General features: G+C 71.5%; 57 protein-coding genes and 2 riboswitches (2 of these 59 only partly in view). Of the genes, 36 read left to right on the top strand and 21 right to left on the bottom strand.

What is annotated here, in order from left to right; genetic code table 11:
• From gcvP to ACIOSR_RS07520, 4 genes are all read right to left on the bottom strand, one after another.
• Positions 1-1,431, bottom strand: partial view of an aminomethyl-transferring glycine dehydrogenase gene (gcvP, locus tag ACIOSR_RS07535; protein WP_402752486.1) — the 5' portion only. The gene continues 1,389 nt to the left of window position 1, outside the view; the window shows 1,431 of its 2,820 coding nt (coding positions 1-1,431); its start codon is at positions 1,429-1,431; the stop codon falls past the left edge of the window.
• Positions 1,432-1,535: 104 nt separating this feature from the next.
• The gene (gcvH, locus tag ACIOSR_RS07530; RefSeq protein ID WP_056048718.1) at positions 1,536-1,913 is read right to left on the bottom strand and encodes a glycine cleavage system protein GcvH; all 378 of its coding nucleotides are present in this window, start codon (positions 1,911-1,913) and stop codon (positions 1,536-1,538) included.
• Between the two features lie 27 nt (positions 1,914-1,940).
• A complete protein-coding gene (gene gcvT / locus ACIOSR_RS07525) occupies positions 1,941-3,062 on the bottom strand; it encodes a glycine cleavage system aminomethyltransferase GcvT (protein WP_402752485.1) in 1,122 nt (373 codons plus the stop codon).
• Positions 3,063-3,323: 261 nt separating this feature from the next.
• Positions 3,324-3,436: riboswitch (glycine riboswitch) on the bottom strand.
• A 1-nt stretch (position 3,437) separates the two neighbouring features.
• Positions 3,438-3,541, bottom strand: a riboswitch (glycine riboswitch).
• A gap of 144 nt (positions 3,542-3,685) precedes the next feature.
• Complete coding sequence (locus ACIOSR_RS07520; protein ID WP_123571563.1) at positions 3,686-4,138, bottom strand: SseB family protein; 453 nt, start codon at positions 4,136-4,138, stop codon at positions 3,686-3,688.
• Between the two features lie 118 nt (positions 4,139-4,256).
• Here ACIOSR_RS07520 and ACIOSR_RS07515 point away from each other — a divergent pair, with 118 nt between their 5' ends.
• A complete protein-coding gene (locus tag ACIOSR_RS07515) occupies positions 4,257-4,748 on the top strand; it encodes a hypothetical protein (protein WP_402752270.1) in 492 nt (163 codons plus the stop codon).
• A 37-nt stretch (positions 4,749-4,785) separates the two neighbouring features.
• Here ACIOSR_RS07515 and ACIOSR_RS07510 read toward each other — a convergent pair whose 3' ends face one another.
• Positions 4,786-5,691: a putative protein N(5)-glutamine methyltransferase gene (locus ACIOSR_RS07510; RefSeq protein WP_402752269.1), complete on the bottom strand. Its 906-nt coding sequence runs from the start codon at positions 5,689-5,691 to the stop codon at positions 4,786-4,788.
• 56 nt (positions 5,692-5,747) lie between these two features.
• Between ACIOSR_RS07510 and ACIOSR_RS07505 the strand changes: the two genes are divergently transcribed.
• From ACIOSR_RS07505 to ACIOSR_RS07475, 7 genes are all read left to right on the top strand, one after another.
• Positions 5,748-6,230, top strand: coding sequence for an FBP domain-containing protein (locus tag ACIOSR_RS07505; protein WP_056048726.1), 483 nt, complete (start codon positions 5,748-5,750; stop codon positions 6,228-6,230).
• 84 nt (positions 6,231-6,314) lie between these two features.
• Positions 6,315-6,626, top strand: a complete 312-nt coding sequence (locus ACIOSR_RS07500; protein WP_056048729.1) for an antibiotic biosynthesis monooxygenase — start codon at positions 6,315-6,317, stop codon at positions 6,624-6,626.
• Positions 6,627-6,784: 158 nt separating this feature from the next.
• A complete protein-coding gene (locus ACIOSR_RS07495; protein ID WP_402752268.1) occupies positions 6,785-7,879 on the top strand; it encodes an outer membrane lipoprotein carrier protein LolA in 1,095 nt (364 codons plus the stop codon).
• 91 nt (positions 7,880-7,970) lie between these two features.
• Complete coding sequence (locus tag ACIOSR_RS07490; protein WP_402752484.1) at positions 7,971-8,912, top strand: ABC transporter ATP-binding protein; 942 nt, start codon at positions 7,971-7,973, stop codon at positions 8,910-8,912.
• Entirely contained in the window at positions 8,899-9,783 is an 885-nt protein-coding gene (locus ACIOSR_RS07485; RefSeq protein WP_402752267.1) for an ABC transporter permease, read from the top strand. The genes ACIOSR_RS07490 and ACIOSR_RS07485 overlap by 14 nt, the downstream gene beginning before the upstream one ends.
• A 44-nt stretch (positions 9,784-9,827) precedes the next feature.
• Positions 9,828-11,396, top strand: coding sequence for a hypothetical protein (locus tag ACIOSR_RS07480; protein WP_402752266.1), 1,569 nt, complete (start codon positions 9,828-9,830; stop codon positions 11,394-11,396).
• Between the two features lie 97 nt (positions 11,397-11,493).
• Positions 11,494-11,985 carry a MarR family winged helix-turn-helix transcriptional regulator gene (locus ACIOSR_RS07475; RefSeq protein WP_043596034.1) on the top strand — a complete coding sequence of 164 codons (492 nt, stop codon included), beginning with the start codon at positions 11,494-11,496 and terminating at the stop codon, positions 11,983-11,985.
• A 21-nt stretch (positions 11,986-12,006) separates the two neighbouring features.
• Here the strand turns inward: ACIOSR_RS07475 and ACIOSR_RS07470 are convergent, their stop codons facing one another.
• From ACIOSR_RS07470 to ACIOSR_RS07450, 5 genes are all read right to left on the bottom strand, one after another.
• Complete coding sequence (locus ACIOSR_RS07470; protein WP_402752265.1) at positions 12,007-12,693, bottom strand: SDR family NAD(P)-dependent oxidoreductase; 687 nt, start codon at positions 12,691-12,693, stop codon at positions 12,007-12,009.
• Between the two features lie 68 nt (positions 12,694-12,761).
• Positions 12,762-13,775 carry a LacI family DNA-binding transcriptional regulator gene (locus ACIOSR_RS07465; protein ID WP_056048744.1) on the bottom strand — a complete coding sequence of 338 codons (1,014 nt, stop codon included), beginning with the start codon at positions 13,773-13,775 and terminating at the stop codon, positions 12,762-12,764.
• 79 nt (positions 13,776-13,854) lie between these two features.
• Positions 13,855-14,811, bottom strand: coding sequence for a carbohydrate ABC transporter permease (locus ACIOSR_RS07460; protein ID WP_159825679.1), 957 nt, complete (start codon positions 14,809-14,811; stop codon positions 13,855-13,857).
• A 2-nt stretch (positions 14,812-14,813) separates the two neighbouring features.
• On the bottom strand, positions 14,814-15,824 hold the full coding sequence (locus ACIOSR_RS07455) for a carbohydrate ABC transporter permease (RefSeq protein ID WP_402752264.1): 1,011 nt from the start codon (positions 15,822-15,824) through the stop codon (positions 14,814-14,816).
• An 81-nt stretch (positions 15,825-15,905) separates the two neighbouring features.
• Positions 15,906-17,213 (bottom strand): ABC transporter substrate-binding protein, encoded by a 1,308-nt coding sequence (locus tag ACIOSR_RS07450; RefSeq protein ID WP_173152794.1) that lies wholly within the window; start codon positions 17,211-17,213, stop codon positions 15,906-15,908.
• Positions 17,214-17,408: 195 nt separating this feature from the next.
• Here ACIOSR_RS07450 and ACIOSR_RS07445 point away from each other — a divergent pair, with 195 nt between their 5' ends.
• The 3 genes from ACIOSR_RS07445 to ACIOSR_RS07435 all read left to right on the top strand — a co-directional run bounded on the left by ACIOSR_RS07445 (position 17,409) and on the right by ACIOSR_RS07435 (position 22,244).
• Positions 17,409-19,448, top strand: a complete 2,040-nt coding sequence (locus ACIOSR_RS07445) for a beta-galactosidase (protein ID WP_402752263.1) — start codon at positions 17,409-17,411, stop codon at positions 19,446-19,448.
• A 136-nt stretch (positions 19,449-19,584) separates the two neighbouring features.
• A complete protein-coding gene (locus ACIOSR_RS07440) occupies positions 19,585-21,246 on the top strand; it encodes an arabinogalactan endo-beta-1,4-galactanase (protein WP_402752262.1) in 1,662 nt (553 codons plus the stop codon).
• A gap of 71 nt (positions 21,247-21,317) precedes the next feature.
• Positions 21,318-22,244: a glycerophosphodiester phosphodiesterase gene (locus ACIOSR_RS07435; protein WP_402752261.1), complete on the top strand. Its 927-nt coding sequence runs from the start codon at positions 21,318-21,320 to the stop codon at positions 22,242-22,244.
• Between the two features lie 58 nt (positions 22,245-22,302).
• On the opposite strand, the gene ACIOSR_RS07430 is transcribed toward ACIOSR_RS07435, so the two are convergent.
• A complete protein-coding gene (locus ACIOSR_RS07430) occupies positions 22,303-23,919 on the bottom strand; it encodes an ABC-F family ATP-binding cassette domain-containing protein (protein ID WP_402752260.1) in 1,617 nt (538 codons plus the stop codon).
• Between the two features lie 123 nt (positions 23,920-24,042).
• Here ACIOSR_RS07430 and ACIOSR_RS07425 point away from each other — a divergent pair, with 123 nt between their 5' ends.
• Positions 24,043-25,023, top strand: coding sequence for a bifunctional methionine sulfoxide reductase B/A protein (locus ACIOSR_RS07425; protein WP_192122759.1), 981 nt, complete (start codon positions 24,043-24,045; stop codon positions 25,021-25,023).
• Positions 25,024-25,093: 70 nt separating this feature from the next.
• Here ACIOSR_RS07425 and ACIOSR_RS07420 read toward each other — a convergent pair whose 3' ends face one another.
• Positions 25,094-25,801 carry a hypothetical protein gene (locus ACIOSR_RS07420; protein WP_123571577.1) on the bottom strand — a complete coding sequence of 236 codons (708 nt, stop codon included), beginning with the start codon at positions 25,799-25,801 and terminating at the stop codon, positions 25,094-25,096.
• A 186-nt stretch (positions 25,802-25,987) separates the two neighbouring features.
• On the opposite strand from ACIOSR_RS07420, the gene ACIOSR_RS07415 reads away from it, so the two are divergent.
• Genes ACIOSR_RS07415 through ACIOSR_RS07395 form a run of 5 tightly spaced genes read left to right on the top strand, consistent with a single transcriptional unit; the run spans position 25,988 to position 31,417 of the window.
• On the top strand, positions 25,988-26,608 hold the full coding sequence (locus tag ACIOSR_RS07415; protein WP_402752259.1) for a molybdenum cofactor guanylyltransferase: 621 nt from the start codon (positions 25,988-25,990) through the stop codon (positions 26,606-26,608).
• A 9-nt stretch (positions 26,609-26,617) separates the two neighbouring features.
• The gene (locus tag ACIOSR_RS07410) at positions 26,618-26,875 is read left to right on the top strand and encodes a DUF6457 domain-containing protein (protein ID WP_158612919.1); all 258 of its coding nucleotides are present in this window, start codon (positions 26,618-26,620) and stop codon (positions 26,873-26,875) included.
• Positions 26,872-28,047 carry a molybdopterin molybdotransferase MoeA gene (locus ACIOSR_RS07405; RefSeq protein WP_402752258.1) on the top strand — a complete coding sequence of 392 codons (1,176 nt, stop codon included), beginning with the start codon at positions 26,872-26,874 and terminating at the stop codon, positions 28,045-28,047. Before ACIOSR_RS07410 ends, ACIOSR_RS07405 begins: the two co-directional genes overlap by 4 nt.
• 53 nt (positions 28,048-28,100) lie before the next feature.
• Positions 28,101-29,108, top strand: coding sequence for a formate dehydrogenase accessory sulfurtransferase FdhD (gene fdhD / locus ACIOSR_RS07400; protein WP_200413583.1), 1,008 nt, complete (start codon positions 28,101-28,103; stop codon positions 29,106-29,108).
• Complete coding sequence (locus tag ACIOSR_RS07395) at positions 29,105-31,417, top strand: FdhF/YdeP family oxidoreductase (RefSeq protein WP_402752257.1); 2,313 nt, start codon at positions 29,105-29,107, stop codon at positions 31,415-31,417. The genes fdhD and ACIOSR_RS07395 overlap by 4 nt, the downstream gene beginning before the upstream one ends.
• Positions 31,418-31,468: 51 nt before the next feature.
• On the opposite strand, the gene ACIOSR_RS07390 is transcribed toward ACIOSR_RS07395, so the two are convergent.
• The gene (locus ACIOSR_RS07390) at positions 31,469-32,182 is read right to left on the bottom strand and encodes an MBL fold metallo-hydrolase (protein WP_402752256.1); all 714 of its coding nucleotides are present in this window, start codon (positions 32,180-32,182) and stop codon (positions 31,469-31,471) included.
• Positions 32,183-32,235: 53 nt separating this feature from the next.
• Here ACIOSR_RS07390 and ACIOSR_RS07385 point away from each other — a divergent pair, with 53 nt between their 5' ends.
• Complete coding sequence (locus ACIOSR_RS07385; protein ID WP_159825655.1) at positions 32,236-32,784, top strand: TetR/AcrR family transcriptional regulator; 549 nt, start codon at positions 32,236-32,238, stop codon at positions 32,782-32,784.
• A 34-nt stretch (positions 32,785-32,818) separates the two neighbouring features.
• Here the strand turns inward: ACIOSR_RS07385 and ACIOSR_RS07380 are convergent, their stop codons facing one another.
• Positions 32,819-34,006 (bottom strand): N(5)-(carboxyethyl)ornithine synthase, encoded by a 1,188-nt coding sequence (locus ACIOSR_RS07380; RefSeq protein WP_402752255.1) that lies wholly within the window; start codon positions 34,004-34,006, stop codon positions 32,819-32,821.
• A gap of 99 nt (positions 34,007-34,105) precedes the next feature.
• On the opposite strand from ACIOSR_RS07380, the gene ACIOSR_RS07375 reads away from it, so the two are divergent.
• The 8 genes from ACIOSR_RS07375 to ACIOSR_RS07340 all read left to right on the top strand — a co-directional run bounded on the left by ACIOSR_RS07375 (position 34,106) and on the right by ACIOSR_RS07340 (position 39,186).
• Positions 34,106-34,588: a hypothetical protein gene (locus ACIOSR_RS07375; RefSeq protein WP_402752254.1), complete on the top strand. Its 483-nt coding sequence runs from the start codon at positions 34,106-34,108 to the stop codon at positions 34,586-34,588.
• Positions 34,588-35,877 (top strand): recombinase family protein, encoded by a 1,290-nt coding sequence (locus ACIOSR_RS07370; RefSeq protein WP_402752253.1) that lies wholly within the window; start codon positions 34,588-34,590, stop codon positions 35,875-35,877. The genes ACIOSR_RS07375 and ACIOSR_RS07370 overlap by 1 nt, the downstream gene beginning before the upstream one ends.
• Before the next feature lie 187 nt (positions 35,878-36,064).
• Complete coding sequence (locus ACIOSR_RS07365; protein WP_402752252.1) at positions 36,065-36,274, top strand: hypothetical protein; 210 nt, start codon at positions 36,065-36,067, stop codon at positions 36,272-36,274.
• A gap of 100 nt (positions 36,275-36,374) precedes the next feature.
• Entirely contained in the window at positions 36,375-36,662 is a 288-nt protein-coding gene (locus ACIOSR_RS07360) for a hypothetical protein (protein WP_402752251.1), read from the top strand.
• Between the two features lie 125 nt (positions 36,663-36,787).
• The gene (locus ACIOSR_RS07355) at positions 36,788-37,246 is read left to right on the top strand and encodes a hypothetical protein (protein WP_402752250.1); all 459 of its coding nucleotides are present in this window, start codon (positions 36,788-36,790) and stop codon (positions 37,244-37,246) included.
• Positions 37,243-37,860: a hypothetical protein gene (locus ACIOSR_RS07350; RefSeq protein ID WP_402752249.1), complete on the top strand. Its 618-nt coding sequence runs from the start codon at positions 37,243-37,245 to the stop codon at positions 37,858-37,860. The genes ACIOSR_RS07355 and ACIOSR_RS07350 overlap by 4 nt, the downstream gene beginning before the upstream one ends.
• 127 nt (positions 37,861-37,987) lie before the next feature.
• Positions 37,988-38,275, top strand: a complete 288-nt coding sequence (locus ACIOSR_RS07345) for an HNH endonuclease (RefSeq protein ID WP_402752248.1) — start codon at positions 37,988-37,990, stop codon at positions 38,273-38,275.
• A gap of 443 nt (positions 38,276-38,718) precedes the next feature.
• Positions 38,719-39,186, top strand: a complete 468-nt coding sequence (locus ACIOSR_RS07340) for a toll/interleukin-1 receptor domain-containing protein (protein WP_402752247.1) — start codon at positions 38,719-38,721, stop codon at positions 39,184-39,186.
• Positions 39,187-39,807: 621 nt separating this feature from the next.
• Here ACIOSR_RS07340 and ACIOSR_RS07335 read toward each other — a convergent pair.
• On the bottom strand, positions 39,808-40,134 hold the full coding sequence (locus ACIOSR_RS07335) for a hypothetical protein (RefSeq protein WP_402752246.1): 327 nt from the start codon (positions 40,132-40,134) through the stop codon (positions 39,808-39,810).
• 52 nt (positions 40,135-40,186) lie between these two features.
• The gene (gene ychF / locus ACIOSR_RS07330; RefSeq protein ID WP_402752245.1) at positions 40,187-41,257 is read right to left on the bottom strand and encodes a redox-regulated ATPase YchF; all 1,071 of its coding nucleotides are present in this window, start codon (positions 41,255-41,257) and stop codon (positions 40,187-40,189) included.
• A 119-nt stretch (positions 41,258-41,376) separates the two neighbouring features.
• Between ychF and ACIOSR_RS07325 the strand changes: the two genes are divergently transcribed.
• Together ACIOSR_RS07325 and ACIOSR_RS07320 are read left to right on the top strand one after the other, a co-directional pair.
• Positions 41,377-42,006 carry an exonuclease domain-containing protein gene (locus tag ACIOSR_RS07325; protein ID WP_192122767.1) on the top strand — a complete coding sequence of 210 codons (630 nt, stop codon included), beginning with the start codon at positions 41,377-41,379 and terminating at the stop codon, positions 42,004-42,006.
• Positions 42,007-42,111: 105 nt separating this feature from the next.
• A complete protein-coding gene (locus ACIOSR_RS07320) occupies positions 42,112-43,380 on the top strand; it encodes a DNA recombination protein RmuC (protein ID WP_173152830.1) in 1,269 nt (422 codons plus the stop codon).
• A 65-nt stretch (positions 43,381-43,445) separates the two neighbouring features.
• Here ACIOSR_RS07320 and glpX read toward each other — a convergent pair whose 3' ends face one another.
• Positions 43,446-44,444 carry a class II fructose-bisphosphatase gene (gene glpX / locus ACIOSR_RS07315; protein ID WP_043597850.1) on the bottom strand — a complete coding sequence of 333 codons (999 nt, stop codon included), beginning with the start codon at positions 44,442-44,444 and terminating at the stop codon, positions 43,446-43,448.
• Between the two features lie 111 nt (positions 44,445-44,555).
• Between glpX and fbaA the strand changes: the two genes are divergently transcribed.
• A complete protein-coding gene (gene fbaA, locus ACIOSR_RS07310; RefSeq protein WP_123571588.1) occupies positions 44,556-45,584 on the top strand; it encodes a class II fructose-bisphosphate aldolase in 1,029 nt (342 codons plus the stop codon).
• Between the two features lie 76 nt (positions 45,585-45,660).
• On the opposite strand, the gene ACIOSR_RS07305 is transcribed toward fbaA, so the two are convergent.
• On the bottom strand, positions 45,661-46,242 hold the full coding sequence (locus tag ACIOSR_RS07305; RefSeq protein ID WP_402752244.1) for a DUF6264 family protein: 582 nt from the start codon (positions 46,240-46,242) through the stop codon (positions 45,661-45,663).
• A complete protein-coding gene (locus ACIOSR_RS07300; protein ID WP_233568507.1) occupies positions 46,239-47,303 on the bottom strand; it encodes a 4-hydroxy-3-methylbut-2-enyl diphosphate reductase in 1,065 nt (354 codons plus the stop codon). Before ACIOSR_RS07300 ends, ACIOSR_RS07305 begins: the two co-directional genes overlap by 4 nt.
• 124 nt (positions 47,304-47,427) lie before the next feature.
• Here ACIOSR_RS07300 and xseA point away from each other — a divergent pair, with 124 nt between their 5' ends.
• From xseA to ACIOSR_RS07275, 5 genes are all read left to right on the top strand, one after another.
• Positions 47,428-48,717 carry an exodeoxyribonuclease VII large subunit gene (xseA, locus tag ACIOSR_RS07295; RefSeq protein WP_402752243.1) on the top strand — a complete coding sequence of 430 codons (1,290 nt, stop codon included), beginning with the start codon at positions 47,428-47,430 and terminating at the stop codon, positions 48,715-48,717.
• Positions 48,718-48,726: 9 nt separating this feature from the next.
• A complete protein-coding gene (locus ACIOSR_RS07290) occupies positions 48,727-48,957 on the top strand; it encodes an exodeoxyribonuclease VII small subunit (protein WP_123571591.1) in 231 nt (76 codons plus the stop codon).
• Positions 48,954-49,637, top strand: a complete 684-nt coding sequence (locus ACIOSR_RS07285; protein WP_402752242.1) for a DUF4245 domain-containing protein — start codon at positions 48,954-48,956, stop codon at positions 49,635-49,637. The genes ACIOSR_RS07290 and ACIOSR_RS07285 overlap by 4 nt, the downstream gene beginning before the upstream one ends.
• A gap of 142 nt (positions 49,638-49,779) precedes the next feature.
• Positions 49,780-50,370, top strand: a complete 591-nt coding sequence (locus tag ACIOSR_RS07280; protein ID WP_056049244.1) for a carbonic anhydrase — start codon at positions 49,780-49,782, stop codon at positions 50,368-50,370.
• A gap of 85 nt (positions 50,371-50,455) precedes the next feature.
• Positions 50,456-51,856, top strand: coding sequence for a class II fumarate hydratase (locus ACIOSR_RS07275; RefSeq protein WP_173152843.1), 1,401 nt, complete (start codon positions 50,456-50,458; stop codon positions 51,854-51,856).
• Positions 51,857-52,077: 221 nt separating this feature from the next.
• On the opposite strand, the gene ACIOSR_RS07270 is transcribed toward ACIOSR_RS07275, so the two are convergent.
• Positions 52,078-52,563 (bottom strand): hypothetical protein, encoded by a 486-nt coding sequence (locus ACIOSR_RS07270; RefSeq protein WP_402752241.1) that lies wholly within the window; start codon positions 52,561-52,563, stop codon positions 52,078-52,080.
• Positions 52,564-52,747: 184 nt separating this feature from the next.
• Between ACIOSR_RS07270 and ACIOSR_RS07265 the strand changes: the two genes are divergently transcribed.
• Positions 52,748-53,089, top strand: coding sequence for a hypothetical protein (locus ACIOSR_RS07265; RefSeq protein WP_402752240.1), 342 nt, complete (start codon positions 52,748-52,750; stop codon positions 53,087-53,089).
• A complete protein-coding gene (locus ACIOSR_RS07260; RefSeq protein WP_402752239.1) occupies positions 53,070-53,597 on the top strand; it encodes a hypothetical protein in 528 nt (175 codons plus the stop codon). The genes ACIOSR_RS07265 and ACIOSR_RS07260 overlap by 20 nt, the downstream gene beginning before the upstream one ends.
• Before the next feature lie 958 nt (positions 53,598-54,555).
• Here ACIOSR_RS07260 and ACIOSR_RS07255 read toward each other — a convergent pair.
• On the bottom strand, positions 54,556-55,496 hold the 3' portion of the coding sequence (locus ACIOSR_RS07255) for a PhoH family protein (protein WP_402752483.1). Its footprint extends 403 nt past the window's final position; 941 of the gene's 1,344 nt are visible here — the last part of the coding sequence; its start codon lies off the right edge, out of view; its stop codon occupies positions 54,556-54,558.

Below are 55,496 nucleotides of genomic sequence, written 5' to 3'. Positions count from 1 at the left end.
GCTGCCGAGCGGGATCATCCCGCGGTCGAGCGCGTAGTCCTTGTCGGCCAGGTGCTTGAGGTAGCGCATCATGCTGGTCTCGCTGCGGTGGGTGCGGAAGACCGGGTGCGTGAGGTAGTCGCTCGTCCGCAGCAGCGCCTCCTGCAGGCCCGAGGGTGCGGCATCGTCGAACAGCTCGACGCCGAGCACCTCGGCGACGACCCGGACGTCGTCCCGCGTCGTGGTCTCGTCGAACGAGAGACGGACGCAGTCGTCGTCGACGGCGTGCAGCAGGTAGCCCCGAGCGTGTGCCGCGGCGACGATCTCGGCCGCCCGACCCGGGACGAAGACCTGGAGGGTGTCGAAGAACGAGTCCCGCTCGAGCTCGAGTTCGCTCGCCCCGATTGCGGCCGCCAGGTCGGAGGCGTGGCCGTGCACGCGCGTCGCGATGTGCCGCAGCCCCCAGGGGCCGTGGTAGACCGCGTACATCGACGCCATCACGGCGAGCAGCACCTGTGCGGTGCAGATGTTCGACGTGGCCTTCTCGCGACGGATGTGCTGCTCGCGGGTCTGCAGGCTGAGGCGGTAGGCGGGCTGCCCGACGGCGTCCTGCGAGACCCCGACCAGGCGCCCGGGCAGCTGACGCTCGAGCCCCGTGCGGACGGCCATGTAGCCCGCGTGCGGACCGCCGAAGCCCATCGGCACGCCGAAGCGCTGGCTGGTGCCCACGGCGACGTCGGCCCCGAACTCGCCGGGTGCCTCGATCAGCGTGAGCGCGAGCAGGTCGGCGGCGACGACGGCCAGACCGCCCTGGGCGTGGGCCGCCTCGACGACGGCGCGCGGACTCCAGACGGACCCGGACGCCGCGGGGTACTGGACGAAGAGGCCGAACGACTCGGGCAGCTCGGCGGGGTCGAGCACCGAGAGGTCGAGCTCGACGAGTTCGATCCCGACGGCCTCGGCGCGGCCGGCGAGCAGGGCCTTGGTCTGCGGGAAGGTGTCGCTGTCGACGACGAAGACGTCGGTCTTCGCCTTGGACGCACGGCGGGCCAGCAGCATGCCCTCGACGACGGCCGTGCCCTCGTCGAGCATCGACGCGTTGGCGGTCGAGAGCCCGGTCAGCTCGGCCACCATCGTCTGGAAGTTGATGAGGGCCTCGAGTCGACCCTGCGAGATCTCGGGCTGGTACGGCGTGTAGGCGGTGTACCAGCTGGGGTTCTCGAGCACGTTGCGCTGGATGACGGCCGGGGTGACGGTGTCGTAGTACCCGAGACCGAGGAGGCTGCGCGAGACGCGGTTGCGCCCCGCGAGCGCCCGCAGCTCGGCGAGCGCCTCTTCTTCGCCGATCGGCTCGGGCAGCACGCTGCCCTCGACGGGTGCGGCGTGGATCGCGTCGGGCACGGCGGCCGCGACGAGCGACTCGACGCTGTCGTGCCCGACAGCGGCGAGCATGGTCGCCTGGTCGTCCGGGGTGGTGCCGACGTGGCGGTCGACGAAGCCGGTGGCGACCTGGTCGGACCAGCCGCCGAAGACGGACCCGCCCGTCTGCTCGGCGCTCATTCGGCGGTCAGCGCGACGTACTCGTCGCGCGAGAGCAGGCCCTGGCCGTCGGTCGACGACAGGGTGATCTTGATGAGCCAGCCGTCGCCGAACGGGTCGCTGTTGACGAGGTCGGGGCTGTCGACGACGGCCTGGTTGGCCTCGAGGACCGTGCCGAGCGCGGGGGCGAACAGCTCGCCGACCGACTTGGTCGACTCGATCTCGCCGACGACCGTGCCGGTCTCGACCTCGGTGCCCTCGGCGGGCAGGTCGACGTAGACGACGTCGCCCAGCTTGTCGGCGGCGTAGTCGGTGATGCCCACGGTGGCGGTGTCGCCGTCGATCAGGAGCCACTCGTGCTCGGCGGTGTACTTCAGTGCGGTGAGATCGGTCATGGCCGGTCCTTTCGAGGGAGGGGGTGCCTAGGAGCGCTTGTAGAAGGGCAGCGGGACGACGGTGGCGGCGACGGCGGTGCCGCGGACGTCGACGGCCAGGGCGGGACCGCGGTCGACGACGTCGGGGTCGACGTAGGCCATGGCCACCGGGTGGCCGAGGGTGGGCGACAGCGCGCCGCTCGTGACCTCGCCGACGACGGTGCCGTCGTCGGTGACGACCGGGTAGCCCGCCCGGGCGGCCCGGCGCCCGGTGAGCGTCAGTCCGACGAGGACGCGGGCGCCGGCGGCGGGCTCGACGTTCGAGCGCCCGACGAAGTCCTTCGAGGTGTCGACGACCCGGCCGAGCCCCGCCTGGTCGGGGCGGACGTCGAGGCCGAGTTCGTGGCCGTAGAGCGGCATGCCGGCCTCGAGACGGAGCGTGTCGCGGCTGGCCAGCCCCGCGGGGACGATCCCCCGTGGTCCGCCGGCCTCGGCGATCGCGGCCCACAGCGACGGGGCGGTCTCGGGGTCGACGTAGAGCTCGAAGCCGTCCTCGCCGGTGTACCCGGTGCGCGCGATCAGCACGGGGGCGTCGTCGAAGGTGGCCTGCAGCACGCGGTAGTACCGCAGGGTGGACAGCGGGGCGTCGGGCTGGAGGCGGTCGGCCGTGACGAGTTCGTCGAGCACGCCCTCGCTCTCGGGCCCCTGGACCGCGATCAGCGCGGTGTCGTCGCTCTCGTCGTCCACGGTGACGTCGAACCCGGAGGCGCGGGTCGCCAAGGCCGCGAACGCCGCCTCGCGGTTGCCCGCGTTGGCCACGACCAGGAAGTCGTGCTCGTCGAGGCGGTAGACGACCAGGTCGTCGACGATCCCGCCCTCGGCGGCGAGCAGGAGCGAGTACTTCGCCCGCCCGACGGCGATGGTCGAGAGGGTGCCGGCCAGGGCGTGGTCGAGGAAGGCGCCGGCGTCGGCCCCCACCACGGCGATCTCGGCCATGTGCGAGAGGTCGAAGAGCCCCGCGGCGGTGCGGACGGCGTGGTGCTCGGCGAGGTCGGAGTCGTAGCGGACCGGCATCTGCCACCCCGCGAAGTCGGTGAAGACGGCGCCGGCGGCGACGTGGACCCCGTGCAACGGGCTGTAGCGCTCGTCGGGCTCGTCGGTACCGGTCAGGTCGTGGGCGTCGCCCGGCCCGGTGGCGATGCCCTCGGTGCCGTCGTCGGAGAGGACGACGTCGCCGTCGAGCACGGCGGACGCGTCGGCACCGCCGAGGTCGTCGTCGTCGGGCCCGGGGGCGGCGGGAAGGTTCGAGGCTGCGTCGGACATCGTGCTCCTGAGAGGGACGGACCGGCCGCCAGGTGTCTCGGCCGGGAACGGTGTCATGCGGATGGGGCACGACGGGGCAGCCCCGTCCGGCGGTCCGCCGGTCGGGGCTCCCCCTCTGTCATGGGCCTGAGAGCTTCACCGGCCGAGGCCGGTTTTCACCGTGGGCGAGGACCGGCGAGGGGGTCTGTCGACCGCCTCGCGCCTCCTGCTTTTCAGAGTGGCCAGTCCGTCGCGGTACGCGTACCTGAGAGATTGGCGGGGAGCTTGCTCCTTCGGTGCCCGGTCGGCGCAGTCTCTGCGCACCGGGGCTCTCCCGCGACGTGTTCGTGGCCCGATGTTCGATTGTGGCGCCAGCCTAGCGTCGTCGTGTGACACGCAGGTTTCGGGATCTCACGCGATCCGGGCCACCCGGACGACGACGGACGCCCCGACCGGGTGCGGTCGGGGCGTCGTGGGGTCGTGCGGGTGCGTCAGACGGCGCGGGAGGGCTGCCCGGGCTCGGGCGAACCGGCCGCCTCGTGCTGGGCGACGAGCTTGCGCACGTCGTCCGCCAGTTGGGCGACGCCCTCGGGCAGCATCTCGAAGCCCTCGCGGTTGCCCGGGTTGACGACGAGGCCGGTCTCGGCCGGGATGGCCTGGACGAGTTCGGCCGCCGGGAGGGTCGCCGAGAACTCGGCGACGCCCCTGACCTGCTCGCCGATCATGTCGACGTGCGTGAAGGCGGCCAGCATGGGCACGCCCTCGCGGTCGAAGAGCACGGGCTGCAGGTCGTTCAGCGACTCCTGCGCGTCGGTGGCCGTGGCGACGACGACCTGGGCGTTGACGAACTCGGCGAGCACGCTGTTCATGTCGCCCTCACCCGCCTGGCCCTTGCTGATGGCCTGTTCGAGTGCGGTCTTTTCGCGGTTGTCCGTGTCGGTCATCCGACCAGCCTGCCGGGCGAACCTCCGTGTCGGCTCAGCGTCGCGCGTGGTGGGCGGCCCGGCCACTCGCTACCCTGTGCAACACCCCGCCGTGTCGCACCCACCTCGAGGAGCCCTCGTGCCCCGTAGCCTCCGCCCGTCCCACCGAACCGCCGCCCCGGCCCTCGCCGTCACGGGTCTGGCCCTCGTGCTGCTCGTGTCCGGGTGCGCCGGGAGCGCCGGGGGCGCGCCGGCCTCGTCGCCGGGCCCGACGGCCGCGGCGTCGCGGACCCCCACGCCGACGGCCTCGGACGATGCGACGGCCCTGCCCGACGCCACCGCGCTCCCGACGACCGAGCCGCCCGCCCCCGCCACGGCCCAGGCCCAGGAGGCGCCCCCCGCCTGGCACGCGTGCGTCACGGCGATCGGTCAGCAGTACCCCGACCTGCCGTACCTCGGCGACGTGTGGGCCTACGAGGCCGACGACGTCCGCGACAGCGCCACGGGCGCCGTGGCCACCGTCACGATGGGCCACCTCGCCGACGGCCGCCCCGCGACGGAGTGGACCTGCCAGATCTCGGGCACCCCCGACGCCCCGGTCGTCGACTCCGTCGCCCCGGCCGACGTCTGAGCCCGGTCACGGACCACCCCGCCGGGGGCCGACCGCCTCACCGGGCGACGGCGACGACGACCGTGCCGTCGATCTCGTCGTCGCGCACGACCCGGGCCCGCAGGCCCGCGGCGACCAGCGCCTCCTGCGTGTCGGGAGCCTGACGCTCGCTCGTCTCGAGGACGAGGGTGCCGCCCGGTGCCAGCCACTCGCCGACCTCGGCGGCGATCCGTCGGTGGAGGTCGAGCCCGTCGGCCCCGCCGTCGAGGGCGAGCGACGACTCGTGGAGGCGCGCCTCGGGCGGCAGGGACGAGATCGCCCCGGTCGGCACGTAGGGCGCGTTCGCCGCGATCACCCGGAACCGGCCGCGCAGCGACGGGGGCAGCCCGTCGAACAGGTCTCCCCGGACGACGGTCCCCCTCCCGTCGAGGTTGCGACGGGCGCAGTGCACGGCGGCCGGGTCGAGGTCGGTGGCCCAGAGGTCGAGACCGGGGTGCTCGGCGGCGAGCACGGTCGCGACGGCGGCGGCGCCGCAGCAGAGCTCGAGCACGGTGGGGGAACGGGTCGCCGGACCGCAGCCCTCGTCCACGGGTGCCGCATCGTCCACGAGCGCCGCGGAGGCCTGCCCCAGGACCAACTCGGTCCGGCGGCGGGGCACGAAGACGCCCGGCTCGACGACGATCCGCCGCCCCGCGAACTCCGCCCAGCCGAGGATCTGCTCGAGCGGTCGTCCGGCGACGCGGTCGGCGACCATCGACTCGAGGGCGTCAGCGTCAGCGTCAGCGTCAGCGTCAGCGTCAGCGTCAGCGTCAGCGTCGGCCTCGGTTCCGGCGTCGGCGTCGGGCCGGGTTCCGGCGTCGGCGGCGGCCACCAGCAGGCGCGCCTCGTCCTCGGCGAAGACGCAGCCCGCGGCTCGGAGGCGGCGCGCGACGACCTGCTCACGGTCGGCCCCGGGGATGGTCACGCGCCCACGCTAGACCGACGCGTAGGCTGACGAGACCCGACGGCACGAGGGAGAACATGAAGCCGCTGACCGAGACCGACATCCGCGAGTCGTTCGTCAACGCCCTGCCGGGCGACCTCGACCGCCTGCCGATCCCCGGACTGCACGAGATGCTCTGGGAGGAACGCGAGTTCCTCGGCTGGCGCGACCCGCAGGCCCACCACCGCGGCTACATCGTCCACTGGATGGACGGCCGACCCGTCGGACTCGTCGTCCGGTCGTCGAGCAGTTCGCTGCGCCCCGGCATCGCCGCCATGTGCTCGCTCTGCCACTCACCCCAGCCGGCCACGCAGGTACGCCTCTTCACCGCCCCCAAGGCCGGCGAGGCCGGGCTCAACGGCAACACGCTCGGCACCTACATCTGTGAAGACCTCGCCTGCTCGCTGCTGATCCGGGTCGCTCCCCCGCACCTCAACCCGCCCGAGCAGATCGCCCGCCGCTCGGCCGGACTCGCCGAACGGGTGCAGGGCTTCACGGCCAACGTCATGAAGACCGCCTGACGCGCGGCCGTCCCGCCGACCGCACCGCGCCTCCCGTCGTTCCCCACCCCGCTCCCCCTCCCATCCCCACCGAAAGGCACCGTCGTGTCCGTCGTCAAGATCAACGCCATCCACGTTCCCGAGGGCTCCGGCTCCGAGCTCGAGAAACGCTTCGCCGCCCGCAAGCACTCGGTCGACGGCGCGGAGGGGTTCGAGGGGTTCCAGCTGCTGCGTCCCGTCAAGGGCGAGGACCGCTACTTCGTCGTGACGACCTGGCGCAGCGAAGAGGACTTCGCGGCCTGGTCGGCCGACGGCGCCAAGGCCGCCCACGCCCGCCCCGCCGCATCCGGCGACGCCCCGCGCGGGCCGGTCGCGACGGGTGCCGACCTGCTCGAGTTCGAGGTCGTCGAGCTCTGACCGGGACGGTCGCGCCGGGGCGTCCGGCCGGCGTCGGCACGGCTCGTTCGACGTCGAGCGACCGGGGGCGAGGATGACAGCGATCTCCAGGCTTCGCGCGTAGTCTCCTGCCCAATCGCCGACCCGCTCGGGGCCCGGCGTGAGAGGTCGCGATCGTCATGAAGAAGTCCACCCGCTGGGCCACCGCCGCCGCCGTCCCCGTGGCCGTCATCGCTGCGAGCATCGTGGTCCCCGCCGTCTCGGCCACGGCCGACGTCGACCTGCCCGACAAGACGCCGCAGCAGGTGCTGGCCCTCGCCGCCTCGAGCTCGGGCGCGTCCTACTCGGGCACGGTCGAGCAGACCTCCGACCTCGGGCTGCCCGACGTGTCGGCCCAGGCCACGGGCGGCGGATCGTCGTCCGACGCCGCCGGTGCCCTCGAACTGCTGACCGGCAGCCACACGGCCAAGGTCTACGCCGACGGCGCCACGAAGCAGCGAGTCCAAGTGATCGACCAGCTCGCCGAGCGGGACGTCATCCGTGACGGGTCGAGCGTGTGGGCCTACGACTCGAAGACGAAGGAAGCGACGCACGCGACGCTGCCCGACCAGGGGAGCACCCCGACGCCGAGCGCCCTCCCCGACGGCACCGCCGTGCCGCAGACGCCTGCCGAACTGGCCGACCTCGTCCTGTCGTCGGTCGAGCCCACGACGACCGTCACGGCCGACTCCGACGTGAGGGTGGCCGGACGCGACGCGTACCAGGTGGTCCTGACCCCGAAGGACTCCTCGACGCTCGTCGCGAGCGCGACCCTCACCGTCGACGCCGAGACCGGCGTCCCGCTCAAGGTGGTCGTCGCCGCGAAGGGGCAGAGCGATCCGGCGCTGTCGGCCGGCTTCACCTCGGTCGACTTCGGCGCCCCCGCGGCGTCCGTCTTCGCGTTCACTCCCCCGGCGGACGCGACCGTGACCGACGTGACCGTGCCGACCGGCGCCTCCGGACGGTCGCACGGTGACGCGGCGCACGCCGAGAAGACCGTCATCGGCTCCGGCTGGAGCTCGATCGTCGGGGTCACCCCGGCTGCCGGGTCGAGCGACGGCACCTCGTCGATCGATGCCGACGCCCAGGGCCTGCTCGACCAGCTGACCACGAAGGTCGACGGCGGCCGGGTGCTCGAGACCTCGCTGGTGTCCGTCCTGCTGACCGACGACGGTCGGGTGTTCGCCGGGGCGGTCGACGCCTCGACCCTGCAGGCCGCCGTGGCCGGGCAGTGACCTCCGGCCGGTGAGCCTCGACACCCCCGCCGCCCGGGCGCCCGCCGTCGGCGACGCACTCCGAGGGGCGTTCGCCGTCGAGACGACGGGCCTGACGAAGCAGTTCGGACGCCAGCGCGCCGTCGACGGAGTCGACCTCGCGGTGCCGCACGGCAGCGTCTACGGGTTCCTCGGTCCGAACGGCTCGGGCAAGACCAGCACGATCCGCATGTTGCTGGGGCTCACCTCGGCATCGAGCGGCGACATCAGGCTGCTCGGCGGGTCGATGCCCGACGACCTGCGCCGCGTGCTGCCCCGCGTCGGCGCCCTGGTCGAGGGTCCCGCGTTCTACCCGTTCCTCTCGGGCCGCGCGAACCTGCACCGCCTCGACTCGGGCGACCGCTCGGCCCCGGCCTCGACGCGACGCGCCCGGGTCGACGCCGCCCTCGACCGCGTCGGCCTCGGTCACGCGGCGTCGAAGAAGGCCCACGCCTACTCGCTCGGCATGAAGCAGCGCCTCGGCATCGCGAACGCCCTGCTGATGCCGCGGGACCTGCTGGTGCTCGACGAGCCCAGCAACGGCCTCGACCCGCAGGGCACGCGCGAGGTCCGCACCCTCATCCGTTCCCTGGCCGACGAGGGCACGACCGTCTTCGTCTCGAGCCACCTGCTCAGCGAGGTCGAGCAGATGTGCACGCACATCGGCGTGATGAGCGCCGGGCGGCTGCTGACCCAGGGCACGCTCGACGACCTGCGCGCGCTCGGCACGCACCGGGTCCACCTGCTCACGCCCGATCCGGACGCCGCCCGCGACGTGCTCGTCCGCCTGGGGCTCTCCCCGGAGGCACGGGCACGGCCCGACGCGACGCCCGCGACCGCGGGTGGTGCGGTCGGCGTCGAGGCCGAGCTCGCGGTCGACGGGCTCTCGCCCGAGTCGATCGTCGCGGCCCTCGTCGCCGCGGACGTGCGCGTGCGCGGATTCGAGGTGGCCGGTGCCAGCCTCGAGGACCGGTTCGTCGACCTGACCGGGGAGGGCTTCGATGTCGCCGGCTGAGTCCGCGGGCGCGCGTCCCGACGCCGCCCCCACCGTCGACCGCTCCCCGAGCGCGCTGGGCCTCGGCCTGCTGGGCAGCGAGCTGGCGGTGCTCTTCCGCCGCGTCCGCACGATCGCGCTGCTCGCCGCGCTGGCCCTCATCCCGGTGCTGCTCGCGGTCGCCGTGCGCGTCACGTCGTCCGACGGCGGCGGTGGTCGCGGGCCCGCCTTCCTCGGCGACATCACCCAGAACGGCCTCTTCGTCTCGCTCACCGCCCTCACGGTGGCGATCCCGCTCTTCCTCCCGCTGACCGTCGGCGTCGTCGCCGGCGACACGATCGCGGGCGAGGCGAGCCTCGGCACCCTGCGGTACCTGCTGGTGACGCCGGTGGGCCGGGTGCGCCTCCTGCTCGTCAAGTTCGCGGCGGCCGCGGCGTTCTGCCTCGCCGCCACGCTCGTGGTGGTCGTGTTCGGGGCGATCGCCGGGGCCGCGCTGTTCCCGGTCGGGCCGGTCACCCTGCTCTCCGGGCAGACGATCGGCCTGGGTGAGTACGCCCTGAGGCTGCTGCTGATGGCGCTCTACGTCACGATGTCGTTGCTCGGCCTGAGCGCCATCGGCCTGTTCGCCTCGACGCTGACGAGCGTGCCCGTCGGGGCCATGGCGGCCACGATCGTGCTCTCGACCGTCGCCCAGATCGTCGATGCGCTGCCGCAACTGGACGTCCTGGACCCCTGGCTGTTCACGCACCACTGGCTGGGATTCGCCGACCTCATGCGCGACCCGGTCTCGTGGGACTCGTTCGGCGCCAACGTTCTGCTGCAGGCCGGCTACGTCGTGGTCTTCGGTGCCCTGGCACTCGGCCGGTTCACCACGAAGGACGTCCTGAGCTGAGCCGTCGGCGCGCCCGTGTCGGCGGTCGCGGTTACCGTGGATCGGTGCTTTCCCGTACCCGCCGATCCCGCGTCCTCTCCCGCCCCGTCCGCCTGACCGTGGCGGCGTCGCTCGCCACCGTGGCCCTGCTCGCCGCGACCGGCTGCACGTCCACGTCGACCGACGACGCCGACGGGCGCACGGCCCTCGTCACCCACCAGCAGGAGGCGCGGGTCACGGTGGTCGGCGGCGCCACCGCCCCCGAGAGGGCCGTCGAGGCCAGCCGGGCGCTGTTCGCCTCCAGTCCGGTCGCGGTCGTCGCAGCGGACGGGGACGCGGCGGGCCAGGCGGAGGCGGCCGACGAGGCGGAGCGACTGGGCGTGCCCCTGCTGCTCGCCCCGGCGGGGGCGCCGACGGCGTCGCCGTCCGCCGGCCCGTCGAGCGACAGCCCCACGACCGGGCCGTCCGTCCTGGCGGCCGAGCTCGACCGGCTCGGCGTCGAGACCGTGCTGGCGGTCGGCGACGTGGGCGCGATCGACGGGGCGGGCGTGGAGATCGCGAGCCGCGCCTCCTCGGTCGACGTGCCCGACCCGGCGACGCCCCTGGACGACGTCCTCGCCGTCGTGGCCGGAGCCGAGGACGTCGCGGCCACGGCCACAGCCCGGGCCGCGGGTGCCGAGGTCCAGGCCCTGCCCGAGGGGGTCGTCGACCTTCAGGCCTCCGGTGAGGCGATCGACGCGCTGCACGCCTCGACGACGACCGACACCGTCCTGATCGGCTCGTCCTTCTCGACCGTGCGCGACGCCGCGTGGTCGGTCGCGGCGGCCCGGTCCGGGGCACAGCTGCCCGGCGGCGGCCAACGGTTCTTCCCGGACCGGCGGTTCGTGGCGCTCTACGGCGCGCCCGGCACCGGGGCGCTCGGCGTCCTCGGCGAGCAGGACGTCGCCGCGACCGTGCAGCGTGCCGCCGACGTCGCGGCGAGCTACGACGCGGCGAGCGACCGTCCCGTGGTGCCGATGCTCGAGGTCATCGCGACGGTCGCCGCCGGTGCCGCCGGGGACGACGGCGACTACTCGAACGAGCTGTCGGTCGAGAGCATCGAGCCCTACGTGGACGCGGCCGCCGCCGCGGGGCAGTACGTGGTGATCGACCTGCAGCCGGGTCGGGCGGACTTCCTCAGCCAGGCGAAGCGCTACGAGTCGCTGCTGTCGCGGCCGAACGTCGGCTTGGCCCTCGACCCCGAATGGCGCCTCGAGGCCGACCAGGTACCGCTGCGCCAGATCGGCGGGGTCGAGGCGGGCGAGGTGAACGCCGTGTCGACCTGGCTGGCCGACCTCGTCGCGTCGAAGGGTCTGCCGCCGAAGATGTTCGTGCTGCACCAGTTCCGACTCGACATGCTGCGCGACCGAGCGTCGATCGACACGTCGCGGCCCGAGCTGGCCACGCTGATCCACGCCGACGGTCAGGGCTCGCAGCCCGACAAGCAGGCCACCTGGCGCGCGCTGCACGACGGCGCCCCGGCCGGGGTCGCCTGGGGCTGGAAGAACTTCTACGACGAGGACGTGCCCGTGCTGAGCCCCGAGCAGACGATGGCCGACGTGTCGCCGACGCCCGACCTCGTGACCTACCAGTAGCGCGCCACCCGGGTCGCCCCGGCGACCCGTGCGGACGATTCACCGGCAGGTGGACGAAGATGAGGAGTCCGAAACCGACCGATGGGAACGCAGCACCGTGGCCACGAACGACGAAGTCGACCTGATCATCGACGCCTGGGCCCGCGAGCGCCCCGACATCGACTTCGCACCCCTCGACGTCTTCTCGCGCCTCCGCCGCCTGTCGCGGCGCCTCGACCGCATCCGCAGCGAGGCGTTCGCCCATGCGGGCCTCGAGATCTGGGAGTTCGACGTGCTCTCGGCCCTCCGTCGGGCCGGCGACCCCTTCCAGCTCAGCCCGAAGCACCTCGTCACGGCGACCATGGTCACGAGTGGCACCATGACGAACCGACTCGACCGTCTGGTCGAGCGCGGCCTCGTCGAACGCCACGGCGACCCGAGCGACGGCCGCGGTGTGCTGGTGCGCGTGACCGAGGACGGCATCGCGCGGGTCGACGCCGCCATGCTGAGCCTGGTCGACGCCGAGAGCGCACGGCTGCACTCGCTGTCACCCGCCCAGCAGGCCCAGCTCGCCGACCTGCTGCGGCTCGTCGGCGACGAGTTCAGCTAGGAGCGTCGGGCCGGTCGGGAGTCAGCTCGAGAACGCCGAGCTCGGCAGGTCCTTCTCGCCGTCGACGATCGCCCGCACGATCCGCTCGGCCACCGCGTCGGGGTCGAGGGCCGCACCGAACGCCGGCGCCTTCCCGGCGACCGCTCGCGTGGCGAGACCGGTGTCGGTGTGCCCCGGGCGCGCGTCGAGCACGCGGATGCCGTCTCGCCGGTACTCGCGTCCGGCGGCCGACGCGAAGGACGCCAGGGCCGCCTTGGACGCCGAGTACGCGGCCATCCCCACGGTCGCGGCCTCGGACACGACGCCGCTGATCGTCACGACGAAGGGTTCGCGACCGGCCGCCGCGGACTCCGCGAGGGCGGCGTGCGCGGCGCGCACCAGACGGATGGGCCCGAGAGCGTTCGTCTCGACGAGTTCGTCGAGCGTGTCGTCGTCGAGGTCCTTCGCCGCTCCGAACGCGACGACGCCCGCGGCGACCACGACGCCGTCGAGGCGTCCGTGCTGGTCGAGCGCCGACCGGACCAGCGCCGCGCCTCCCGACCGGTCACGCAGGTCGGCGAGGTAGGCGCCGGGGCCCGAGAGCGACTCGGGGCGTCGGGCCGCACGGACGACGACGGCCCCCTCGTCTTCGAGCATCGCCGCGACACGCTGCCCCAGTCCGCCGGACGCACCGGCCACGAGCACCACGGCTCCGTCGAGATCGGTCATGCCGCCGACCCTACGCGCGCGTCCCGGTGGGACGCCGGGGCGAGGGACCGCAGGAGGCGCGGGTCGCGTCACGCGGACGCGCGCACCACCAGCTCGGTCGGCAACGTCATGGCGGCCGGCTTCTCGCCGTCGATGACCTGCAGGAGCAGGCGCACCATCTCGCTGCTGATGCGGTCGAACGGTTGACGCATGGTCGTGAGGGCCGGCGACGTCGCGGTCGCGACGCTCGAGTCGTCGAAGCCCGCGACCGCGACGTCGTCCGGCACGAGCCGCCCCGCGGCCGTCAGGGCGTCGATCGCCCCGGCGGCCATGCGGTCGTTGGCGGCGAAGACGGCGTCGAGGTCCGGCCGCTCGGCGAGCAGGGACTGCATCGCGACGCGGCCGCTCTCACGCCCGTAGTCGCCGTGGCGCACGAGCGCGTCGTCGGCGTCGTCGCCCAGCTCGGCCCGGTACCCCTCGAGGCGGGTGATGCCGCCGGGGGTGTCGGCGGGGCCGGCGATCGTGGCGATGTGCCTGCGCCCCAGGCCGCGGAGGTACGCGACCATCTCGCGCGCGCCCTCGCGGTCGTCGGCGGCCACCCACCCCATCTTCTTCTCGTGGCCGATCGGGATGCCGCAGGCGATCGCGGGGACCCCCGACTCGACCACGTCGGCGAGCAGCCTGCCGCCGCTGTGCGCCGAGACGAGCAGGACGCCGTCGACGTGCCCGGCCCCGATGTAGGCCAACGCCCGCTGCTGTTCGGCAGGCGACCCGGCCATGATCAGCACGAGCGAGACGTCGCGCTCGGCGAGCGCCGAGGCCGCCCCCCTCAGCAGGATGGAGAAGTTCGGGTCCTCGAAGAGCTGTTCGTGGTCTTCGGTGAGCAGGAAGGCGACCGAGCCGGTGCGGTTCGTCGCGAGGCTGCGCGCGTGCGGGTTGACGCGGTACCCGGTGGCCTTGATGGCGGCGTCGACCGCGGTCTTGGCCTCGGGGCTGACCCACCGGCCGCCGTTCAGGGCCCGCGACACCGTGCCCCGCGAGACGCCGGCGGCGGTCGCGACGTCGTCGATGGTCGGTCGGCCGCGGCCGGTCGTGCTGCTCACGCGGCCAGCATAGGGTGCGGCGACCGCCGGGCCGGCGGCGCGCTCCGCCCCGCCGGCACGACCGGTCGTCCAGGCCGCACTACTTGACCGCGCCGGCCGCGAGGTCGACCTTCCAGAACCGCTGCAGCACGAGGAAGATCGCGATCAGCGGGATCACCGAGAGCAGGGCACCCGTGATGACGAGCGTGTACAACGCCGGCGCCGAGGCCCCCTGGTTGAGCAGCCCGTTGAGTCCCACCGTGAGCGGGAACAGCGAGTCGTCGCCGAGCATGATGTACGGCAGCATGAAGTTGTTCCAGATGGCGACGAACTGGAACAGGAAGATCGTCACGAGCCCGGGCAGCAGCATCGGCACGGCGATCCTCGAGAAGATGCCCATCTCGCGGGCCCCCTCGGTGCGCGCGGCCTCGATCACGTCGGTGGGCACGGCGGCCGCGGCGTAGATGCGGGCGAGGTAGATGCCGTAGGGGCTGATGATCTGCGGCAGCAGCACGCCCCAGAAGGTGTTGGTCAGGCCGACGTTCGCGAGCAGGAAGTACTGCGGGATCGCCAGGATGACGCCGGGCACGAGCACGCCCATCAGCAGCACGTTGAAGACGACCTTCTTGCCCGGGAACTCGAACTTCGCGAGCACGTAGCCCGAGAGCGCCGAGACGAAGGTCGAGGCGATCGCGCCGAGGCCGGCGTAGAGGGCCGTGTTGAGCATCCATCGCCAGAACAGCCCGTCGCGGTACTGCGTCAGGGCGACGACGTTGTCGAGCAGGTGACCGCTCGGCGCCAGGGTGAAGGTCGAGAAGAGCTCGCCGCCGTCCTTGGTCGAGGCCATGACGACCCAGAGCACCGGGAACAGGCAGTAGACGGCGCCGATCAGCAGCAGCACCGTCGAGACGACGCTCGGCCGTTCGGCGTGCAGGCGCGGTGCGGACGGGTCGCGCGGCACCCTGCCCGAGGGACGGCGGTTCGTCGAGGAGGCGCGGGTCGGGTCGGGCACCGGGGCCGTGGCGTCTCGGGAGCCGTCGAGGTCGATGGTGGTCATGGTCAGTCCTCCTGGCCGAATGCGCGCTTCTGGACGACCCGGAGGAAGAAGAAGCTGACGATGAAGGTGGCGAGCGCGATGACGACCGAGGTCGCCGCCGCCGAGTAGATGTCGTCGCGGGTGAAGGCGTCGCGGTAGACGAGCATGAGCGGCGACCAGCTGGTCGACAGGCTGTTCGTGAGCGGACGGAGGGTGGTCGGCTCGGCGAACACCTGCAGGGTGGCCACCATCGAGAACAGCGCGGTCATGACGAGCGCCGGCGCGACCATGGGGATCTTGATGCGCAGGGCGATCTGCACCTCGCTGGCACCGTCGAGGCGGGCGGCCTCGTAGACGTCGGTCGGCACGGCCTTGAGCGAGGTGTAGATGACGATCATGTTGAAGCCGACACCGCCCCAGAGGGCGATGTTGGCGATCGCGAACAGCACGGTTCCCGAGCCGAGCACCCCGTCGACGTCCCAGCCGAGCCGGTCGAACACGTAGTAGAAGGGGCTCACGGCCGGGAGGTAGAGGAAGCCCCAGAGCAGCGAGCTGATCACGGCGGGCACCGCGTAGGGCAGGAAGATGGAGACCCGCGAGAAGGCGGTGGCCCGCGTGCGCTTCGAGTCGAGCAGCAGGGCGAAGAGCAACGCGAGGCCGAGCATGCACGGGATCAGCACGACGCCGTAGAGGAGGACGCGACCCACGCTGGAGGCGAACTCGGGGTCGGTGAGAGAACCGACGTAGTTCTCGAACCCGGCGAACACCTGGCTCTCGCCGCCCGAGCCGAGCCCCAGGCCGACGACCTGTTTCTTCTGGAAGCTGAGGAACAGCGTGTAGACGATGGGCGCCGCCATGAACAGCACGAACAGCACGATTCCGGGGGCCAACATGGCGTAGGGGGTCAGCACCCGCGTGCGGAAGCTGCCGTTGCCCTTGCGGGTCGCCGGGCGGGGCGCCTCGCGACCGGCCGACGACGGCGGAGGGCCGGACCCGTCGGTTCGCGGGCTGAGGGGGGTGAGGGTGTCGGCCATGCCGTGTCCTTGGGTCGAGACGGGTGTGACGGAGGGGTGACGGGGCGGGCGGGGCGACCCCGGCCGCCCCGCCCGATGTCGCTACTTGACCGAGAAGCCGCTCTTGGTCAGGTCGTCGACGGTGATCTTCTGCATGGCCGCGACCGCGTCCTCGAAGGCCGCCTGCGTCTTGGCGTCGGCCGCCTTGGCGAACTCGTCGTTGTAGGCGCTGAAGGCCACGTTGACGTTCGGGCCGTAGGTGAACGGCTGCACCGACTCGGACGCCTCGGCGGCGATGTCGTAGAAGTCGTCCTGCTGGCTGAAGAACTCGGGGCTGGTGGTCAGCGCGTCCGAGGCCGCGTCGGTGGCCGCCGGGTAGACGCCGGCGATGTCGGCGAGCGCCGCCACGGCCGTGGGGTCGGTGTTGAGCCACGTCGCGAACTCGACCGCCGCCTCCTTGTGCTCGGACTGGGTCGTCACGGCCGTGGTCGAGCCGCCCCAGTTGCCGTCCGCCGGCTTCGAGGCGTCCCACTGCGGCATCGGGGCCGCGGTCCACTTGCCGGCGGTGTCGGGGGCGTTGCCGCCCAGCACGCCCGGCGCCCAGACCGAGCTGATCCAGCCGACCTGGCTGCCGTCGTTCAGACCGGCGTTCCACTCGGGCGTGTACATCGGCTTGTTGTCGATCGCCCCGCTCTCGACGAGCCCGCCCCAGTACGAGGCGACCTTCTCCGTCGGGCCGCCCTCGATGTCGACGCCCCAGCTGTCGCCGTCGATCGACCACCACGAGGCACCGGCCTGCTGCGTGAGGCCGGCGAACCAGCCGGCGTCGTTGGCCGAGAAGGTGCCGAGGTACTTCGTCGGGTCGGCGGCGTGGAGCTTCGTGGCGACGTCGGCGTACTCGTCCCACGTGGTCGGGACGCTCAGGCCGTACTGGTCGAGGACGTCGGTGCGGTAGTACGCCATCATCGGGCCGGAGTCCTGCGGGATGGCGTAGACGCCGTCACCGCCGAGGGTCACCGACGACCAGGTGCCCTCCGAGAAGTCGCCTTCGAGGTCGGCGGCGCCCTGGTCGGAGATGTCGGCGAGCGCGTCCGAGGACACGAGCGTCGGGATCTTCTGGTACTCGGCCTGGATCAGGTCCGGCGCGCCGCTCCCGGCCTTGATGGCGGTGAGCAGCTTGGTGATGGCCGGGTCTCCGCCGTCCTGTTTGTTGACGGTGACCTGGATGTCGGGGTTGTCCTGGTTCCAGAGGTCGACGACCTTGTCGAGGTTCGGGGCCCAGGCCCAGTAGCTGAGCTCGACGGGACCGTCGTCGGCCGCGCCTCCCCCGGCGCCGGAGCACCCGGCGGTGAGCAGTAGGGCGGCGGTCGCGACCGTGGCGACACCGAGACGGCGGAATGAGCTGCGCATTCGTCCTCCTTGAGGAAAGCAAGAGCTGTGGTGGGGGCGGGACAGCGCGTGCTTCGGAGAACCACGTCGCTGTGCCTGTGAGCGGTTACAGTTACGCACAGCGGTTTTCGCTTGTCAACACCGTTACGGGCCCTTTCGCCGCTCGAATCCGGTGTGTTACAACTGGGAGCGCACACAGTCAAAGGAGATCACTGCATGTCACTCGAGCTCGACGCCCGACCCACGCCCCAGGCCACCACGACCTGGCTGCCCGGCCGAGCCGACCTGCGCTACGGCGGCGACTACAACCCCGAACAGTGGCCGCGCGAGGTCTGGCTCGAGGACATCGCCCTGATGAAGCAGGCGGGCGTCAACCTGGTCAGCGTCGGCATCTTCTCGTGGGCCCTGCTCGAACCCCGCGAGGGCGAGTACGACTTCGGTTTCCTCGACGACATCCTGGGCCTGCTGCACGACGCCGACATCGACGTCGACCTCGCCACCCCGACGACCGTCCCGCCGGCCTGGTTCTGGAAGGCCTACCCCGACTCCCACCCGGTCACGCGGGACGGCGTCACCCTGGGTCGCGGCTCCCGCGGCATGGTCAGCCCGAGCAGCCCCGACTACCGCCGGGCGGCCCTCGCGATCACCGAGCGGCTGGCCGAGCGCTACGCGAACCACCCCGCGGTCGTGCTCTGGCACGTCCACAACGAGTACGGCGCCCCGATCAGCGAGGACTACGGCCCCCACTCGGTGCTCGCCTTCCGCACCTGGCTCGAGGAGAAGTACGTCACCCTCGACGCGCTCAACGAGGCCTGGGGAACCCGCTTCTGGGGCCAGACCTACGGCGAGTGGGACGAGATCGACGCCCCACGCACCTCGGCCACGGTCGTCAACCAGACCTCGCGCCTCGACTTCGCCCGCTTCACCTCCGACGCCCTGCTGGCCTGCTTCACCGCCGAACGCGACGCGATCAAACGACACGCGCCGCACCTCCCGGTCACCACGAACTTCATGGCCACGAACTGCCCCTCGATCGACTACTGGAGGTGGGCCCGCGAGGTCGACGTCGTCGCGAACGACCACTACCTCGTGGCCGAGCGCCGCGACAACCACGTGCTGCTCGCCATGGACGCCGACCTCACCCGTTCGCTCGCCGGCGGTGCCCCGTGGATGCTGATGGAGCACTCGACCTCGGCCGTCAACTGGCAACCGCGCAACATCGCCAAGCGCCCCGGCGAGCTCGCCCGGAACGCCGCGAGCCACCTGGCCCGGGGCGCCGACGCGATCCTGTTCTTCCAGTTCCGGGCGTCGCGGTACGGCGCCGAGAAGTTCCACTCCGCGATGCTGCCGCACGCCGGCACCTCGACCCGCACCTGGCGCGAGGTCGTCGACTTCGGCGCCGACCTGGGTCGGCTCTCGGCCGTCCGCGGCAGCCGGGTGGAGGCGCGGGTCGCGATCCTCTGGGACGTCGAGTCCTTCTGGGCCCACGACCTCGAATGGCGGCCGTCGGTCGAACTCCAGCACCGTGAGCGCGTCGTCGCCTGGTACTCCGCCCTGTGGCACCTCGGCGTGACGGTGGACTTCCGCCACCCGCACGACGACCTGTCGGGCTACGACCTCGTGCTCGCCCCCTCGCTGTACCTGGCCGACCGGCGGACGACCGACGGCCTCGGCGCGTTCGTCCGCGAGGGCGGCACCTTCGTCGCGTCGTACTTCTCGGGCGTCGTCGACGAGAACGACACCGTCCACGCCGGTGGAGCACCCGGTGCCCTGCGCGAGGTGCTCGGCCTCTCGGTGCCCGAGTTCCTGCCCCTGTACGCCGACCAGGTCGTCACCCTCGACGACGGCACGACGGGCACGGGCTGGTCCGACGACATCGTGCTCGAGGGCGCCGTGGCGGTCGCGAGCTACGTCGACGGCCCGGCGGCGGGAGGTCCGGCGGTCACCCGCCACGCCCACGGCGACGGCTCGGCCTGGTACGTCTCGACGCGCACGACCGGGGCCGATCTCGGGGGTCTCGTCCGGTCGGTGCTCGACGACGCCGGGGTGCCGCTGCCGGTGGACCACCCCGAGGGGCTCGAGGTCGTCGTGCGCCACGGGGACGACGTCGACTTCACCTTCCTGGTCAACCACGCCGAGACCGCGACCGACGTCGTGGTCGGTCAGGGCACCGAGCTGATCACCGGCGACGCCGTCGACGGCCGCGTGGGCGTCCCCGCCGGTGCGGTCCGCGTCGTGAGCCGCCCCCGCGGCTGAGCCGCGACGCGAGGCGACCGCAGGAGGCGCGGTGCCGGCGTCGAGACCGGCACCGCGCCTCCTGCGCCCCACCGTCCCGAACCCCGTACCGCCCCCGCAGCACCCCGCCCCACCGATCGTCAAGGAGGACGACGCGATGACACGACCCACCACCACCCCCCGGCCCCACGTCGACCGGAGGGGCCGGCGCGGTCTCGCCGTCGGCGCCGCCCTCGCCACGGCGGCCCTGGGAGCCGGCCTGCTGTCGGGCGCCCCCGCGACCGCGGTGCCCGGCGGCCCGGCTCCTCGCCCCGTCGTCGTGCAGGACCCCGGCTTCGAGCACGGCGCGACGGGCTGGGTCTCGAAGGGGTCGGGCACCACGACGCTCGAGGCGGGTGGGCACGACTCGGCCACGCGCCTGACGCACGTGCTGCCGACGGCCGGCACGGCCACGACCAGCCAGAAGCTCAAGAAGGTCATGCCCGGGTGGTGGACCTTCTCGGCCTGGGTGAAGAGCGGTGGCGGCCTGGCCTCGAGCACGCTCTCGCTGACCGGGTGCGGCACCGGCTCGAGCAAGGACGCCGCGGCGACGACGGTGATCCCCTCGACCGAGTCCGACGACGGGTGGCTGCGCCTCTCGGTCTCGGCCGAGGTGACGCACAGCCAGTGCACTCCGACGTTCACCACGAGTGGTGCGGCCGGTACCTGGGCGAGCATCGACGACGTCACCGTCACGCCCGGGCGGGTGACGCGCGACGTGCGGGGTGCCGACCTGTCGGGTCTGCCCCGCAACGAGGATCGCGGAGCCGTCTACCTCGACGCCGCCGGCCGCCCCACCGACCCGGTGACGCAGCTGGCGGACCACGGGGCGAACATGGTGCGGCTGAAGGTCTGGGTCGACCCGACCGACGGCTACAACGACCAGGACGACGTCGTCGCGATGGCGGCGCGGGTGAAGGCGGCGGGCATGCAGCTGCTCGTGGACTTCCACTACAGCGACCGGTGGACCGACCCGGGCGCCCAGACCATGCCGAGGGCCTGGCTCGGGCTGAGCGCCCCCGAGGTCGCCACGAGGATCCACGACCACACCCGCAGCGTGCTCGACGCCCTCGCCGCCGAGGGGATCACCGCGGACGCCGTGCAGGTCGGCAACGAGATCAACCCCGGCATGGTCTGGCCGCTGGGCCAGACCTGGGACGTCGACCCGAGCGACGGCGTCAGCGGCGCGCAGTGGAGCAACCTGGCGATGTTCCTCACGGCCGGAGCGACGGCGGTGAAGGAGGTCTCGCCCACGACGCAGGTGGTGCTGCACCTGACCAACATCAACGCCGGCGTCGACGGCCTCACCTGGTGGTTCGACGAGGCGACCTCGCGCGGCGTGCCGTTCGACCTGATCGGCCTGTCGTACTACGGCTACTGGCACGGCGGGCTGTCGGGCATGCAGCAGGCGATCACGACGCTGTCCGAGCGCTACGACCGCGACGTGCTGATCGTCGAGACGTCCTACCCCTGGACGCTCGAGGACGACCCAGACCACCTCTGGGAGAACGTCGTCGTCGACCCGTCGCAGCTCGTCGCGGGCTACCCCGCGACGCCCGAGGGGCAGGCCGCGAACTTCCGTGCGATCCAGGACGTCGTGGCCTCGGCCCCGGGCGGCCGCGGAATCGGCGTCGTGGCGTGGGAACCCGCGTGGACCGCGGTCGACGGTGCCGGATGGGACCCGGACGACCCGACCTCGGGCAACGCGTGGGAGAACCAGGCGATGTGGGACCACGACGGTCGCCCGCTGCCCGCACTCGACGAGTACGCGGCCGACTGAACCGGGCGAACGACGGGTGATCCGGCGGGCGGTGGTCGGCGCGGCACCCGGTCTCCCCCCATAGTGGGCACATGCCCCGCACGCCCGAGCCCTTGGCACGCCTCTCCCGTCGAACGGTCCTGCTCGGCGTCGGCGGCGTCGCCGTCCTCGGGACGGCCGCCGTCGCCCTCGGGTTGCGTTCCGCGCGACTGAGCGAGGAGGCGCCGGTCACCCGGGCCGCGCCTCCTCGGCCCGTCGACGCCCTCCTGGCGGCTCGGCCCTCCACCGTCGCCCACCGCGGCGGGTCCGGCGACTGGCCCGAGATGTCGATGTTCGCCTACCGGCAGTCGGTCGCCGCCGGGGTGGACGGGCTCGAGGTGTCGCTCTCCCGCACCTCGGACGGCGTCTGGTTCGGACTGCACGACGAGACCCTCGACCGCACCTCGGGCACGACCGGGTTCGTCCCCGCCGACCACACGTGGAGCGAGGTGCAGCAGTACCGCATCTCGGCGGCCGAGACGAACGACCCCGAGCAGTCCGACCAGCCGTACGCCCGCTTCGACGAGATCGTGCGCGAGTTCGGCCGGGAACACGCCCTGTTCGTCGACCCGAAGTACGTCGACGCCCGCTTCTACCCCGAGCTGTTCGAGATCGCATGGATGCACCTCGGGACGTCGGAGGTGGCGCAGACGCTCGTCGGCAAGGGGTACTGCACGCAGACCGAGTGGGGCGACCTCGCCGCCTCCGAGGGGTGCGCGACCTGGGGGTACTACTACGCCGACGAGGTGGCGGCCGACCCCGAGCTGCTCACCCGGACCTCCGCCAGCTGGAGCATGCTGGGCCTCGACTGGTCCGCCCCGGCCGCGACCTGGGCGACGATGACGGCCACCGGCAAGCCGGTCCTCGGCCACATCGTGTCCGACCTGGACGCCGCTCGCGCCGCACTCGACGGGGGTGCGTCCGGGCTCGTCGTCTCGGGCGTCGCCGAGGTCGTCCGGCAGCTGACGACCGAGGGCTGAGCCCGGCCGCACGCGGACCCGACCCGCGCCCGGCGCACCGCGCCCGGCGCGCCGCGGCTCAGGCGGCGGTGACGACCACGCGCTCGGGACGGTCGGCGTCCGCGCCGAAGACCAGACGCCGCGTGGCGACCTTGTCGGCGAAGAACCGGTCGTGGCTGACGACGACGACCGCCCCGGGGAAGTGCTGCAGCGCCCGCTCCATGACCTGGGCGCTCGGCACGTCGAGGTGGTTGGTGGGCTCGTCGAGCAGCAGCACCGAGGCCCCCGAGAGCAGGCACTGCGCCATCGCGACGCGGGCCCGCTGACCACCGGAGAGCGCGCCGATGCGCTTCTTGAGATCGGCCTCGCTGAACTGGAACATCGCGAGGAACCGCCCGACGGACTTCCGCGTCGCGGTCAGGGCGAGGCTGTCGGGCATCGCGTTGACCGAGTGCGTGACGGTGTCGTCGTCGTCGAGCTCGGCCAGCACCTGGTCGTACGAGACCACCTTGACCCCGCCCGCCCACGCGGCCCGACCGGCGTCGGCGCGTTCTTCCCCCGTCAGCACCCGCAGCAGCGTGCTCTTGCCGCTGCCGTTCGCCCCCGTGATCACCAGGCGGTCGCCGCGCCGCAGCTCGAACGTGAGGTCGTCGAAGAGCGTCCGGTCGTCGCGGGCCTTGCCGAGACCGTCGACCCGGCACAGGACGTCCTTGACGTGCAGCCCCGAGTAGATCTCGGTGATGATCTGGTCGACGGGGCGGGGCGCCCGCGACTTCTTGACCTTGGCGAGCTGCTTGAGCAGGTCGCCGCCGTCCTGGCGCTTGGCGGCCTTGGCGGCGTCGCGGCGGTCCGAGATGCCCTCGGCCTCGAACGCGAGCAGCTCGGACTCGTGCACGAACTGCTGCTCGAGGCTCTTCAGCCGGAACTGTTTCTGCACGACGTACTCGGCGAAGTCCCCCGGGTAGTCGTGCAGGTGGAAGTTCTCGACCTCGACGATGCGGGTGACGACCGCGTCGAGGAAGCTGCGGTCGTGCGAGACGACCACGGCCGCGCCGTGGAAGTCGCGGAACCACGACTCGAGCCACTCGACGCCGGCCACGTCGAGGAAGTTCGTGGGCTCGTCGAGCAGCAGCACGTCCGGGTCCTCGAGGACGATCTTCGCGAGGGCCGCGCGGTTGCGCCAACCACCGCTGAGGTCGTCGATCGGGCTGGTGCGGTGCGCGTCGCTGAATCCGAGCACGCTCAGGGCCGTGTCGATGCGGCGCGGGTACTCCCAGCCGTCGACCCGGTCCATCTCGGCGAACAGTTCGGACTGTCGGTGGATCAGCTGGTCGAGGGCGTCCCCGCCGTCGGGGTCCATCGCGACCACGGCGATGTCGGCGTCGATCTGCGCCAGGTCGGCCTCGATCGCCCGCTCGTGGGCGAAGAGCCCGGTCAGCACCTCGACGATGGTCTGCGTGCCGTCGAGCTCGGAGAACTGCGAGAAGTACCCCACCCGGACGCCCTGCTCGAGCGTGACCGTGCCCTCGTCGGGCTGCACCTGGTCGAGCATCAGCTTGAGCAGCGTGGACTTGCCGCTGCCGTTGCGACCGACGATCCCCACGCGCTCCTTCTCGTCGAGGCGGAAGAACGCCTCGCGCACCACCGGGGTGCCGTCGAAGCGGACGGTCACGTCGTTCAGTCGGATCAGGCTCATGCGTCGATCCTCGCAGGCCGACGGAACACCCGGCGCCGTCCGGTTGTTGTCGTGAGAGGCATCGAGGCGACCGCGGGCACCCGACCCATCCGATCGCACCGACGCCGACGAACAGGAGGCATCATGTCGGACCAGTACCGGAAAGACCCCGAGGCGGTCGCCCGCCTCACCTCGACCCAGCGCCGCGTGACCCAGGGCGGTGGCACCGAACCCGCCTTCCGCAACGAGTTCTGGGACTCGAAGGACGCGGGCATCTACGTCGACGTCGTCTCGGGCGAGCCCCTGTTCGCCTCGGTCGACAAGTTCGACAGCCGCACCGGCTGGCCGAGCTTCACGCGACCCATCGATGCCGAACACGTCGTCGAGAAGCGCGAGGGCTTGTTCTTCAAGCGCACCGAGGTGCGCTCGACCGCCGGGGACAGCCACCTCGGCCACGTCTTCCGCGACGGACCCACCGCGACCGGCGGGCTGCGCTACTGCATCAACTCGGCGGCTCTCCGCTTCGTCCCCCACGCCTCACTCGAAACCGAAGGATACGGTGCCTACATGACGCTCTTCTCCCCCGAATCCACCCCCGCCCCCAGCGGCACGACCGAGACCGCGATCCTCGCGGGCGGCTGCTTCTGGGGCGCCCAGCAGCTGCTCCGCCGCCGACCGGGCATCGTCTCGACCCGCGTCGGCTACTCGGGCGGCAGCGTGCCGAACGCGACGTACCGCAACCACCGCGGCCACGCCGAGGCCGTCGAGATCGTGTTCGACCCGGGTCTGACCTCGTACCGCGAGATCCTCGAGTTCTTCTTCCAGATCCACGACCCGTCGACGAAGGACCGCCAGGGCAACGACGTCGGCGACAGCTACCGCTCGGCGATCTTCTACGCGGACGACGAGCAGCGCGCGACGGCCCTCGACACCATCGCCGACGTCGACGCGTCCGGCCTCTGGCCCGGCAAGGTGGTCACCGAGGTCACCCCGGCCGGCGACTTCTGGGAGGCCGAAGAAGAACACCAGGACTACCTCGAGAAGGACCCCTACGGCTACACCTGCCACTTCGTCCGTCCGGGCTGGGTGCTGCCGAAGCGCGACCAGCAGGTCGCCGCGGGCTGACGCCCGTCGGAGACCTAGGAGGCGCGGTGCCTGTTCGACCGGCACCGCGCCTCCTGGCGTCGGTGGCTCCTCAGCCCCAGAGGCGCGTGACGATCGATCCCATGAGGTCGTCGGTCGGGAAATTCCGTTGCGACACCGTGACGACGACGTCGTCGCGCACCAGCACGGTGTCCGCCATGTCGACGCCGTACATCGGGTGGGTCGTGACGTACTGGCAGAGCGAGCCGCCGTACGCCTCGGAGCAGTCGTAGACCACGCCGTCGAGCCAGAAGACCGAGGTGGGTTCGCGTCCCTCGGCGAGCCAGGCGGGATACGCCGCGGCCGTCGCGGCGTCCACCGTGCTGACGTCGGCGAAGAGGCCCGTGACGTCGGCCCGCACGTCGGCCCAGCCACAGCGGAGCACCTGGGCGGACGCCACGACGTCCCTCAGGTCGGCGTCGGCGCCGGGTGCCGTGGGAGCGACCTGTCCCATCGGCTGACCGAAGTAGGCGGGGTCGTTGAGGGGGGCGTCGCCCATCGTGGCGGCGTAGGTCGCGGCGTCCACCAGGTCGGTGCAGTCCGTCGGGATCGACACGGGCCGCGTCGTCGGGGTCTGCGACGGAGTCGCCGTCGGGGTCTCCGACGGGGTCGCCGTGGCCTCGGGCGAGGCGGCGACGTCGGTCGCCGGGGCGGTCGGACCGGACGTCGACGCACCCGCTCCACCCGTCGCCGGCGCGCAACCGGCCAGCAGTCCGGCCAGCGCCAGACCGACGAGGGCGGTGTTCACGGAACGCTTCATGGTCGTCTCCCCCTAGCAGGCCGATGCCGGACCGGTCTGTCGGCTGATGTCTCCAGCCTATCGACGACGACGCGAGGAAGCCTCGGCTCCGAGGACGACAACGGATCATCCTCCGGGATGGCCTCGCCCCGGGGACGCCGGTCGAGGGCAGGTCTAGGCTCGCGGCGTGGACGCGGGAGGCAGGGCATGACCGGGGACGCCGGGTTCGACGCCGTCCTGCTCGCCGGGGGTCGCGCCTCCCGGGTGCACGGTGCCGACAAGACCGGCTTCACGAGTGGCGACGCGACGCTCCTCGACCGGGCCGTCCAGGCGGCGACCGGAGCCCGGACCCTCGTCGTGGTCGGCCTGCGCGACGGTCGGGTGCCGCCCGCCGGAGCCCTGCTCACCCGTGAGGAGCCCGCCTGGTCCGGGCCGGTGGCCGCCCTCGCGGCCGGTCTCGCCGTCGTCGGCGACCCGGCACCGTGGGCACTCGTGCTGGCCTGCGACCTGCCGCGGGCGCCCGAGGCCGTGGCGGCCCTCCTCGCCGGCGGCGCCGAGGACGACGAACACCGGGATGGCCGGCTCGCCGTCGACTCGGACGGGCGACGTCAGCCACTGCTCGCTCTCTACCGGACCGACGCCCTGCGGACGCGACTCGGAGGACTGCGGGCCGACGGCCCCCTCGAGGGCCTGTCGCTCCGCCGTCTGCTCGACGGGCTCGACCTGCTCGAGGTCCCCGTGCCCGACGCGCTCTGCGCCGACGTCGACACCGTCGCCGACGCCGACCGCCTGGGTGTCGTCCGGCGCGAGGCCGACGCGACTGGTTGAGTGTCGACCATGACCGACACACCTGCCGAACTCGACGCCTGGGCCGCACGACTCGTCCGGGCCCTGGGCCTGCCCGACGACTTCGTGGTCGACGTCCCCGTGGTTCTCGACCTCGCCCGCGACGCGGCGCACGGCGTCGCCCGCCCGGCCGCCCCGCTGACGACGTTCCTCGTCGGCTACGCCGCGGGGCTCGCCGGCGGCTCGCAGGCCGAGCTGGACCGGGCCACCGCGACCGCCACCGCCCTGGCCACGGCCGACCCGGCGTGACGGTCCGGCGGGCCGACTGGCGGGTGGCCCGCGCCGAGGCGTCCGACGCCGCCCGGGCCCTGCCCCGCGACCTCGAGACCGTCGTGCTCGCCGACGCGGTCGGTCGCACGCTGGCCCGGGACGCCACGAGCCTCGCGCGCGTGCCCGGCTCCGACGTCTCGGCGATGGACGGCTGGGCGGTCGCCGGCGAGGGCCCCTGGCGACTCGGCCCGTCGATCGTCGCGGGCCGGGTCGCCGACGACGACGGCGGGTCGCTGCCGACCGGGGTCGCGCGACCGGTCACCACGGGCGCCGTCGTCCCGGACGGGACGGACCGGGTGCTGCGCTCGGAGTCCGGGCACGTGGCCGACGGCGTCCTGACGGCCGACGACGACCCCCGCCGCCCGCCGCACGTCCGGCGGGCCGGAGAAGAGATCGACCGCGGCGACGCCCTGATCACCGCGGGCACGCTCCTCACCCCGCCCCGCGTCGCCGTGCTGGCCCTCGGCGGGCACGACGCCGTGCCCGTGGTGACCCGCCCGACGGTGGCCCTGGCCGTGCTCGGCGACGAGGTCGTGGCCGAGGGCGTGCCCGAGCGCGGCACGGTCCGCGACGTGTTCTCGGTGCCGGTGCCGCGCCTCCTCGGCTCCCTCGGCACGGCGTCCGCGACCACGACGCGGGTGGCCGACGACCTCGACGCGACGATCGCCGCCCTCGACCGCCCGGACCGTCGCCTCGTGGTGACGACCGGCGGCACCGCGCACGGCCCGACCGACCACGTCCGCGCCGCCCTCGACCGGCTGGGCGCCGACCTGGTGGTCGACGGTCTCGCGATGCGTCCGGGGCAGCCCCTGGTCGTGGCGCGCCGCGGCGACACGGTCTACCTGTGCCTGCCGGGCAACCCGATGGCCGCCTACGTGGGGCTCGTGGTCGTGGGGACCGCGGTGGTGGACGGCCTCCTCGGGAGGCGACCCGCGCCTCCCGGGTCCGTCACGCTCGCCGTCGACGTGGCCCACCCCCGACCCGGCGCGCTCGTGCAGGCGTACCGGGCGACCCCGGACGGAGCCGTGCCGACCGAGCGCCAGTCGTCGGCGATGCTGCGCGGCCTGGCCGACGCCGACGGGCTGCTCGTCGTGCCCGAGGGCGGGGCGCGGGCGGGCGACGTCGTCCCCTCGCTCGGCCTCCCGTGGTGAGGCGCGGACCCCGCCGGCTTTCGATTCCGGGGTTCGAGGGGTAGACCTGACCCATGGCACGCATCACGTCCCGCAAACCGGTGACCCGCATCACGGTCGGTGACGACGGCAGCGCGGGCGTCCGCAAGACCATGGACACCCTCGCGGTCGAGGAACCCCTCGAGATCCGCGTCGGCGGCACGTCGCTCGCCATCACCATGCGCACGCCCGGTCACGACTTCGACCTGGCCGCGGGGTTCCTCGTGTCCGAGGCCGTCATCTCGACCGGTGACGAGTTCTTCGCCGCCCGCTACTGCGCCGGGGCCACCGCCGAGGGGCTCAACACGTACAACGTGCTCGACGTCACGCTCGCGCCCGGGGTGCCGGCGCCCGACCCGAGCCTCGAGCGGGCGTTCTACACGACCAGCTCGTGCGGGCTGTGCGGCAAGGCCTCGATCGACGCCGTCCGCACGACGTCGCAGCACGACGTGCGGCACGACCCCCTCGTCGTCGACCCCGCCCTGCTCGCCACCTTCCCCGACCGCCTGCGCGAGGGCCAGGACGTGTTCGAGAAGACCGGCGGGCTCCACGCCGCTGCACTCTTCGACGGCCGCACGGGCGAGCTGCTCGTCCTGCGCGAGGACGTCGGTCGGCACAACGCCGTCGACAAGGTCGTCGGCTGGGCCGTCAAGGAGGCGCGGCTGCCGTTGGGCGGGACCGTCCTGATGGTCTCGGGTCGCGCCTCGTTCGAGCTCACGCAGAAGGCGTCGATGGCCGGCATCCCGGTGCTCGCCGCCGTGTCGGCACCGTCGTCGCTCGCCGTCGACCTCGCGACCGAGCTGGGCGTCACGATCGTGGGGTTCCTCCGCGGCCGGTCGATGGTCGTCTACTCGCGACCGGACCGGTTGGGCGAGCCCGACGGGACCGAGCCGTCGGCCCACTCGCGCGATGTCGACAACGCGACCCGCGCCTCCTCGTCCCCCGACGCTGCTCACGCCGCCGACGCCCACGCCCCCGACTCCCCCGGCGGCGCGACGCGCGCCTCCTCGCCCGTCCCCCTGACGATCGGAACCAGACCGTGACCGAGAAACCCCCCGTCTCCGACGTGACCGATGCCGACATCGAGGTCGGCCCCCCGCGCGAGTGGGCCGCCGGCGTGCCCGGCGTGCTGCACTCGATGGACCCGGCCATCAAGCAGCTCGGGCTGGCCCGCACCGTCAAGCTCATGACGTCGCTGAACCAGAAGGACGGCTTCGACTGCATGAGCTGCGCCTGGCCCGACCCGAACCACCGCAAGGTCGCCGAGTTCTGCGAGAACGGCGCCAAGGCGGTCACCTGGGAGGCCAACCCGGTGCTCGTGCCCGACACGTTCTGGGCCGAGCACTCGGTGACCGACCTGCTCGACAAGACCGAGTACTGGCTCGGCATGCAGGGCCGCCTCACCAAGCCCGTGCACAAGCCCGCCGGCAGCGACCACTACCGCGAGGTGTCGTGGGACGAGGCGTTCCGCATCGTCGGCGACAAGCTGAGGTCGCTCGACAGCCCGGACGAGGCGTCGTTCTACACCTCGGGCCGCACCTCGAACGAGGCGGCCTTCGCGTACCAGCTGTTCGTGCGCGCCTTCGGCACGAACAACCTGCCCGACTGCTCGAACATGTGCCACGAGTCGACGAGCCTCGCCATGGCCGAGGTGGTCGGCATCGGCAAGTCGACCATCGCCTACGACGACTTCGAGCAGGCCGACCTGATCGTCATCCTCGGGCAGAACCCGGGCACCAACCACCCGCGCATGCTGACGGCCCTCGAGGACGCCAAGCTCAAGGGCGCGAAGATCGTGGCGGTCAACCCGCTGCCCGAGGCCGGCCTGCGTCGCTACAAGAACCCGCAGCTGCCGCGCGGCGTCGCGGGTCGCGGCACGGAGATCGCCGACCAGTTCCTGCAGATCCGGCTCGGTGGCGACATGGCACTGCTGCAGGCCGTCGCCAAGCGCGTCCTCGAGGCCGAGGACGCCGCCCCCGGCACGGTGCTCGACCACGAGTTCCTGGCCGAGCACACCGTCGGGCTCGAGGCCTTCCGCGGGCACATCGCGCAGGTCGACGACGACGAGGTGCTGCTGGCGACCGGGCTCGACCGGGCCGAGATCGACGAGCTGGCCGACCGCTACCTGGCCTCGGACCGCGTGATCATCACCTGGGCGATGGGCATCACGCAGCACCGCAAGGCCGTCGACACCATCAAGGAGATCATCAACCTGCTGCTCCTGCGCGGCAACATCGGCAAGCCGGGTGCCGGCGCCTCGCCGATCCGGGGGCACAGCAACGTGCAGGGCGACCGCACGATGGGCATCTGGGAGCAGGTCTCGGACGAGTTCCTCGACGCCCTGCAGAAGGAGTTCCGCTTCGACCCGCCGCGCGAGCACGGCGTCGACGCCCTCAAGGGCATCAAGGCCATGCAGGAGGGGCGGATCAAGTTCTGGATGGGCATGGGCGGCAACCTCGTGGCCGCGATCTCGGACACCCAGCTCGCCGAGGCCGCGATGCGCGGGACCGACATGACCGTCCAGGTGTCGACGAAGCTGAACCGCTCGCACGCCGTGGTCGGCGCCGAGGCGCTCATCCTGCCGACGCTCGGCCGCACCGAGATCGACGTGCAGGAGGCCGGGCCGCAGTTCGTCTCGGTCGAGGACACCGTGTGCTCGGTGCACGGCAGCCACGGCCAGGTGCCGCCGGTCGCGCCCGACCTGCTCAGCGAGGTCGCCATCGTCAGTCGCCTGGCGCGGGCGACGCTCGGCGACCGGGCCGACCTCGAGATCGACTGGAAGGGCTTCGAGGACGACTACGACACGTTGCGCGACCACATCAGCCGGGTCGTGCCGGGCTTCGAGCGCTACAGCGAGCGGGTGCGCAGCCGTGACGGCTTCGTGCTGCCGAACGGGCCGCGCGACTCGCGGACCTTCGCGACGAAGGTCGGCAAGGCGATGATCACGGTCAACGACCTCGAGCACGTCGAACGACCCGAGGGGACGCTGCTGCTGCAGACCCTGCGCTCGCACGACCAGTACAACACCACGATCTACAGCCTCAACGACCGCTACCGCGGCATCAAGAAGGGTCGGCACGTGGTGTTCGTCAACCCGCTCGACCTCGACGACCTCGGGCTCACCGACGGCCAGAAGGTCGACGTGTCGACGGTCTGGACCGACGACGTCGAGCGGGTGCTCCGCGACTACCGCATCGTCGCCTACCCCACGGCCCGCGGGTGCGCCGCCGCGTACTTCCCCGAGGCGAACGTGCTCGTGCCGCTCGACAGCGCGTCGATCGGCAGCAACACCCCGGTGTCGAAGGCCGTGCTGGTGCGGGTGACGCCGGCGGCGGTGCCGGTCGGGGTCTGACCCCGGGTCGGCCCGACGCCGGGCGGCGCCGTCCGAGCCGGCCCGGTCGGGTCAGCGGGCGGCGGCGCGGACGGCGGTGACGGCCGCGGCCACGCCACCGTCCCAGGGAGCGCCGTGGCCCGGCAGCACCCAGGTCGCACCGGTCCCGAGCAGGGCGTCGAGCGAGGCGAGGGCCCGCTCGGGCTCGTCGGTGAACGGAGCCGGGGCGGGCCCGACGTGCCCGGTCGTCACGTGGCGCGTGGTCAGGGCGTCGCCCACGAACACGGCGTCGACGCCCGGGACGAAGACGGCGATGCTGCCCTCGGAATGCCCGGGCATCGGGATGATCCGAGGCGCACCCGGCAGGTCGAGCGTCTCGCCCCCGTGCACCTCGACGACCTCGGTGAGCCACGCGGTCCTCGCCCCGCCCTTGCGCAGGCTGTAGCCGGCGAACCCCAGCAGGGGGCCGAGCTTCATCGGCGGCATGCCGTTCTTCGGCTTCGGCCCGCCCTTCGCCCGCGAGGCGTCGGCGGCGTGGACGTACACGGGCACCCCGTGTTCGCGACGCAGCCGCTCGGCGAAGCCGACGTGGTCGGAGTCACCGTGGGTGAGGACGACGCCCTTCACGTCGTCGAGGGTGCGTCCGACGGAGGCCAGCTCGGAGACGAGTTCGGACCAGAGGCCGGGCAGACCGGCGTCGATCACGGTCACGCCCTCGGGCGTGACGACGAGGTACGCGGCGACGATGTCGTTGCCGATGCGGTGAAGGGAGGGGGCGAGTTCCATGATGGCTACGGTAGTTAGCCATCATGGCTATTGTCAATAGCTATACTCGACGGATGCCCACACCCGACCGCACCTCACCCGACGCCATCCTGCTCGCCGCGCGCGAGCTGCTCGAGGCCGACGGCCCGTCCGGCCTCACGATGGCCGCGGTCGCGGCACGGGTCGGCGTGCGTGCGCCCTCGCTCTACAAGAGGGTCGAGAACCGGGAGGCGCTGCTGCGGTCGGTCGCGGAGGCCACCCTCACCGACCTGGCCGCGCGGCTCGACGGGGCGGGGTCGGCCCGCGAGGTGCTCGACGCCTTCCGGGCCTTCGGGCACGAACGTCCGGCCGCGTTCCAACTGGTCATGACGCCCGGGCCCGGCGTCCCCACCGCGCGACGCGAGTTCGGCGCCGCGGCGAGCGCGGCCGCCCTCCGGGTCGGCGAGCAGCTCGTCGGGCCGGCGCACGCCCTGGACGCCGCCCGCACCCTCACGGCATGGGTGGCGGGCTTCGTCATCATGGAGCTCAACGGCGGCTTCCAGCTGGGCGGCGACGTCGACGAGGCGTGGGACTTCGGGGCCGGGCGCGTCCTCGCGGCCCTCGCCGCGCCTCCTGCGGTCTGAGCCGTCCCCGCGACCGCCCGGCCTGCGGCTCCGCTCAGTCGAGCGGTGCGTGCGGGTACGAGGAGGCGCGGTGCTGGAACTCGAGGATCGCCTCGTTCTCGACCCGCCCCTCCGCGATCTCGACGGCGCGGCGGATCGTGTCGGACGCCGCCCACGAGGTCGGCCCCTCCATGACGGTGCGGAGGAACGGGAGGAGGGCTTCGCTGATCTCCCACGTCGTGGAGTTCCAGAGGAGCGACGGGCTGTGGTCGACGGCGTAGTAGTTCGTGGTGGCGCCCACCGTGACGAGCGGTTCGGCGAACGTCGTGGCGCGGGCCCAGTCGAAGCCCATGCCCTCGTCCACCGAGACGTCGACGATGAGGCTGCCGGGGCGGAAGGCGTCGAGGTCGGTCTCGCGCAGGTAGGTGAGCGGGGCGTTCGGGTCCTGGAGGGTGCAGTTGACGACGATGTCGGCTGCGGCGAGGAACGGAGCGAGGGCGATCGGCCCGTCGGGGGTGTTCACGGTGCTGGCACCGGGCGTCTCGGGGTCGTGTTCGAACTGGAAGATGTCGACCGACGGGATCGGCGAGCCGACGGCGGCGATGTTGCGGTTCGTCAGGACGCGCACGTCGTGGATGCCGTGGGCGTTGAGGGCCGTGACGGCGCCGCGGGCGGTGGCGCCGAAGCCGATGACGACGGCGCTGAGGCGACGGCCGTAGTCGCCGGTCGAGCCGCAGAGCTGGAGGGCGTGCAGCACCGAGCAGTAGCCGGCGAGCTCGTTGTTCTTGTGGAAGACGTGCAGGCCGTAGCCGCCGTCGGACTGCCAGTGGTTCATGGCCTCCCACGCGATGAGGGTGAGCCGTTTGTCGATGGCGAGCTGGGTGATCTCGCGGTCCTGGACGCAGTGCGGCCAGCCCCAGAGGGTCTGACCGTCGCGCAGGCCCTCGAGGTCGGCGGCCTGGGGCTTGGGCAGCAGGACGACGTCGCTGTCCGCGACGATCTGCTCGCGGTCGGCCATCGCCACGAGGGATTCGAGGTCGGCGTCGGGGATGCCGAAGCGCAGGCCGTAGCCGCGCTCGAGGGTCATGCTCGCGCGCAGGTCGGCGTCGATGCGGTCGAGGTGGGCGGGGTGGATCGGCAGGCGCCGCTCGTCGGGCTTGCGCGAGGTGGCCAGGACGCCGAGGCGCAGCAGTGCGGGGGCGCCGGAGGTGGTGCCGGTGGGCGGGGAATCCGTTTGGCTCATGCTTGAGAGTAGATGAGTGGCGCTCGCCCCGAGCCCGCGGGTCAGTTATTGAAGCGGAACTCCACCACGTTCCGTCGCAGTTAGACATATGCTCTCGGCATGACCTCACGCGCCCTTGTCGTGCCCGTCCTCGCGGCGCTCCTCATCCTGACCGGCTGCACCACCGCCGACCAGCCCTCGAGCGAGGGGTCGTCGGCAAGCGGCGGACCGTCAGCGGACTGGACACCGATGGCGAAGTCGCCTCGACCGACGGCGACCTCGACGCCAGCCCCGGCACCCGCGCCGGCACCAGAGCCGACGCCCACCGCTGAGACCTTCGTGACCAAGGTCGAGTTCCTGGGCTCTGGTGAGGCCACCGTCGTCTACAACCGCGAGGGCACGCAGAGCCAGGAGAACGTGACTCTCCCCTACGAGCATGTCTACCGCTCGGGCGAGTACGACCTCTCGGACCCGTACCTCGCGGCGGGGACCGCGAGCCTGTCGGGCGGGAATGCGGGCTGCCGCATCACGCTCAACAACCAAGTCGTGGACGAGATACTGCCGACCCCGACGCAGACCAGCGCGTTCTGCACCACGCTCTAATGACCTCGCGCGCAGCCCTCTACCTCCGTCAGTCGAAGGGCGACGAGCAGGGCATCGACCGCCAGCTAGAGCGCACCCGCTCGCTTGCCGAGCTTCGAGGCTGGACCGTCGCGGGCGAGTACGTCGACAACGACGTGTCCGCTTCGAAGGCACGAGGAGCCGGCACGGCTTGGGGCCGGATGCTGGCCGACGCTGACGCTGGCCTCGTGGACGTCGTGGTGGCCGTGGACCTCGACCGGCTCCTCCGCTCGACGCGCGACCTGAACACCCTGATCGACCACGGCCTCCAGGTCGTGACCGTGAACGGCGAGATTGACCTCTCCACCGCGGACGGCGAGTTCCGCGGCGCGATGCTCGCCTCCATCGCCCGCTTCGAGGTGCGCCGGAAGGGCGAGCGCCAGACGCGCGCGAACGCGGACCGGGCGGCACGGGGCGGCATCCCGAAGGGCGTCCGGCTCACCGGCTACACGACGGCGGGCGAGGTCGTCGAGGACGAGGCCGCGCGCATTCGCGCGATGTTCGAGCAGTTCGCCGCGGGCGACACCCTCCGGACCCTCGCTCACCGGCACGAGTCCACGCCGTCGAGCGTGCGGACCGCGCTGACGAATGCCCGCTACGCCGGGCGGCGGGTCTACAAGGGCGAGGTCGTCGGGCAGGGCGCATGGGAGCCCATTGTCAGCGGTGACCTGTTCGACCTCGTGAGCCGGAAGCTCAGCGACCCGACGAGGGTGGCGAACCGAACGGGCTCGACGGCGCGGAAGGCCCTCGGGACCTCCCTGTTCGTCTGCGAGTGCGGATCGACCGTGCGGACCGCCGGCAGCGGTGGCCGGTACTGGTGCCCTTCATGCGGCCTGGTCCGGACGATGGGCCCGGTCGACGACTACGTGCTCGCCGTGCTCTACGCCCGCCTGGGGCGTCAGGATGCCCGGCACGCCCTCGCGCCCAGCCCCGACCTCGATCCCCTGCGAGTCGAAGCCGAGGCCTTGCGTGGGCGCAAGTCCGACCTGGCCGGGCTCCTCGCGGACGGCACGCTCAGCCCCTCCGACGTGAAGGCAGCCGCCGCAAAGCTCACCGCCCGCATTGAGGACCTGGACCGGCAGATCGCGGCCATCGTGTCGCCGGCCCTCACGGGGATCACCAAGGACGAGCTTGCCGCGGGCCTCGACGCTCTCTCGCTCGACCGACGCCGTGCACTCATCGACGCATTCATGGTCGTCACGCTGCACCGCGGAACGAGGGGCAGCCGAACGTTTGACCCGTCATCTGTCGTCATAACCTGGCGTTCGTGAGGTACATCTGTACCACAAAAACCCAGGTCAAACCGTACTACGGATTGCGCGCGTATCGCGCATCACTTAATCTGGACACACCTCGCCGCGCGAGGCTAGTTCGACAGCAACAGACGTAGACCGCCGTCAGGGCGGAAACCGATCCCGTCGAAGGCACGCGGCTCCATTTCGTCATTTGGAGCCTTCCGTGCCAACTACTCCTGACATCGAGCACGACTCGGGACGGGTCGCCGCCCTCAGCCGGTGGAGCCCTGACAGTCCCGACCTCACCGAGGCACGAGCCAACCTCGCTACCGCCAAGATCACCAGGCACATCGAGAAGGTCGTGGCCGAAGCGCCGCCCCTCACGTCCAGCCAGATCGCACGCATCACCGCAGCCCTGGGCGGTGCCAAGTGATCGAGCTGACCATGAGCGCCGAGCTGGCGCAGCAAATGAACGACTGGGCGACCGACCCAGCCCTCCACGCACTCCTCGCCAAGGCCGCCGAGGTGACCCGATGAAGGTCACGCAGCAGGTCCCCAAGGGCTGGACTCTCGAGGACGAGCAGAGCTGGCAGGACCTCTGCGAGGAGGTCGACACCTACGAGTATCTGGTCTACGTCGAGACAGGCGGGCACCGTCCGTTCGACCTGTGGCGTGAGCGCGAGCTGACTGACGCCGAGCCGGCCGGCTGCAGCACACGCCACCCCTCGACCTGGGCCGAGATACAATGCCGACCAGTTGGCCCCGTCGACACGTGGGTGCCCGCACACCTGCCGTACGACCCCAACAGGTTCCGACCGTGAGCGGCGGTGACGATTGGTTCACGATCGACCTCAGCGGGATCACTGACGACGCCAGGCAGGGCGCGCCGACACCTCCGCTCGAACGAGGCCCCACGCCACCGCCCCAGCCGTTCTGGGAGCGCTACATGGCGATGAGCCCCAGCGAGCAGATGGCCGTCTCGCCCGAGTTCATGGCAGCGAGGAAGGCCGAGGGCGACCAGTACGACGCTTGGGCTTCGGACGCTACTCCGGGGCCGGACGAGCCCGATGTCCTGATGTTCGTCGACCTGCTCGACCTCGACTCATCCGACCCTGTGGTGGCGACCATCGGGCAGCGGGTGGACGGGCTCGGACTCCTCTACGCAGGGGCCGTGAACGGGCTAATCGGTGACCCGGAACAGGGCAAGTCCCTCGTGGCCCTCGCGCTGGCTCTTCAGGTCGCTCAAGACGGCGGCACGGTCGTCTGGCTCGACCTCGACCACAACGGAGCGAGGGCGTTCCGAGGGCGCGTCGAGTCGCTGGGTGGCAAGGCGCACCTCGACCGGTTCCGATTCGCTCAGCCCGACGAGAAGGCGGGCGTCCTGGCCGTCGTCGAGTGGTCGTGAGCGAGGGCGCTGACCTGTTCGTCGTGGACTCGATGGGCGAGCTTCTGCCCATATTCGGGGCGTCGTCCGACTCCTCGGACGAGTACACCAAGGTGCACCGCGCCGTGCTCACGGCAGCGGCTCGAGCAGGGGCGGCGGTGCTCACCATCGACCACCTCGCCAAGGGCTCCGAGAGTCGCGCCTTCGGTGGCACCGGCACCATCGCCAAGAAGCGGGCGGTCGACGGCGCGCTGTACCGCGTGGAGGCCAGCCAGGCGTTCGCGCCGGGCAAGGGTGGAGCCGCGAGCGTGCGTCTGCTAAAGGACCGGCACGGCTCGGTGCGAGGCGGGCTCGACGCCAGCAGCAACGGCGTCCGAGAGCCCACGGTCACGACGTTCGTCATCGACGCACCGACCAGCGACTGGAGGTTCGATGCTCCGGGTCCCGTCCTCACGGAGGCGCAGCTCGAGGACGCGAAGGCGCGGGTGGACGCTGCCCGGCTCGACCTCCTGAACCCGCCTCCGACGTCGCAGCGAGACGTGCAGACACGCATGAAGTGGGGCGGATCACGGGCCCTCGTGGCCCTCAACGAGTGGAAGTCCCAGCGCTCCGGGAGCGCTCCCGTCGCTCCTTAGGAGCAGGGCCGGGGAGTGCTCCTATGCTCCGCCGACCTATAGGGAGGCGGAGCAGGGAGCACCCCGGAGAGGCCGAAAGAGCAGGGCCTCCGGGAAAGACCTGGAGGAGCAAAGGCAGGAGCAGCAGATGAGCATCCACCACCGCTCCGGCGGGTGGACCAGCAAGGACCTACGGAAGTGGAAGCCCCGGATCGCAGCCACCCTGCCCGCGCCCTGCACCGTGTGCGGCAGAACCGTGGCCGAGGAGATGGCGTGGCAGGTGGACCACATCGTGCCGCTCAGCCTGGGCGGGGACAGCAGCAGCGCGAACCTCGGTCCAGCCCACCGCACCTGCAACGCGAGGGCAGGTGGCCGGCTCGGTGCAGCCGAGACGAACGCAGCGAAGAAGACAGCGCGGCGACTGCCGAACTGGTGAACGACGAGACGAGACGACGAGATGACGAACGACCCCGAGATTTTTGGCTGAGAGCGTCGCTACCCCGAGCTTCGCCAGCGCATCGAAGACCCTGGGATGGAACACGACGGGCCCAGCCGCCACGCCTGAGTCGGATTGCTAGTGACGGCAGTTGCGGAGAGGCAACGAGAAAGTCTAGGAAGGTCACTTACCCTACGGACATGTCACGATGCACAGCACCTAGTCAAGGTCACCGCACCGCTAGTGGACGCGCCGCCTGTCCGTCATGCGGAGGCCGGGGGTCGTACGGCTCCTCATACCCGTCCTATCCCTCCTACACGTCAACCCCGAGTCGGCCCTCAGGGAGCGGTGGAGGGAGCCGGAGCAGCACCTCGGGCGGTGGAACTTCACGTCGGACCAGGGCTGGCGGAACAGTTTCCTTCACGTCGGCGGAGTGGCGCGGGATGCAGCCATACGCCGAAAAGGCTGTGGAGCAAGCCCGGGTCAACCCGGATCGACGGGACCTGTTCCTCTGCCATGCATGGGACGATCGACAGGGCGCCGCAGCCGAGCTGAGGACGTCCCTCAAAACCAATGGGGCATCGGTGTGGTTCTCCGAGGACGACATTCCCCTCGGCTCCCTCATGCTCCGCGAAATCGACAAGGGACTTCGCAACTCTCGCATCGGCATCGTCTTGGTCACCCCCGCCCTGCTCAAGAGCATTGAGAAGGAGGGAATCGCCGAGAAGGAATTGGCGGTCCTTCTGAACCACCAGCGGGTCATCCCAGTCACGCACGGCGTCACCTACGAACAGCTTCTGGACATCAGCCCGATGCTGGCCTCACACGCGGGCCTAAACACCGCTGAATCCTCACTCGATGATGTCGCGGCCAAGCTGGCTGCGACTGCCGCGGCCCTCCCCGTCACGTAAGGCCGGGTAAGAGGGGTCAAGCTGCGTCCCACTCTTGAGCGCGATGCTAAGCATCTAGGGTCAAGCTGCGTCCTACTCTTGAGCGCGATGCTAAGCATCTAGGGTCAAGCTGTGACGGAACTCGGCTACGTCACCTCGAGCAGCGCGACGTGGATCTCCCCCTGGAGGGTCCGGACGGGGACTAGTCGTGTCCGGACCGCCGCGCGTAAAGCCTTAGGCCAGGGCTTCCCGGGTTGGCAGGTCCCGCACTTTCAGTCGGTCCCGAATTTCCATGTCGAGGAACAGACCCTTAAGCCGCTCGAGACCATCACTAGGCATGAGCCGCCACTCGCTGTTCATTAGTTGCAACCCCGTACCCCCGTAGGCTTCGGCAGCCAGCTTGAGCAAATCGTCGAGTCCCCAGTGCCTAGGTAGCCGTGAGCCTGAGTCGGGCGTGATCGTAACGAGAACGAAGTTGGGCGAGAAGAACCCCCGTTCAGCCATGAACCGGCGAGTCGGTGCGTCGTAGTGTTTTGGCGCTTCGTGGACCCAGTCCGCGAATGGTGAAGTCGTCATGTTCTTACAGTAGCGACACCCGGAAATCAGAATTTAGAAGTAGACCTCGACGCATTCTGCCCTGCGTCACCAGCCGCCAGTCCCACCCTCAGGCCACGAGCCGGGCCGATACTTCACCGCGTAGCGGCCCCCTGCGAGCAGCGAGATGGTGACTTCAAGGCAGTGCCCTCCCCGACTGTCGGCGAGGAGGAACGGTTCGTCGAACTCGAAGTGCCAGGTCTCTGGGCCCTCGGTGATGCCGGAGCCCGCAGCAGTCGCGTACTCGTCATTGTCAAGCTGGGCGGTGAAGTACTGACGACCCCCGGCAACGTTGTCCCGTCGAGGGTTCATTCGCCCAAAACCGCGGAGTTCGATCCAGCCGGTTCCCTCTGCTACTTGCCACTCGTCAGCCATGACGGTCCCTTCGTTCAGTGAACATATGATCGCCGACATGATCGGCAAACGTCTAGCTGTGACGGAACTCCACCACGTCGCCGTCCTGCATGACGTATTCTTTGCCCTCGATGCGGGCCTTGCCGGCCGAGCGCGCCTCCGCGATGGAGCCGGTCTCGACCAGGTCGTCGAACGAGATGACCTCGGCCTTGATGAAGCCCTTCTCGAAGTCGGTGTGGATGACCCCGGCGGCCTGCGGGGCCTTCCAGCCCTTGCCGATCGTCCAGGCGCGGGTCTCTTTCGGGCCGGCCGTCAGGTAGGTCTGCAGCCCGAGCGTCTCGAAGCCGATGCGGGCGAGCTGGTCGAGACCGGACTCGTCCTGCCCGAGCGACGCGAGCAGCTCGGCGGCGTCCTCGTCGTCGAGGCCGATCAGCTCGGACTCGACTTGCGCGTCGAGGAAGATCGCCTCGGCCGGCGAGACCAGGGCCTGCAGTTCGGCCTTGCGCGCCTCGTCGGTGAGGACGGCCTCGTCGACGTTGAAGACGTAGATGAAAGGCTTCGCGGTGAGCAACCCGAGTTCGCGGATCGGCTCGAGGTCGATGCTCGTGGCCGAGAGCGCCTCGCCACGCTCGAGCGCCTCCTTGGCGGCCACGGCCGTCTCGTGCACGATCGGCTCGACGCGCTTCAGCCGCAGCTCTTTCTCGTACCGGACGAGCGCCTTCTCGACCGTCTCGAGGTCGGCGAGGATCAGCTCGGTGTTGATCGTGCCCATGTCGCTCTCGGGGTCGACCTTGCCGTCGACGTGCACGACGTCGGGGTCGTCGAAGCCGCGCACGACCTCGGCGATGGCGTCGGCCTCGCGGATGTTCGCCAGGAACTTGTTGCCGAGCCCCTCGCCCTCGCTCGCCCCCTTGACGATGCCGGCGATGTCGACGAACGACACCGGCGCGGGCAGGATCTTCTCGCTGCCGAAGAGACCGGCCAACACCTGGAGGCGCGGGTCGGGCAGGTTGACGATGCCCACGTTGGGCTCGATGGTCGCGAACGGATAGTTCGCCGCCAGCACCTGGTTCTTGGTCAGGGCGTTGAACAGGGTGGACTTGCCGACGTTGGGCAGTCCGACGATCGCGATAGTGAGAGCCACGAGGGTCAAGCGTACCGGGCCTGCCGAGCCGTGCCGTCGGAACCGCGTCCGCCGTGGAGGGAACGGTCGCCCACCGCGCCTGGGGAGGCGGTGTCGGAGGCGCGTGAGAGCATGAGTCAATGCCCATCGACTTCACCGCGATCGACTTCGAGACCGCGAACTCGAGCAGCGCCAGTGCCTGCTCCGTCGGCCTCGTCAAGGTCCGCGACGGCGTCGTCGTCGACAAGGTCGGCTGGTTGATCCAGCCACCCACCGGGCACGACGAGTTCTCCGAGTGGAACACCCGCATCCACGGCATCGTCGCGAACGACGTCGTCGGCGCCTTCGGCTGGGCCGAACAGTTCGAGCTGCTCGCCGACTTCGCCGGCGACGACGTCTTCGTCGCCCACAACGCCGGCTTCGACATGGGCGTCATCAAGGCCGCCTGCGCGGCGACCGGGCTCACCCCTCCCCCGTGGTCGTACCTCTGCAGCCTGCAGGTCGCCCGCAAGACCTACTCGCTCGACTCGTACCGGCTGCCGATCGCCGCGACGGCCGCCGGGTTCGACGCCTTCTCCCACCACGACGCTCTCGCCGACGCCGAGGCCTGTGCGGCCATCGTCGCCCACGCCGCACTGTTCCACGGCGCCTCCGACCTGTCCGAACTCGCGACGATCGCGTCGGTCAAGGTGAAGGTGCTGCAGCCGGCCGGGGCGCCGACGGCGCCCGCCGTGCCCAGGGCCGACCGACGCCCGATGGCCTTCGGCTAGGCGCCTCCCTCACGCCAGTCCGACGCCCCCGGGGCGCGTCGGTCTCCCGCGACCCCACCGCGTCGACTCCCGACCGGTGTCGGTGGCCGCTGCCACACTTCCGCCATGCCCCTTCCGCTCGCGCTGTTCCTCGCCCTGCTGCTCGGTCTCGTCCTCGGCGTCGCCGTCGGGGCGCTGGTCGCCCGCACCCGCGCCGCGGAGGCGACGGCACGCCTGTCGTCCGACCTCGCCGCAGCCCGCGCCGTGGCCGACGCGTCGCGCGAGCGCCTCGAGGGTCAGGACGACCAGTACCGTCGACAGATCGCGCAGCAAGAAGACCGCCTCCGCGAGTTCCAGGACCGCCTCCGCGACGTCCGCATCGCCGAGGCCGAGAGGGCACGCACCGACGGTCAGGTGCTCGTCGCGCTCAGCCCGGTGGCCGAGAGCCTGCAGGCCGTCCAGCAGAAGGTGGCCGAGCTCGAAGCCGAACGCACCCTCCAGTACGGCGCCCTCAGCGAGCAGCTCCGCACCGCCGCCGAATCGGGTGAACGGCTCCGCGGGACGGCCGAGTCGCTCGCCTCCGCGCTGAAGTCGAACAGCACGCGCGGCGTCTGGGGCGAGACCCAGTTGCGCAACGTCGTGCAGGCCGCGGGTCTCGTCGAGCGCGTCGACTTCGACGTGCAGACGTCGATCTCGTCGGACGCCGGCTCCGGTCGCCCCGACATGGTGGTGCACCTCCCCGGCGGCAAGAACATCGCGGTCGACGCCAAGGTGCCCTTCTCCGCCTACCTCGAGGCCAGCGCCATCCCCGCATCCGCCACGGGCGACGAGGGCGCACGACGCGACCAGCTGGTCCGGCAGCACGTCAAGGCACTGCGTGCCCACGTCGACGCCCTGGCGGGCAAGACGTACTGGGCCGGGCTCGAGTCCTCGCCCGAGCTGGTCATCGCGTTCATCCCGAGCGAGTCGCTCGTGTCGTCCGCCCTCGAGGCCGACCCGGCCCTGATGGACTACGCCTTCCAGAAGCGCGTCGCCCTCGCCTCGCCCGTGACCCTCTGGTCGGTGCTCAAGACGGTCGCCTTCAGCTGGCAACAGGACGTCGTCACCGCCGAGGCGAAAGAGCTCTTCGACCTCAGCCGCGAACTCTACGGTCGGCTGTCGACCATGGCCGGCCACGTCGACAAGCTCGGCCGGTCGCTGCGCGCCGGCGTCACGGACTACAACCGGTTCGTCGGGTCGCTCGAGCGGACGGTCCTCCCGTCGGCCCGTCGGCTCAGCATGCTCGACGAGTCCAAGGTCCTCGCGACCCCGACGATCGTCGAGGAGTCTCCCCGAGAGCTCACCGCCCCCGAACTCGCGTCGGCCCTCGTCGAGGGCAGCACCGACCACGACTGACCCCCGGTGCGACGAACGCCCGGCCGAGGCCGGGCGTTCGTCGTGTCAGGCGGGTGTCGCGCCGATCAGGCCTTCTCGCCGTACCACTTCGAGACGAGGTGGTCGGCCTCGACCCGGCGGATGGTGCCCGAGTGCGAGCGCAGCACGATGCTCGAGGTGCGGATCATGCCCTGCTTGCGCGTGACGCCCGCGACGAGTGCACCGTCGGTGACACCCGTGGCGACGAAGTACGCGTTGTCGCCCGTGACGAGGTCGTCCTGGTCGAGGACGCGGTCGAGGTCGTGACCGGCGTCGATCGCCTTCTGGCGCTCGGCGTCGTCCTTCGGGGCGAGGCGGGCGAGGATCAGGCCGTCGAGGGCCTTGACCGCGCAGGCCGTGATGATGCCCTCGGGCGTGCCACCGACGCCGACGCACATGTCGATTCGGGAGTCGGGACGGGCCGCGTTGATCCCACCGGCGACGTCACCGTCGAGGAGCAGGCGGGTCGACGCGCCCACGGCCCGGATCTCGGCGATGAGGTCGGCGTGACGGGGACGGTCGAGGACGGCGATCTGCATGTCCTCGACGGCGATGCCCTTGGCTGCGGCCAGGGCGGTGATGTTCTCGCCGATGGGACGGTCGAGGTCGATGATGCCGCGGCCCTCGGGGCCGGTGACGATCTTGTCCATGTAGAAGACGGCGCTGGGGTCGTACATGCTGCCGCGGTCGCTGACGGCGATCACCGAGAGGGCGTTCATGCGTCCCGCCGCGGTGAGGCTCGTGCCGTCGATCGGGTCGACGGCGATGTCGCAGGCCGGGCCGAAGCCGTTGCCGACGTGCTCGCCGTTGAAGAGCATCGGGGCTTCGTCCTTCTCGCCCTCGCCGATCACGACCACGCCGTCGAACGCCACCGTGCCCAAGAACTTGCGCATGGCGTCGACCGCGGCCTTGTCGGCGGCATTCTTGTCGCCCTTGCCGATGAACGGCGCCGAACGGATCGCGGCCGCCTCGGTGGCCCGGACCAGTTCCATGCCGAGGTTGCGGTCGGGGTGCGAGTAGAGGGTTCCGGAATCCGTGTCAGCCATGCTCCGGATCTTACCCGCGCCGCGCCTCCCGACCGGGCTCCGACGACCAGGACGAACAGACGTGCGCTGACTAGGGTGGATGAGCCACCAGCCGTGATCGAAGGAGATTCAATGCCCGTCGCAACCCCCGAGCAGTACGCCGAGATGCTCGACAAGGCGAAGAACAAGGGCTTCGCCTACCCCGCCGTCAACGTCTCGTCGTCGCAGACGATCAACTCCGTGCTGCAGGGCCTGACCGAGGCGGGCAGCGACGGCATCATCCAGGTCACCACCGGCGGCGCCGACTACTTCGCCGGCCACACCGTCAAGAACCGCGCCGCGGGCGCCATCGCCTTCGCCAAGTTCGCGACCGAGGTCGCGAAGAACTACCCGGTGACCGTCGCCCTCCACACCGACCACTGCCCGAAGGACGCCCTCGACGGCTTCGTGCTCCCGCTCATCGCCGCCTCCGAAGAAGAGGTCCGGGCCGGTCGCAACCCGCTGTTCCAGTCGCACATGTGGGACGGCTCGGCGGTCCCGCTCGACGAGAACATCTCTATCGCGCAGGACATGCTGAAGCGCACCAAGGCCATCAACGCCATCCTCGAGGTCGAGATCGGCGTGGTCGGCGGCGAAGAAGACGGCGTGCAGCACGAAGGCACCAACGACGCGCTCTACACCACGGTGGGCGACGTCACCCGCGTGGTGGAGGCGCTCGGACTCGGCGAACACGGCCGCTACATCGCCGCCCTCACCTTCGGCAACGTGCACGGCGTGTACAAGCCGGGCAACGTCAAGCTGCGTCCCGAACTGCTCGGCGAGATCCAGCAGGGCATCCAGGAGAAGTTCGGCACCGCCGCGAAGCCCCTCGAACTCGTCTTCCACGGTGGTTCGGGGTCGTCCGACGCCGAGATCGCCGAGGCCGTCTCGAACGGCGTCGTCAAGATGAACCTCGACACCGACACGCAGTACGCCTTCAGCCGGTCCATCGCCGACACCGTGTTGAAGAACTACGACGGGTTCCTCAAGATCGACGGCGAGGTCGGCAACAAGAAGCAGTACGACCCCCGCGCCTGGGGCAAGGTCGCCGAGAGCGCCATGGCCGCCCGCGTCGTCGAGGCGACGAAGCAGCTCGGGTCGTACGGTCAGTCGGCGAGCTGACCCGCGCCTCCTGGTCGCACGACGAAGCCCCCGAGCGAGTGCTCGGGGGCTTCGTCGTCGGGGCGAAGGGCGGACGTCAGTTCGACCCCGAGAAGTAGTCGTTCGTGAAACTCTGCATCGCCTCGGCGAAAGCCGGATCGCCCATCAAGATGGCTGCCGCCCCGAAGCCCTGCACGAGGCCGAAGACCACACCGGCGACGAGGGGCACCACGAAGCCGAGACGCCCGGCACGCAGCCGCCGGAGGGTCCACCAGGTCGAGACGGCGAACAGCGTCACGGCCAACACGGCCATGACGACCCCGAAGGTCTGCAGCGCAGCGGACGAGCCGAACCCCGAGAGGTCGAGCCCGAACGTCTCGAACTGGGCGAGCTGCGTCGTCGCGTAACCGGGCACGCGGGCGACGGCCTGGATCGCCCCGAAGGCACCCAGCCCGATCAGGGCGAACGTCGCCACCCGGTCGATGCGCCGCCCGGCCGAGAGCGCAGGAGGCGCGGTGCGGGTCTCGTCACCGGGGCGGACGTCGGTCGAGACCGCGGGCCGGGCGTCCTGACCGGCGACCCGCGCCTCCTCGGCGGTGTCGGCCTCGGCCGCGGCGGGGTTGACCCAGCCCTCGGGCGCGTACTCGCCGTAGCGCGGCTTCGGTCGGTCGTCCGTCATCGGGTGCGACCGCCGAGGCCGCGGGCGTCGACCTGGCCCGTCGCGTCTTTCCGCAGCTCTTTCGGCAGTGAGAACATCAGGTCTTCCTCAGCCGTGACGACCTCGTGGACGTCGACGTAGCCGGCGTCCGACAGGTCGGCCAACACCTCGTCGACGAGCACCTCGGGAACCGACGCGCCGGAGGTGACCCCCACCGTCTCGACGCCGTCGAGCCACTCCTGCTTGATCTCGTTCGTGTAGTCGACGCGGTAGGCGGCCTTGGCGCCGTGCTCGAGGGCGACCTCGACGAGACGCACGCTGTTGGAGCTGTTCGCCGATCCGACGACGATGACGAGGTCGGCGCCCTGGGCGACCTTCTTGATGGCGACCTGGCGGTTCTGCGTGGCGTAGCAGATGTCGTCGCTCGGGGGGTTCTGGATGTTCGGGAACCGCTCACGCAGTCGACGCACGGTCTCCATCGTCTCGTCGACGCTGAGGGTGGTCTGTGACAGCCAGACGAGGTTGTCGGGGTCGGCGACGACGAGGTCGTCGACCTCGCCCGGGTTCTGCACCAGGGTGGTGCGATCCGCCGCGTGGCCCATCGTGCCCTCGACCTCTTCGTGCCCGGCGTGGCCGATCAGGATGATGTGCCGGCCCTGGTTGCCGAAGCGCACGGCCTCGCGGTGGACCTTCGTGACGAGGGGGCAGGTCGCGTCGATGGCCTGCAGCTCGCGATCCGCCGCACCCTTCACGACGGCCGGCGAGACGCCGTGCGCGCTGAAGACGATGTGCGACCCCGGGGGCACTTCGTCGACCTCGTCGACGAAGATGGCCCCCTGGCTCTCGAGGGTCGCGACCACGTGCACGTTGTGGACGATCTGCTTGCGGACGTAGACGGGCGCGCCGTAGTGCTCGAGGGCTTTCTCGACCGCGATGACGGCGCGGTCGACGCCAGCGCAGTACCCGCGGGGTGCCGCGAGCAGCACCTGCTTGCGTCCGTTGACGGGGGTATCCTTTAGCCTGTTCCGCACCGCAGGAACACGCGGTGTCGGCAGGTCGATGGCGAGGGCGCCGTTGGAGATGTGGCTCACCCGACGAGTCTAGGTGTGCCGGACTGGTCGCGTACTGGGAGCGACCGCGCGACCGGTCGATCACCGGGGTCGCCGCTCGTCCTGCCGGTGTCGACCACCCCTCGAACGGAGCTCCATGACGATCGTTCCCCCTCCCCCCACCGCCGAGTCCCCGTGGCCCGTCGGGCTCCTCGCGAGCAAGGTGCGCGACTGGATCGACCGCCTGGGGACGGCCTGGGTCGAGGGCGAGATCACCCAGTGGAACGTCTCGGGCGGCAACGTCTACGGCAAGCTCCGCGACCTCGAGCACGACGCGACCGTCTCGTTCTCGATCTGGTCCAGCGTGAAGTCACGCGTACCGTCCGACCTCAAACAGGGCGACCGGGTCATCGCCGCCGTCAAGCCGAACTACTGGGTCAAGGGCGGCAGCCTCACGATGCAGGTCTTCGACATGCGCCACGTCGGGCTCGGCGACCTCCTCGAACGACTCGAGCGCCTCCGACGCCAGCTCACGGCCGAGGGGCTCTTCTCCCCCGAGCGCAAGCGGGCCCTGCCGTTCCTGCCCGGCTGCATCGGCCTCGTCACCGGCAAGGACAGCGACGCCGAGAAAGACGTCCTGCGCAACGCCCAGCTGAGATGGCCCTCGGTGTCGTTCCGCGTCGTGCACGCCGCGGTACAGGGCGACCGCATGGTCGGCGAGGTCACGGCGGCGATCCAGCGTCTCGACGCCGACGACGAGGTCGACGTCATCATCGTCGCGCGAGGCGGCGGCGATTTCCAGAACCTCCTCGGCTTCAGCGACGAAGGCCTCGTCCGCGCCGTCTCGGCGTGCATCACGCCGGTCGTCAGCGCCATCGGGCACGAGGCGGATCGGCCGCTGCTCGACGACGTCGCCGACCTGCGCGCGTCCACGCCCACCGACGCCGCGAAACGGGTCGTCCCCGACGTGACCGAAGAACTGTCGCGCGTGCAACAGGCGCGCACCCGCATCGGCGTGCGTCTGACCTCGCTGGTCGCCACCGAGATCGACCGGCTCGAACAGATCCGCAGCCGGCCGGTGCTGGCGTCGCCCCAGACCCTCGTCGACGTCCGGGCCGACGAGGTCGTCCGGGCGGTGGCCCGCGGCGAAGAACTCGTCGGCCGGGCCGTCGAGAGGGCGCACACCCGCGTCTCGGAGCTCACGGCCCAGCTGCGCGCCCTGTCGCCGCAGGGCACGCTGCGCCGCGGTTACGCGATCGTGCAGCTGCCGTCGGGCGGGGTGTTGCGGTCCCCCGCCGAGGCCCCCGCCGAGACGCGCCTCCTCGTGACCACCGACGGAGGCGCGGTGGGCGCCGTCAGCACCGGCGCCTCCTCCCCAGGCTCCGACGCTCCCGACGAGTCGTCACCCGTGGCGTCCGCCACGACCTCCGTCAGCACCCCTCGTTAGGATCGTCACGTGGACACCACCCCGACCAGCACCCCGCCCGACGTCTCGTCGCTCAGCTACGAGCAGGCCCGCGACGAGCTCGTGTCCGTCGTGTCCGAACTCGAGCAAGGCGCCTCGACCCTCGAGCGCTCGCTGGCCCTCTGGGAACGCGGCGAGGCGCTCGCCCGGCGCTGCGAAGAATGGTTGATGGGGGCGCGCGAGCGCCTCGAGGCGGCCCGCCGTCAGGTGTCGGCAGAATGACCTCCCCCTCCGACGGCGGCCCCCGGGGCTCGCGACGCCCCCCAGAGCCCCGCATCGTCGCCGAACTCGGCCGACCCGAGACCCCGGACGAGACCGCCGCCCGCAAGGCCGAGAACACCCGCAAGCACTACGCGAACCAGACGGCGATCAACCTGACCCTGTCGATCGTCGCCTCGCTCGGCATCGTGCTCTTCCTGGTGCTCGTCGTGGTCCGGCCGAGTGGCACGGTGAACCGGCAGGAGATCGACTACGTCCAGGTCGCGTCGCAGGCCCAGGCGAGCGTCGACGCCCCCCTGGCCGCGCCTCCGCTGCCCGACGGCTGGAGCTCGAACGCCGCCGAGGTCCGGTCCACGACCCGCGACGACGTACCGACCTGGTACGTGGGGCTGATCACGCCGGCCCAGCAGTTCATCGGGCTCGAGCAGGGCATCGACGCCAATCCGACCTGGGTCAGCCTGCAGGTGCAGAACGCTGCAGCGACGTCGACCCGGTCGATCGGCGGTCTGACCTGGGACGTCTACGACCGGCGCGACGCCGACGACCCGGGCAACTACGCCTATGCCCTGACCACCACGGTCGACCGCAGCTCGTACGTGCTCTACGGCACGGCCGACGACGCCGAGTTCGACGTCCTGGCCATCTCCCTGGCCGAGCAGATCTCCAGCCAAGAAAGCGAATGACGTGACCCGACACGACCCCGCCGCCGGCGTGCCCGCCACCGCGGCCCCTTCCGCACCCGAGAACACCGCGACGTCCCGGCCCACGGACGTCTCGGCCATCGCGCCGGCGAGCGCGTCCGAGCCGGGGACGGCATGGAGCCGGATGGTGGACGGCAACCACCGCTTCGTCGAGGGGGCACCTCGTCACCCCCACCAGGACAGTGACCGGCGGTCGTCCCTCGCCGCCGGCCAAGAGCCCGTGGCAGCACTCTTCGGATGCGCCGACTCGCGACTGGCCGCCGAGATCATCTTCGACGTCGGCCTCGGTGACCTCTTCGTCGTGCGCAACGCCGGCCAGGTGGTCGGCGACACCGTCATCGCCTCGCTCGAGTTCGCGGTCTCGGTGCTCCACGTCCCCCTCATCGTGGTGCTCGGCCACGACAGCTGCGGCGCCGTCGCCTCGGCCATCGACTCCATCGGTTCCGACGCCGCACCCGGGTCGGCCTTCCTGGGTGGGCTGATCGACATGATCATGCCGTCGGTCGAGCGTGCCCAGCTCGACCTCGAGACGGGTGCCGACCTCGACCCCCGCACGGTCGGCCAGTTGCACATCGAGGCGTCGGTCCGCACGCTCGTCGACCGGTCCGCCCTCATCGCGTCCGCCGTCGCGGACGGTAAGTTGGCCGTGGTCGGCGCGAACTACGACCTCGCCAACGGGCGGGTCGACCCTTCGGTCGTCGTCGGCCGACTCTGAACCGAGTCGGGGCGAACGCTCCGACGCCCCGCGCCCTCCACGGGCGCAGCAGCCCGGCAGGGCCCGAGGAAAGGACCACGACGTCGTGACCACATCCGAGACCGAGTACCGCATCGAGCACGACACGATGGGCGAGGTGCGGGTGCCCGCATCGGCCCTCTACCGCGCCCAGACGCAGCGTGCCGTCGAGAACTTCCCCATCAGCGGGGCCGGTCTCGAGCCGGCGCAGATCGTCGCGCTCGCTCGCATCAAGCGCGCGGCCGCCCTGGTGAACGGCGAGATGGGCATCATCGACCGACCCGTCGCCGATGCGATCGTCTCGGCCGCGGACCAGATCATCGGTGGCAGCCATCACGACCAGTTCCCGGTCGACGTCTACCAGACCGGCAGCGGCACGTCCTCGAACATGAACATGAACGAGGTGCTCGCCACCCTCGCCGGAACGGTCGACGGCGTCGCCGTCCACCCCAACGACCACGTCAACGCGTCGCAGTCGTCGAACGACGTGTTCCCGACCTCGGTGCACGTCGCCGTCACGGGCGCGCTGCTGCACGACCTGGTGCCCGCCCTCGACCACCTGGCGGTCGCCCTCGAGAAGAAGGCCACGGCCTGGTCCGAGGTGGTGAAGGCGGGCCGCACCCACCTCATGGACGCCACGCCGGTCACGCTCGGGCAGGAGTTCGGCGGCTACGCCCGCCAGATCCGTCTCGCGATCGAACGGGTGCAGAGCGCCCTGCCCCGCGTGGCAGAGGTCCCCCTGGGCGGAACGGCCACCGGCACCGGCATTAACACGCCTCAGGGCTTCCCGCAGCGGGTCATCGCCGCCCTCGCGGACGACAGCGGGCTGCCCGTCACCGAGGCGCTCGACCACTTCGAGGCGCAGGGGGCCCGCGACGCGCTCGTCGAGGCCTCCGGCGCCTTGCGCGTGCTCGCCGTGAGCCTCACCAAGATCAACAACGACATCCGCTGGATGGGCTCGGGGCCCAACGCGGGTCTCGGCGAGCTGCACATCCCCGACCTGCAGCCCGGCTCGTCGATCATGCCGGGCAAGGTCAACCCGGTCATCCCCGAGGCCGTCCTCATGGTCTCGGCACGGGTGATCGGCAACGACGCGACGATCGCCTGGGCCGGCGCGTCCGGAGCCTTCGAACTCAACGTGGCGATCCCCGTGATGGGGACGGCGTTGCTCGAGTCGATCCGCCTGCTCTCGAACGCCACCCGCGCCCTGGCGGACAAGACCGTCGACGGCCTCGAGGCCAACGTCGAGCACGCCCGGGCCCTCGCCGAGTCGTCTCCGTCGATCGTGACGCCGCTGAACCGCGTCATCGGCTACGAGGCCGCGGCGAAGGTGGCCAAGCACGCGGTGGCCCAGAAGCTCACCGTTCGCGAGGCCGTCGTCGATCTCGGGTTCGTCGAGCGGGGCGAGGTCACCGAGCAGCAGCTCGACACCGCACTCGACGTGCTCAGCATGACCCACCCGGGCTGAGCCCACCGGTCAGAGTCCAGCCCCGAGCGGCCCGGGTCGAGCCCTCCGGCCTGAGCCCATCCCCGGCCGGCCGGGACCACAGCACGTCGAGGAGGTGCGCGTCCGTCGTCGACAGACACGCGCCTCCTCGGCCTTTCGGCTTCTCTACCCTCTCGCCTGCCTGTTCGCGTTCCCGTTCCCGTTCCTGTTCACGTCGACGGGGGCACGCCGCGACGCGGACCTCACGGAACCGTCAGGACGGCATCGACGGCGACGGCCACCGGCGGGCTGGCCACGACACACCAGAAGGCCGCGAGCAGGCACGGCCCGAAAGGGATGCCCCCGCTGACCGACGCCGGATCTGGCAGCGGAGCCGTGCCGGCCCGTCGCGGCCTCGAGCCCAACGTCCGAAAGCCGGCCACCCCGATCGCGAACGTTCCGGCAAGAGCCCAGAGACCCAAGAGGGCCGCCGGGCTACCCGTCGCGACGAGTCCGCTCAACACGGCGCCGAGCTTGACGTCCCCCATGCCCAGGCCGCCGGCGATGGTGGCCACCAGGCCGAGCACGGCAGCGACCAGGGCGAAGGCCAGGCTCGTGGCCGCCGTGGCGAGACCGCCCCCCGCGACGAGCAGGACGGTCGACACCCCCCACGCACCCGCGGCCACTCCGACGAGGACGTTCGGCAGTCGACGCTCGGCGATGTCGATCCGGACCAGGGCCGGAGTCACGGCCGCGACTCCGAGACATCCGACGAGCGTCACCGCCCCGGCGCTCGCGCCCACGAGGGGGCCGGCATGCAGTGTGGCGGCAGCGACCGTGACCGCCGACAGTGCAGCCGCGGCGACTGCTTCGAGGGCCTGCGTGCGCTCCTGTCGCGGCCCGTCACCGCCTCGAACCGCTTCCCCGTCTGACGTGCGCGTCCCGTCCGACGAGCCCGTCCCGTCGGGCGAGCGCGTCCCGTCCGGCGAGCACGTCCCGTCCGGCGACGCCGTCCCGTCCGGCGACACCGTCTCGTCCACGAGACCTTCCGGCGAGCTCACGATGCTCCTGATGACGAAGCCGTCTCCGATCCTGACCGACCCGGCTGCGGAGTACGTCCCCGAGCTGGTCGGACCAGATGCCACGGGCGTCGACCTCGCGTGCGCCGGGTTCGCGGACGGTGGGCACGGCCCGTCGTCACGACGAGTCGCCGTCGAGGTCGCCGTCGAGGTCGCCAGGCGTCGTCGAGCACCGCGTGCACGGCCTCGACGATGAGCGATCGATGGTCGCGCACCATCTCGTAGCTCGCTCGAAGGGCGGTTCGTCCCTGGACCGTGATCGCGAGGTCCTTCAGACGGTCCGCGTCGAACGTGTCGCCGTGCCACCTGCGCCCATCGAGTTCGAGGGCGACGACACCGTCGACGACGACGTCGATGCGGCGGCGGTCCTCCGGGCCGACCCGGGTCTGGGACTCGACGCGGTGCCCCAGGTCGGCGAACGTCACCCGCATGACGCTCTCGATGAAGCTCTCGCTCCGCAGATCGGCCCAGTCGACGATGCCCCTCACATCCGCGGGAGCCTCGGCGAACGCCGCATGCAGTCCGGCGACCGAGAAGTGACCGCTCGACAGCGCCCAGTCCAGGAGGGCGACGGCCTCGTCGAGAGGAGCCGCCGTCACGGCGTCCACCAGAGCGGTGCCGACGGGAACGGCCCAGGCCGCACGCCGTGCGTCCTCCGATCCGTGTTCGTCGTCATCCGGCGGACAGGGCACCGTCCCGGGTGACGGACGAGGGGGCACGCGCCCGTCGGAGCGCCACAGCACCCTCGCACCGTGCCTGGCCCGAAGTCGTGAGGCTCCAGGGGGCACCACGACGCTGACGATCGGAACGGTGGTCCACATCCACGCCCCGAGGAGGGCCAAGAGCGATGCCCCGGTCAACCGGCCCCCGATGCGCACGGCCTCGTACCGTGCGTCCCCCGGCGCGAAGGTCGTGTACCACCCGCGTCGGGCTCGGTGAACGTGCCCGGATCGCACTGCTGCGGTGAGCATCCGGTCGGTGGCTCCGAGGGCGATGAGATCCCGCTTGTGGAGGACGCCGCCTGCCCTCCTCACGTGGGTCGCGATCTGCTGCATGCCGACAGGCTGACGCGACCCGCGCCTCCTCCGCGGCGCACGAGAGCCCGCCGGGGGAGAACGTCCGCGTCGCGCGAGGTGGGGCCGAGGCGTCCCTCACGGCGGCTCGTCGACCCCGCGGCGCGCCCGTGCCCGCGCCCACGCCCGCGCCCCGCGCCCGTCCGGGCGTTCCCGACCATGCTGGCAAGTCCGGAGAATACCGCCCACCGACCTCGACACGGCCTCGAACCGTGTCGAAGTGCTGAGTTGCCGACCGGCAGGTGGTCCCTCGTGCCGGTCGAGCACGGCACGGGTCGCACCGAGACGCCGACTCGTCACGGACCACCGAGAACCAGGCGACCCCGAGCACGGTCCGGTGGGCAACTCAGGAGAACGGCGACCAGGTGCGGCCCTGACTCCTCGCAGCCTGCCAATCGCCGGAGTTGCCGACACGACGCGCGGTGCCGGACACGCAGGAGGCGCGACGCCAGAACGCAGGACGCGCGGCGCCAGACACGCAGGACGCGCGGCGCCAGACACGCAGGAGGCGCGGCGCCAGACCGCAGGAGCCGCGGTGCCGGACACGCAGGAGGCGCGGGTCAGGTGACCCGCGCCTCCTGCGTCCCTGCTACACCAGGTCGTTCGACTCGAGCATCTCGGTGACGAGGGCGGCGATCGCGGACCTCTCGGAGCGGGTCAGCGTCACGTGACCGAACAGCGGGTGACCCTTGAGCGTCTCGATGACCGAGGCGACCCCGTCGTGCCGGCCGACGCGCAGGTTGTCGCGCTGCGCCACGTCGTGGGTCAGCACCACCCGCGAGTTCTGGCCGATGCGGCTCAGGACGGTCAGAAGCACGTTGCGCTCGAGGGACTGCGCTTCGTCGACGATCACGAAGGCGTCGTGCAACGACCGACCCCGGATGTGCGTCAGGGGCAGGACCTCGAGGATGCCCCGCTCGACCACCTCGTCGAGGACGTTCTGGGACACGATCGCGCCCAGCGTGTCGAAGACGGCCTGCGCCCACGGGTTCATCTTCTCGCCGGCGTCGCCCGGGAGGAACCCCAGGTCTTGGCCGCCCACCGCGTAGAGCGGGCGGAACACCATGATCTTCTTGTGCTGCTGCTTCTCGAGGACGGCCTCGAGGCCGGCGCAGAGCGCGAGGGCCGATTTGCCCGTGCCGGCGCTGCCCCCCAGCGACACGATGCCCACCTCGGGGTCGAGCAGCAGGTCGATCGCGAGGCGCTGCTCGGCCGATCGACCGTGCAGCCCGAAGACGTCGCGATCGCCGCGGACGAGACGGGCCTCGCCGCGGGCGACCACGCGCCCCAGTGCCGAGCCCCGCTCCGAGTGCACGACCACCCCGGTGTTCACGGGGACGTCCGCGAGCGCAAGGGCGGAGATCTTCTCGGACTCGTAGAACGAGGCCATCTGCTCGCTCGAGACGTTGATCGAGGTCTGCCCGGTGTACCCGCTGTCGACGACCTGTTCGGCCCGGTATTCTTCGGCGGCCAGTCCGATCGACGCGGCCTTCACCCGCAGGGGCAGGTCTTTCGAGACGACCGTGACGG

Origin of the sequence: Frigoribacterium sp. NPDC087798, from assembly GCF_044742985.1 — a bacterium.
In the GTDB taxonomy this organism is placed as follows: Bacteria; Actinomycetota; Actinomycetes; order Actinomycetales; family Microbacteriaceae; genus Frigoribacterium.
Note: the sequence above shows the minus strand (reverse complement) of the source record. Positions and strands in the feature narration are given on the sequence as shown.

What these genes read in the sequence shown, in the direction of transcription:
- ACIOSR_RS07470 (WP_402752265.1), bottom strand. Translation starts at nt 12,693, where the DNA reads ATGACCGATCTCGACGGAGCCGTGGTGCTCGTGGCCGGTGCGTCCGGC.
- ACIOSR_RS07320 (WP_173152830.1), top strand. Translation starts at nt 42,112, where the DNA reads ATGCCCCTTCCGCTCGCGCTGTTCCTCGCCCTGCTGCTCGGTCTCGTC.
- ACIOSR_RS07285 (WP_402752242.1), top strand. Translation starts at nt 48,954, where the DNA reads ATGACCTCCCCCTCCGACGGCGGCCCCCGGGGCTCGCGACGCCCCCCA.
- ACIOSR_RS07460 (WP_159825679.1), bottom strand. Translation starts at nt 14,811, where the DNA reads ATGACCACCATCGACCTCGACGGCTCCCGAGACGCCACGGCCCCGGTG.
- ACIOSR_RS07435 (WP_402752261.1), top strand. Translation starts at nt 21,318, where the DNA reads ATGCCCCGCACGCCCGAGCCCTTGGCACGCCTCTCCCGTCGAACGGTC.
- ACIOSR_RS07485 (WP_402752267.1), top strand. Translation starts at nt 8,899, where the DNA reads ATGTCGCCGGCTGAGTCCGCGGGCGCGCGTCCCGACGCCGCCCCCACC.
- ACIOSR_RS07440 (WP_402752262.1), top strand. Translation starts at nt 19,585, where the DNA reads ATGACACGACCCACCACCACCCCCCGGCCCCACGTCGACCGGAGGGGC.
- ACIOSR_RS07430 (WP_402752260.1), bottom strand. Translation starts at nt 23,919, where the DNA reads ATGAGCCTGATCCGACTGAACGACGTGACCGTCCGCTTCGACGGCACC.
- xseA (WP_402752243.1), top strand. Translation starts at nt 47,428, where the DNA reads ATGACGATCGTTCCCCCTCCCCCCACCGCCGAGTCCCCGTGGCCCGTC.
- ACIOSR_RS07455 (WP_402752264.1), bottom strand. Translation starts at nt 15,824, where the DNA reads ATGGCCGACACCCTCACCCCCCTCAGCCCGCGAACCGACGGGTCCGGC.
- glpX (WP_043597850.1), bottom strand. Translation starts at nt 44,444, where the DNA reads ATGGCTGACACGGATTCCGGAACCCTCTACTCGCACCCCGACCGCAAC.
- ACIOSR_RS07340 (WP_402752247.1), top strand. Translation starts at nt 38,719, where the DNA reads ATGCAGCCATACGCCGAAAAGGCTGTGGAGCAAGCCCGGGTCAACCCG.
- ACIOSR_RS07450 (WP_173152794.1), bottom strand. Translation starts at nt 17,213, where the DNA reads ATGCGCAGCTCATTCCGCCGTCTCGGTGTCGCCACGGTCGCGACCGCC.
- ACIOSR_RS07355 (WP_402752250.1), top strand. Translation starts at nt 36,788, where the DNA reads ATGGCGATGAGCCCCAGCGAGCAGATGGCCGTCTCGCCCGAGTTCATG.
- ACIOSR_RS07280 (WP_056049244.1), top strand. Translation starts at nt 49,780, where the DNA reads ATGGTGGACGGCAACCACCGCTTCGTCGAGGGGGCACCTCGTCACCCC.
- fbaA (WP_123571588.1), top strand. Translation starts at nt 44,556, where the DNA reads ATGCCCGTCGCAACCCCCGAGCAGTACGCCGAGATGCTCGACAAGGCG.
- fdhD (WP_200413583.1), top strand. Translation starts at nt 28,101, where the DNA reads ATGGCACGCATCACGTCCCGCAAACCGGTGACCCGCATCACGGTCGGT.
- ACIOSR_RS07520 (WP_123571563.1), bottom strand. Translation starts at nt 4,138, where the DNA reads ATGACCGACACGGACAACCGCGAAAAGACCGCACTCGAACAGGCCATC.
- ACIOSR_RS07325 (WP_192122767.1), top strand. Translation starts at nt 41,377, where the DNA reads ATGCCCATCGACTTCACCGCGATCGACTTCGAGACCGCGAACTCGAGC.
- ACIOSR_RS07380 (WP_402752255.1), bottom strand. Translation starts at nt 34,006, where the DNA reads ATGAGCCAAACGGATTCCCCGCCCACCGGCACCACCTCCGGCGCCCCC.
- gcvH (WP_056048718.1), bottom strand. Translation starts at nt 1,913, where the DNA reads ATGACCGATCTCACCGCACTGAAGTACACCGCCGAGCACGAGTGGCTC.
- ACIOSR_RS07345 (WP_402752248.1), top strand. Translation starts at nt 37,988, where the DNA reads ATGAGCATCCACCACCGCTCCGGCGGGTGGACCAGCAAGGACCTACGG.
- ACIOSR_RS07375 (WP_402752254.1), top strand. Translation starts at nt 34,106, where the DNA reads ATGACCTCACGCGCCCTTGTCGTGCCCGTCCTCGCGGCGCTCCTCATC.
- ACIOSR_RS07445 (WP_402752263.1), top strand. Translation starts at nt 17,409, where the DNA reads ATGTCACTCGAGCTCGACGCCCGACCCACGCCCCAGGCCACCACGACC.
- ACIOSR_RS07415 (WP_402752259.1), top strand. Translation starts at nt 25,988, where the DNA reads ATGACCGGGGACGCCGGGTTCGACGCCGTCCTGCTCGCCGGGGGTCGC.
- ACIOSR_RS07335 (WP_402752246.1), bottom strand. Translation starts at nt 40,134, where the DNA reads ATGGCTGACGAGTGGCAAGTAGCAGAGGGAACCGGCTGGATCGAACTC.
- ACIOSR_RS07385 (WP_159825655.1), top strand. Translation starts at nt 32,236, where the DNA reads ATGCCCACACCCGACCGCACCTCACCCGACGCCATCCTGCTCGCCGCG.
- ACIOSR_RS07410 (WP_158612919.1), top strand. Translation starts at nt 26,618, where the DNA reads ATGACCGACACACCTGCCGAACTCGACGCCTGGGCCGCACGACTCGTC.
- ACIOSR_RS07305 (WP_402752244.1), bottom strand. Translation starts at nt 46,242, where the DNA reads ATGACGGACGACCGACCGAAGCCGCGCTACGGCGAGTACGCGCCCGAG.
- ACIOSR_RS07505 (WP_056048726.1), top strand. Translation starts at nt 5,748, where the DNA reads ATGAAGCCGCTGACCGAGACCGACATCCGCGAGTCGTTCGTCAACGCC.
- ACIOSR_RS07390 (WP_402752256.1), bottom strand. Translation starts at nt 32,182, where the DNA reads ATGGAACTCGCCCCCTCCCTTCACCGCATCGGCAACGACATCGTCGCC.
- ACIOSR_RS07360 (WP_402752251.1), top strand. Translation starts at nt 36,375, where the DNA reads ATGAAGGTCACGCAGCAGGTCCCCAAGGGCTGGACTCTCGAGGACGAG.
- ACIOSR_RS07420 (WP_123571577.1), bottom strand. Translation starts at nt 25,801, where the DNA reads ATGAAGCGTTCCGTGAACACCGCCCTCGTCGGTCTGGCGCTGGCCGGA.
- ACIOSR_RS07495 (WP_402752268.1), top strand. Translation starts at nt 6,785, where the DNA reads ATGAAGAAGTCCACCCGCTGGGCCACCGCCGCCGCCGTCCCCGTGGCC.
- ACIOSR_RS07370 (WP_402752253.1), top strand. Translation starts at nt 34,588, where the DNA reads ATGACCTCGCGCGCAGCCCTCTACCTCCGTCAGTCGAAGGGCGACGAG.
- ACIOSR_RS07425 (WP_192122759.1), top strand. Translation starts at nt 24,043, where the DNA reads ATGTCGGACCAGTACCGGAAAGACCCCGAGGCGGTCGCCCGCCTCACC.